Consider the following 54,090-nt stretch of genomic DNA (forward strand, 5'->3'; position numbering starts at 1 on the left):
AGCGCTGGTACTTGTACCAGGAGCTGATGGCCGAGATGGGGACGATCGTCTTCAGGCCCTCGACGCCGGTGGCGGCCACGGCGTTGGCCAGCGTGCCGTCGTAGGACTTGCCGATCATGGCGGCGTTGCCGGTGGTCCAGTCGGCCACGGCGGGGGTGCCGTCGGCCCTGACCGCCTTGGCGCGGCCGTTCAGCCAGTCGATGACCGCCTTGCCGCCCAGCACGTCGGCCTTGCCGCCCATGTCGGGGCAGCCGTCGGACCTGGTGGTGCCGAGCATGTCCACGTTGAGCACGGCGTAGCCACGGGGGACGAAGTAGTTGTCGTAGAACAGGGGGAATTTCGTGACATTTCCGGAGGCGTCGTACGCCTTGCGCTCCCCCTCGTTCCCGCGCCCGGAGTTGTCGTAGTACGGACTCTCGTCGATGATCACGGGCACCTTCAGGCCCGGACCGGACTCCTTGGGGCGGATGATGTCCACCCTGACCCTGTCGAGCGCGCCGTCGAGGTCGCTGTCCACGGTGGACTCGACGTACACGTGCTCGCGGACGGCGTCGGCGTAGGAGAAGACCGGCTGCGTCCGGCCGTTCTGGAAGGTGATCGCGGGTCCGGCAGCGGCTTGTGCCGGGGTCGCGATCGCCAAGGTGAGGGCGACCGCGAAGAGGGCCGGGCGTAATTGTGGCACGCGTGACCTCCGTGACAAGTGTCGTAATTTCCCCCGCAATCTCTCACCCGCCCAGAAAGCTGACAAGATCCCACCCATGGAGGTACAGGATCGGATCCGGGGCTGCCTGCTCGGCGGCGCGATCGGCGACGCCCTGGGGGCGCCCATCGAGTTCGAGTCGTTGCGGGAGATCCGCCGGCAGCACGGCCAGGACGGCATCACCGACTACGTCACCACCTGGCGGGGCAGGAGCGGGCTCGTCACCGACGACACCCAGATGACCCTCTTCACCGTCGAGGCGCTGACCCGCGACCGCACGGTCGGCGAGGTGCGGCAGGCGTACCTGCGCTGGCTCGACACCCAGGAGCACCAGGCTCCGCCGCCCGCCGACCGTCCGCACCGGACCGGCACGCTGCGCGAGGAGGGCTGGCTGTACTCCCGGCGGGCGCCGGGCAACGCCTGCCTGTCCGGGCTGCGGCAACCCTTCCCCGGCCCGTCGCCGTCGGGCGCGCCCGGCCCGGTGAACCCCGGTTCCAAGGGCTGCGGCACCGTCATGCGGTCGGCGCCGTTCGGCCTCGTCGCGCCGTACGACGCGGGCGCCGCGTTCGAGCTGGCGGCGGTCTGCGCGCAGATCACCCACGGCCATCCGACCGGCTACCTGGCCGCGGGCGCGTTCGCCGCGATCGTCGCCCGCGTGATGGCCGGCGAGCCGCTGGAGGCCGCCGTCCGCCACGCCCTCGATCTGCTCGCCGCTCATCCCGGGCACGAGGAGACGTCCGGCGCCCTGCGCGCGGCGCTCGACCTGGCATCGTCCGGCCCGCACTCCCCCGAGCGGGTCGAGACGCTGGGCGGCGCGTGGGTGGCCGAGGAGGCGCTGGCCATCGGCGTCTACTGCGCCCTGGCCGAGCCCTCGCCCGAGCGGGCGCTGCTGCTGTCGGTCAACCACTCGGGCGACAGCGACTCGACCGGCTCGGTCTGCGGCAACCTGGTGGGCGCGCTGCGCGGCGCGGACGCGCTGCCGCCCGCCTGGGTGGGACCGCTGGAGGGCCGCGAGACGATCGAGCGCCTGGCCGCCGCGCTCCTCTAGGCTGGAGGCTCACCGGGACGGAAGAGATCGCATGCGAAACGTCGCGCGGACCTCCCTCGTTGACTCCGCCATCGAGGAGCTCCGCAGGGAGATCACCAGTGGGGTGTGGCCGGTCGGGACGAAGATCCCGTCCGAGAGCCGGCTCGCCGAGAGCCTCGGCATGAGCCGGTTGTCGGTGCGCGAGGCGGTGCGGGTGCTGGCCCACGCCGGGCTGCTGCAGACCAGGCAGGGCGACGGCACGTACGTGACCGCCACCGACGAGTCGCAGGTGGCGCTGCGCCGGCGGCTCGACCGGGCGGCCGCGATGGACATCATCGACGTGCGCCGCGGGCTCGACCTGGTCGCCGCCCGGCTGGCGGCGGTCAAGCGCACCGGCGACGACGTGGCCGCGATGCGCGAGGCGCTGGCCCGCCGCGGGGCGGCCGCGAGCGCGGGCGACCTCGACGGGTTCGCCGACGCCGACGCCGACTTCCACCTGCTGGTGGCCGACGCCGCGCACAACCCGCTGCTGGCCGACCTCTACCGCAGCATGCGCGACGCGCTGCGCGACAGCGTCAGGGACAAGGAGCAGGCCGCGCTGGCGCCCGACCCGTCGCACGACGACCTGCTGGCGGCGATCGAGGCGGGCGACGCGGCCAGGGCGGTCGAGGTCTCGGTCGCCATCCTCGACGCCCAGGAACGCGACCTGTGACCCGCGCGCCGGGTCAGCGGGCGATCAGCACTGCGAGCCCGGCGGCCGGGCCGAGCAGGATCGAGGCGGCGGCGCACACCTGCGCGACCCGGCTCGATCCGGTGGGGTGCACCGGGCCCTCCGCGGCGAAGACCGGGCGGATCCAGCGCAGGTAGTAGAACAGGCTCGCGACGGTGTTGGCGGCGGCGACCACCGCGAGCCAGGCGTACCCGCCGTCCCAGGCGGCCGCGAACATCAGCAGCTTCCCGGCGAAGACGGCGGTCGGCGGTGTCCCGACCAGGCCGAGCAGGCACACCACCAGCGCGAACGCCGTCCAGGGCGACCGCCGGCCGAGCCCCGCGTAGTCGGCCAGCCGCTCGGCCCCGGTGGCGACCACGACGGCGAACGCGCCCAGGTTCGTGACCGCGTAGGCGGCCAGGTAGAACAGCAGGGCGGGCGCGGCCAGGGCGGTGCGTCCGGCCACCGCGACCGGGACCAGCAGGTAACCGGCCTGGCTGACCGTCGAGTACGCCAGCAACCGCCGTACGTTCTCCTGCTGGAAGGCGGCCAGGTTGCCCAGCGTCATCGTGCCGGCGGCCAGCACCGCGAGCAGCGCGGGCTCGTCCAGCGCCGTCGTCGCCAGCCGGTACAGCGCCACCAGCGCCCCGATCTTGGGCACCGTGGTCACGAACGCGGCCACCGGCGCCGACGTGCCCTCGGTGACGTCGGGCACCCAGAAGTGCGCGGGCGCCGCCCCGGCCTTGAACAGCGGCCCGGCCAGCAGCAGCACCGCGCCCACGGCCGGGGCCCGCGCGGCGGGGTAGGCAGTGGCGCCGGACCAGCCGTACACGACGGTGGCCCCGGCCAGCATGAGCACGCCGAGGAAGGCGCCCATCAGGTAGTACTTGAGCGCCGCCTCCGTGCCGGACGCGTCCTTGGCGAAGCCCGCCAGCGCGTACGCCGGGACGCTCGCCAGCAGGTACGCCGCCACCAGCACGAGCAGGTCGTCCGCCCCCGCCATGAGGACGGACCCCAGCGCCGCCAGCACCATCAGGGTGTACAGCTCGCTCTCCCTGCCGTCCCCCCTGACCCGGCCGGTCGCCAGCCACACGGCGAGCAGGGTGGCCAGGCAGACGGTCAGCCGGGCGGCTGCGGTCGGCAGATCGACGGCGTAGGCGTCGAAGGCCAGGACGGCGGGGCGCGGCAGGGCTCCGGCGCTCGCCATGGCGGCCCCGGCGAGCGCCGCCATGCACACCCAGGCGGCGACGCGCTGCCGGCCGCGGGCCACGAACAGCCCCGCGAGCAGCGCCGTCACCGCGCCCAGCAACATCAGGATCTCGGGCAGCATCGCGGTCACCGCCGCGCCGCCGTGGGGTGCGCTCATCGGCCCGCCAGGGCGACGACGGCGCGGGCGGCGGGCTCGATCAGGTCGAGCAGCGGGCCCGGCGCCAGGCCGATGAGCAGGGACAGGACGAGCAGCGGCGCGATCGCGCCCAGCTCGCGCGGCCGCACGTCGGTGACCCGCGGCGTCAGCTCGCCCGGCTCGCCGAGGAACGCGCGTTGCAGCGCCCGCAGGAACAGCGCCGCGGTGATCAGGATGCCGGTCACGGAGAGCGCGCCCGCGAGCACGGCCCCCGAGCCGATCACCCCGGTGAAGATCTGGAACTCGGCGATGAACCCGGACAGTCCGGGCAGCCCGAGCGAGGCGAACGCCGCCACCGCCGTGAGCCAGGCCAGCACGGGCGCCCGTCCCGCGATGCCGCCGTACCGGCCGAGGGCGTAGCCGCCCGCGCGGTCCCACAGCACGCCGGTGATCAGGAACAGCGCACCGGTGACCAGGCCGTGGCTGACCATCTGGGTGACCGCGCCGCTGACCGCCAGCTCCTTGGCCCGCGCCGGACCGCCGGCCAGCCCGGCGGCGCCCAGGGCGAGCACGACGTAACCCATGTGGTTGACCGAGGTGTAGGCGACGAGCCGTTTGAGGTTCTCCTGGGCGAGCGCCACCAGGGCGCCGTACAGGACGCTGACCAGGCCGATCACGATGACCAGCCAGGCGTAGGAGCGCCACGGGCCGGGCAGCAGCGGCACGGCGATGCGGGCCAGCCCGTACGTGCCCATCTTGAGCAGCACCCCGGCGAGGATGGCCGACCCGGCGGCCGGGGCGTCGGTGTGCGCGGGCGGCAGCCAGGTGTGCACGGGCACGACCGGCGTCTTGACCCCCAGGCCGATCCCGATCGCGAGCAGCACGGCCGCGCCCGCGTCCGGCGGGCGCCGGGTGAGGTCGGCGAGGTCGAACGTGTGCGGGTCGGCGGCCAGGTAGAGGCCGATGAAGCCGAGCAGCAGCGCCAGCGAGCCCAGGAAGGTGTAGAGGAAGAACGTCAGCGCGGACCTGGCCCGGTCGCCGTGCCCCCAGCCGACGATCACGAAGTACATGCCGACGATGGACAGGTCGAAGAAGACGAAGAACAGCAGCAGGTCGAGCGCCGCGAACAGCCCGGTGGAGACGGTCTGCAGGAACAGGAACAGCGCCGCGTGCGCCTTGGGCCTGGTGGGCTCGCCCAGCGAGTGGACGGCGCAGAGCAGGAACAGCACCGCGGTCATGGCGATCAGCGGGAGCGACAGACCGTCCACGCCGACGTGGTAGCCGGCCCCCGCCGTCGGGATCCAGCGCAGCCTGGTCTCGTACGCCAGGCCGCCGCCGTACCCGGTCCACAGGGCGACGACCAGGGCGAGGTCGGCGGCGGACGCGGCCACCCAGATCAGGCCGGCCGCGCCCGCCGTGACGCCCGGCAGGACGAACAGGGCGGCGGCGGCCAGCGGCAGGAACACGACGACGTCGAGCACGCCTCACCTCACGATCGCGAATACGACGGCCAGCACGACGAGGGCGACGGCGGCCTGGGCGAAGTAGGTGTGGACCTGTCCGGTCTGAGGGCGTCTGGCCAGCCCGCCGAGGCGTCGTACCGCGCCGCCGGCCCGCCGTACGAGCCCGTCGAGCCCCGCCTCGAACGGGTTCCCGGCCAGCCGCGCGGCCCGCAGCCCCGCCCGCGCGACGGCCTCGACCGCGCCCTGCACGACCCGCTCGTCGAACCAGGCCGCCCACCGCGCCGCCCCCAGCAGCGGCCGCCACACCACGGCCCGCGCCGCCCGCTCCAGCCCGAGCCAGCCCCGGAACACCCCGCCCGCGTACGGAAGCGCGGCCGTCCCGGGCCGGACCGCGATCGCGGCGGTCACCAGGGCGAGCGCCGGGACGCCGGACAGGGCCAGCTCGCCCGCCGTGAGGCCGGGCGCGCCCGGGTCGCCCACCAGCCGGGACCACCAGCCGTGCAGCGCGGGCAGCCCGACGATCCCGAACCCGGCCGCCACCAGGGCGAGCACCGGCAGCGGCAGCAGCTCCGGCCCCGCCACCCGGCCCGCGGCCCGCCGCTCGCCCCCCGAGCCGGTCGCCGCGTCGGCGGGCCGCCAGACCTCGGCCAGCGCCTTCCCCGCGTACAGGGCGGCCAGCAACCCCGCGGCGAAGGCCACCACGCGCGGTCCCGGTTGCGCGACCCCGCTCAGGACGGCGTCCTTCGTCACCCACAACGACAGCGGCGGCACCCCGGCCAGGGCCGCCGCCCCCACCCCGAACACCAAGCCCACCAGCGGGAACCGCCGGGCCGCGCCGTGCAGCCCGGCCAGGTCCTTGGTGCCGAGCGCCGCCAGCCAGGCCCCCGCCGCGAGGAACAGCAGGCTCTTGACCGCGGCGTGCGCGACCAGGTGGGCCGTCCCGCCGGAGACCGCCGACGCCCCCGCCGCCAGCACCATGAACCCGACCTGCGCGCAGGTCGAGGCGGCCAGGAGCTGTTTGAGGTCCCGCTGCGCCAGCGCGACCAGGCCGAGCAGCAGCGCGGTCACCGCGCCCGTCCAGGTCGCCACCGCCGCCGCCCAGCCGGTGGCCGCGAGCAGGGCGTGCAGCCGCAGCAGCAGGTACGCCCCCGCGACCACCATGGTCGCCGCGTGCAGGAACGCCGACACCGGGCTCGGGCCCGCCATCGCCCGCGACAGCCAGAACGCGAACGGTCCCTGCGCCGACTTGCCCAGCGCGGCCAGCACGACCCCGCCCGCCACCACGTCCCGCCACGGCGGCGGCAGGCCCGGCAGCCCGGCGAGCCCCAGGCCGCCGCCCGCGGCCAGGGCCGCGCCGCAGGCGACGTACAGGCCCAGGTCGCCGGCCCGGGTGGTGACGAAGGCGACGGCTCCGGACCGTACGCGCTCCCGGTCGCGCCACCGGTAGCCGATCAGCGCGTACGACATCGCGCCCATGACCTCCCAGCCCATCAGCAGCAGGACGAGGTCCGTCGCGGTCACCGTGGCCAGCATCGCGCCCAGGAAGATCAGCATCAGCCCGTGGAAGCGCCCCGACCGCTGCTCCGCCGCCGCGAACACCAGCACGGCCAGCCCGACCGCCGCCACGGTGACCACCATGACGGCCGAGAGCCCGTCCACGGCCAGCCCTTCGCCGAGGATCAGCCGGGCGGTCGCCGAGGGCCTGGTCACCGCCGCGTGCCCGGCCAGCCCGAGGGTGACCGCGGCCGTGGCGACGGACAGGGCGGGGGCGGCGCGGCGCATCGGGATCAGCAGCGCGCCGGCGGCGGCGGGCAGCGCGGGCAGCAGCCACAGGGACGGGCTCATCCTCTGAGGTCTCCGGCGGCGTCGGTCACGTCCACGTCGCGGGCGCGGAAGACGGCCGTGGTGACGGCGAAGCCCATCGCCATCTCCAGCGCCATCACGGTGACCGCGACCAGGACGAGGACCTGGCCGTCCGCGGCGGCCGGGGCGACGTGGTACCAGAAGGCGCCGCCGGCCGCGATCACGCCGTTGATCATGAGTTCGAGGCCCATCATGAGCATGACGATCGACTGCTGGGACAGCACGCCGTACAGGCCGACGGCGAACAGGGCGGCGGCCAGCAGCAGGAAGCCTTGGAGCGTCACCGGTCGTACCGTCCCCGGTGGGTGGCCAGCAGCACGGCCGAGATCATCGTCGCCAGGATCGCCACTCCGACGATCATCATGACCAGCATCTTCGGCCCCATCAGGGACAGGCCGAGCGCGTGCGTGGGGTCCGCCGGCGGCCGTCCGCGCCGGCTCGGCGGGCGGACGAGCAGCGCCCCGGCGGCCAGCAGGACGAACACCGTTCCGGCGATGGCCGCCGCGCCCCTCTGGTTGTGCACCATCTTCATCGGCATGAGCCCGGCCGGGTTCATCATGTACATGATCATGAAGACGGCCATGACCAGCATCTCCATGACCATCATGAGGACGACCAGCACCCCGAGGTACTCCAGGTCGATCAGCAGCAGCGTCCCGCCCACGGCCAGCAGCGAGACCAGCAGCGCGAACGTCGCCCGCGCCATCGAGTCCACCACGAACACCGCCACCCCACCCGCCACCGCGACGACCGCCAGCGCCCAGAACGCCACGTTCACGGCAGCACCACCATCGCGACGACCAGCAGTTGCACGAGCGTGACCGGGATCAGCACCACCCACGCGAACCACACGAACCGGTCCATCCGCACGACCGGCACCCGATACCCGGCCAGCACCAGCACGGCCAGCACCGCCGCCGTCTTGACCGGCCCCCACACCCAGCCGGGCAGCACGGGCCCCGCCGCGCCCCCGAGGAACAGCGGCACCGCCCCGGCCGCCGCCACGACCAGCAGCGCATGGCGTCCGGCCAGGAAGACCAGCCGGTCGGGGCCGCCCAGCTCGCCCGGCACGCCGCCGCACACGTCCCGCCCGACCGGCTGCCCCATCGGCCCCCAGAACGCCATCGCCACCGCCGAGACGAGATAGACCACGAACGCGACCGGCATCCACACCACGAACCACAACCCGCGCTGCGCCGCCACGAGGTCCGCGAACCGCAACGACCCCGCCCCCACGCCCACGGTGATCAGCACGAACATGTGCGGCAGCTCGTAGGCCAGCCCCTGGGCCAGGAACCGGTAGCCGCCGACCAGCGGCCACACGGCGTTGACCCCCCATCCGACCAGCCACAGAGCCCCCCAGACGCACACCTCCATGGCGTTGAACCACACCACCCCCGCCCCGAGGTCCAGCACCGGCGCGCCCCCGACCGGCAGGACCACGGCGGCCAGCAGCGCCGCCGCCGGCAACACCACGACCCCGGCCCGGGTGAGCAGGACGTCGGCCCGGTCGGTCCGCCGCCGCTGCTGCACCACCAGCCGCGCGCACTCCCTGAACGGCGCCACCGCCGCCGCCCGCCAGGAGCCGCGGCCCGCGCCGAGCGCCGCGTCGAAGGCCGCCGCCCCCCACGTCAGCACCGCCATCCCCAGGGCCGTCCCCGCGGCCGTCCCCGCAGCCACCGGCTCACCCGCCCCCGGCTGCCGACGGCAGCCGGTCGAGGTCCGGATCGAGACCGGCCACGATCAGCCGCGCCACGGCGAGCTCGGCCCCGGCCAGCAGGCCGGGCAACAACGCCAGCACCCCATCCACCGGGACGTCCCCGCCGCCCCCAGGCCCGGAACGCTCTTCGGTCAGGGCCTCCACGTCGTCGAGCCACCGGCGCACACGATCCAGGGCGTCCCCCCGCAGCGGCGGCGGGGCGTCGGGGCCGAGCTCACCGGCGCCGCGCAACATCCACCGCAACACCCACGACCGGCGCACCCGCCGCGTGAACCGGACGCAGTGCCGCCTTGCCCGCTCGTCGACGGCGCCCGCGAGCAGGCGGTCCCGCAGGCGCCGGGCGTCCGCCGCGGCGGCGGGCCATCCGGCCACGGCGAGCAGCCTGCCGAGGCCGTCCAGCCGGGCCGCCGCCGTACGCCGCCGCGCCTCCTGCCGGCCCATGTCCGGCGCCGGGGCCCAGAACGCGTCTCCCGTGCCGCCGGCCGGCAGGGCTCTGACCTGCGCCTCCTGGATGACGTCCCCTTGCAGGACGGTCTCCACCACCAGCCCCGCGGGCCAGTCCGCGAGCACGGGTCCCAGTGGCACGTGCAGCCGATCCAGCTTCAGCCCGTCCCGGTCGGCGCCCCGCTCGGCCATGGCAGTGTCGTCCGGGCCGTTCCCGGACCTCCCCGCGGCCAGGACGCCGGCCTGCCGCCACTGGCCGGGTTCGTCCCCCAGCACGCGGACGGCGTCGTCCAACGCGGCCACGACCTCGTCGGCCGCGACGTCCGGCGGCAGTTCCACCAGCGCCCTCGGCACCGGAACCGTCCGCCACACCTCCCCTGCCGCCGCCGCCAGCTCCGCCCCGGGTCGCCCGCACACCACCATCAGGCTCGCCTCGGCCGCCGACGCCGCCACCGGCCAGCCACGACGGTCCACCTCCGCCTCCACCAGCAGCCGCGCGCCCGTCCCGTACGGGGCGGCGACGACGAGCACCCGGGGCCGCAGCGCCGCCTGCCGCAGGAGCCACCCCCTCAGGCCCACCGGAACGCCCCTTCCCGCCACGCGTACAGGACGCCGACCAGCAGCAGCCCCAGGAACGCGAACATCTCCACCACCGCCGGCAGCCCCACCTCGGCCACCACGAGGGCCCACGGGTACATGAAGACCATCTCCATGTCGAAGGCGAGGAAGACCAGCGTCACGGCGTACCACCGCACGTGGAAGCGGGACACCGCGTGCTCCCGTGGCCGGGCCCCGGACAGGAACGGCCCCGCCCGCACGACCCCGCCGGGCGACAGGGCCAGGGAGGCCAGGTACACCGCGGCGACCCCGGCGGCGAGCAGCGCCACGAGCCCCAGCACAGCGCCCACCGCTCTCACCTGCCGCAGAGCCCGAAGATCAGATCACTTGCCCTCACGGTAGCAACCGGAATCCGCCTTCCCCGCGACCGACATCCCCCCTTACCAGCACGAACGCGAGCCGGGCCGGCGACCCGAGGGTCAGTGCGCGAGGCCGAGAGAGGTGACGAGGTCGCGCATCTCGTCGTCGTAGACGGCGGCCGGGTCGTGGACGAGGGTGCGCAGGTGGCCGTAGATCTCCAGGGCGATGAGGCCGTGCATGCGGCCCCACACCCGCAGCGTCACCGCGATGCCCGCCGGCGGCAGGTCGGGGAAGTCCTCCTGGACGTGGGCCGCCATGGCGGGGTCGAAGTCGGCCCAGGTGTAGGAGCCGCCCCTGGACACGCACTCCCGGGCCGCCGGCCAGGCCGCGGCGACCAGGCCGACGATGCCGGCGCAGGCCCGCGCCTCCGCCTCCTTGCCCGGACCTTCGCCGGGCGGACGGTAACCCGGCACGGGGTCGCCGTAGATCAGCCGGAAGCCCTCGGGGTTGGCCAGCGCCCACTCGCGCATGGCCCGCGCCCAGGCCAGGATCCGCCCGCCCGGATCGTTCTCCGGCACCGCGTCGCGGGCGGCCTCGGCCGCGTCGACGGCCGAGGTGTAGACGTCGCCGATGAGCGTCGTGACCAGGTCGTCGCGGGTGGGGAAGTAGCTGTAGATCGCACCGGCCGTCATGCCCATCTCGCGGGCGATCGCGCGCAGCGAGATGGCGTCGGGACCGCCGTCGGCCATGAGCTGCAGGGCGATCGTCTTGATCTCGGCGCTGGTCTGGGCGCGTAGCCGGTCCCGGCGGCTCGTCCTGGGGTCGCTCACGGTCGACAGCTTACACGGCATGCTGTTTACTGAACGGCGTGTAGGAATCGAACGCCGTACACTTTCCGATGGGAGTCAGACAGGTGAGCATCAACGATGTGATCCGCGCCTACCTCGACGTCTGGAACGAGCCGGACGCCGCCGCCCGGTCGGCCCTGATGAAGTCCGTCCTCACCGAGGACTCGCTCTACGTCGACCCCGAGAACGCGGGCCTGCGCGGGCACGCCGAACTGTCCGAGGTGATCGGCCGCGTCCGGAGCGGGCTCGGCGACCTCCGGTTCACCCTCGACACCGTGGTCGGCGTGCACCACGACCGCGCGTTGTTCCGCTGGCGGCTCGGCACGGCCGCCACCGGCTACGACGTCGTGGAGTTCGACGGGGGCCGCATCCGCAGCATCGTCGGGTTCTTCAGCTGAACCGCCCCCTGCCGGACCGCAGACCCGCCACCCCATCGCGGCGCAAGCCGCGCGAACCACACAGGAGCACACATGTCCCTCTCGTCCGCCTCCCCGGCGCCGGTCACCGTCATCGGCCTCGGGCTGATGGGCCAGGCGCTGGCCACGGCCTTCCTGGCGAACGGTCACCCGACCACCGTCTGGAACCGCTCGGCGGCCAAGGCCGGTGATCTCGTCGCCAAGGGAGCCGTCCTTGCCGGCTCCGTCACAGGCGCGGTCGAGGCGAGCCCGCTCGTCGTCGTCTGCGTCTCGGACCACGACGCCGTCCACGGGTTGCTGGACCCGGTCGCCTCCTCGCTGGCCGGCCGCACCCTCGTCAACCTGACCACGGCGACCTCCACCCAGGCCCGCGACACCGCGAGGTGGGCGGCCACGATCGGGAGCGCCTACCTCGACGGGGCGATCCTCGCCCTCCCCCAGGCGATCGGCACCGCCGACGCCACGGTGCTGTACTCCGGCCCGGAGGCCGCCTTCGAGGAGCACCTGCCCACCTTGCGGGCGCTCGCCGGAGACGGGACCGTCCACCTCGGCGAGGACCACGCCCTGTCCGCCCTGTACGACATGTCCGTCCTGAGCATCATGTGGGGCGTGCTGAACGGCTTCCTCCAGGGCGCCGCGCTGCTGGGCGCCGCGAACGTCAAGGCGACGACCTTCGCGTCCCTGGCCACCACCGCCATCGGCGTGACGACCGGCTACGTCACCGACTACGCCCGGCAGATCGACGAGGGCCGCTACCCGGCCGCCGACGCCACCCTCGCCGTCCACCTGGGCGGGATGGAGCACCTGGCACAGGAGAGCCGGGCGCTCGGCGTCAACACCGAGCTGCCGGACCTCTTCCTGGAACTGGCCCGGCGCGCGGCGGCCGGCGGCCGCGCCGGCGACGGCTACGCGGCGATGATCGAACAGTTCCGCCGGCCCTCGGCCTGACGTCGCCCTCCGGCGGCACTAGCCGCCGATGAAGAGGGTCTCCGCGGAGCCGTCCTCGTCGGGAGGGTCGTCGGCGGCCTTCCGGCGCGCGGCACCCGGTCGTCCCGGCGTGCCGCGAAGGCGAGGCAGGCGGGACGCCACGAGCACCACCAGCGCGCCGGCCACCGCCGCCGGCACCAGCAGGTACGCCGGAACCCCGCCACCCGCCGCCTCCCCGGACGGCACCCGCGCAGCCGCACCCGCCCCGGCCCCGGCCCCACCTCCGGCCTGTGCCACCGTCGGCACCCCGCTCGGCACCCCGCTCGGCACCCCGCTCGGCACCCCGCTCGGCACCGGCATGCTCTTGCCCGGCGGGAACCCCGGCGGCCGGACGGCGCCCCAAGGATCCTTCCCGTCCCCGCCGAACGTGGCCACCTTGTCCGACGGCACCGGGTCGGCCAGCAGCCGTCCGGGAACCGTGAGCGTCCCCACGGCGTACGGCTCGAACCAGCCCTGGAGGCCCTCCACCCGCCACACCCCGTCCGGCACGACCACCGACGTGGCGTAGTGTCCCGCCTCCGGCAGCGGGGTGCCGGCGAAGGTGACGGTCCTGCCGTCGGCCCTGGTGAGGCGCAGGCCGACGGGGTCGAGCTCGCCCGCGTAGGGATGCGTGCCGTGCTGCAGCACCCAGAACCCCACCGTGTACGTCCTCCCGCCCGCGAACGCCGGCGGCGGATCGAGGTAGGTCACCGCCCATCCCCCGCGCGCGGAGGCGGACGCCGCCCCCGCCCACCACCCGGACACCACCAGGACGACCAGCACGACAGCCGTCAGGGCGACCGGCCTGCCCGCCGGTACGGCCACGTTTCTCTTCATCACGCACCTCCGACCTCCCTACACCGCCCGGCCCCGCCAGGTTCCGCCCGCGAATCGGCGGAGCAGCCGGCCGGCCGGGTGCGACAATTCCCGGTGCGGCGCGCACAATGGAGTCAGCACGAGGAAATCAGGGCGAGAATTCGGCGAGGAGCGAGGAGGCTTACGCCGTGTCCGCCACCGGTGGCGAATATCTGACCGCGATGCTCGACGTTCTGGTTTACGAGAACGTATTGGTCGCCTGGCGCCGCGCGCCGGGCGGTTATCTGGTCGTCACGCATGAGGGCGAGGAGGTCCGGCTGACCGCGCAGCAGGCCGGGATGTGGGCGCAGGGGGCGTTCGCGGTTTATCTGGCGTTGGTGGATCAGCGCCGTATCACTCCGCGTATCCCCGGCGACACCACAGCGCAATAACCCGCATCAGAACAAAAACCCATTTTTCCAGACTTGTCGCCACAGCAACCGTGCCGAACCATCCGGCCAACCGGTCAAGCCGGTTTCCGGGCGCGTCCGAGAATGTGCGGCAACCTCGGCGACAACGGCAGCGGCCGGAACGAGAACCGTTCGCGCTCCTCGACCACCAGCCCGCTGTCGGCCATGGCGCGCTCGGTGTCGCGGTTGAGGCGGCACCCGCCGGCCATCCGCCGCCACAGCGGCGTCACGAGGTCCTGCACCAGCGCGCCGGCGGCCCGCGAGGAGCGCACGTGCTCGTAGAACCGCACCTCGCCACCGGGCCTGAGCACCCGGAACACCTCGCCGAGCGTCGCCCGCTGGTCCGGCACCGAGCACAACACCAGCGAGAGCACCACGGCGTCGAAGGAGGCGTCCGCGAAGCGCAGGTCCGCGGCGTGCCCGGCGACCACGCTGACGGGCACCGGCGCGCCGGCCGCGGCCCGGCCGGCCAGCCTCCGCAGCCGGTCCTCCGGCTCGACGGCGACCACCTCGCGCACCGCCGCCGGGTAGTGCGCGAAGTTCAGCCCGTTGCCCGCGCCGACCTCCAGCACCCGCCCGGCCAGCCCGGCCAGCAGGCGCCGCCGGTGTTCGGCCGCGCCCCGCCGCTCCGACTCGGCGCTCATCCGCTCGTACGCCTGGGCGAAGCGGGGGTTCTGGAACCGCGTCAGGTCCTGCACGCCCCCCACGCTAACCCGCCCGCGCGAGCCCCGCGTGGATCGGTCACGACCGGACGAGGCGGGCGATGGCGTCGGCCGCCTCCTTGACCTTGGCCTCCGCCTCGGCCCCGCCCTTCTGCGCCGCCTCGACCACACAGTGCGCCATGTGCTCCTCCAGCAGCGACAACGCGAACGACTGCAACGCGCTCGTCGTCGCCGACACCTGCGTCAGGATGTCGATGCAGTACTTGTCGTCCTCGACCATGCGCTGGATGCCCCGCGCCTGGCCTTCGATCCGGCGCAGCCGCCGGAGGTGGTCCTGCTTGCCGTCGGTGTACCCGGCCATCTCCCGGTCCTCTCGCTCGCTACACCGACCGCAACACGGTACCCCCCTACCGTATTCCGGAGCGGGGGCCGGTCAGCCGCCCTGGTTGTTCATGAAGCGCGAGATCAGCCACTGTCCGCCCTGGTGCGAGAGCATGAAGAGCTCGCGGTAGGTGGTGTCGCCCTGCTTGCTGGTCGAGCGCGCGAAGGCGTCCTGGGTGCCCGCGTTCCGCGTCTCGTCGATGGTGTGCGTGGCCGACTTCAGGTCGGCGCCGTCCTTGAGCAGCTTCTCGAAGAGGCTGCGGATGGCCTGCGAGCCCGTGGCCGTGGCCTCCCCGTCCATGGCCACCACGGCGTCGCTGGTGAACGTCTTCACGACCGCGTCCACGTTGCCGGCCTTCAGGGCGTCGAAGTAGTTCTGGACGGCGGCGCGCGGCTGGGTGGCCGCCGTCATGGTGCCGGTCGGCGTGGCGGTCTCGGTCATGGTCTCGGTCGTGGTCGGCGACTCCATGCCGGTCTCGGTGGGCGTCATCATGGTCTCGGTCGGCGTGGCCGGGCTGGCCTCCCCCTTCATCGCCTGCGTGTTGCTCCCCGCGGAGCAGCCCGCGACCAGGACGACGGGAACGATCGCGGCCAGCAGGAGTGCCCTGCGCTCAGAAATCTTGCTCATGGCCGGGTTGATGCCCTCGTGGGTCGTTCCCGAATGCCCGGTTTAGGCACTCCGCACGACCCCTTTACCTCATGTCGGTATTACTCACGGTAACGCTTCACTGTCATTGGTGAGACCGGTCAGAGCTGTGATCGTTGCCGACCCGAGACCGGGTGGGGAAGGCCCGCCTATAGCGTCCCTCCGTGCGGCCAACACAGGCGAACCCGGAACCACTGCCCCAGCGTGAGGACGCCGAACGCTGTGCCAGCGTCCGGTCCGGGCGGCGGTGCGTCCTTCCCGCGGCTCACCCCACCCCGCACGTCTACCCGCCCGTGGAGGCCCTCTAGCGACGTCCGCGCAGGTGAGGGGGCCGGTCGGCGGGGCAGGTGACGACGATGGACGAACCGAGGACCACCGTCACGCCGTGTGCGGACGGCCCGCTGCTGATCAGAGGCCCCTTCGAGCTGCTGACTCAGGACGGCGAGCCGATCGACCCCGGAAGGGCCACGGTCGCGCTGTGCCGGTGCGGCCGATCGTCGACCAAGCCGTTCTGCGATGGTTCGCACAAGTCCGTCGGCTTCCAGGCGTCGAGCGAGCCCGACCCGCCCGCCGACTCCTGAGCCCGTGCGCGTAGCCACCGCGCCGAGTGGGCGGCCCGCGCGAGCCGTCCCCCCGCGTACGGCACTCCGCCCGCGCAGGCCGCGCCCACCGCCAGCCAGGAGCACACCGCCCGCTCCAGCACCCACACCGGCGCGAACAGCGAGGCGCCGGCGGGGAAGACCCGCCGCCCGCCGGCCCGCCGCCGCCCGGCCTCGGCCAGGGCGACGGCCGCCCCGGCGGCGGCCAGCAGCGGCAGCGGCCGGCGCACCAGCGCGAGCGCGGGCAGCACCGCCAGGAAGGACGCCAGCCGCGCCGGCTGGGCGAGGTCGTCGTAGGCCTGCCGCACCCGCTGCGACCAGAACCGCCGCGCGTCGCACGGCAACCTCCGGACGTACAGGCCGGGCGGGCGCAGCTCGCGTCCGCCGTGGGCGCGCACGGTGCGGACGAGCTCCAGGTTCTCGAACAGCACGTCGCCGTCGTAGCCGCCCATGGCCAGGAAGAACGACCGCCGGACGCCGAACGTGCCCGGGTAGTCGGCGCCGAACGCGCGGTTGAGCAGGGTGCGGGCGGTGTCCCAGCGGGCGTGCCAGGGGGCGGGGTCGAAGTAGTTCTGCGGCCTGACCAGCTCGGCGCGGGCGAGCAGGGCGTGCATCTCGGCCAGCGCGGGCAGGTCGTAGCGCACGTCGTCGTCGGCGATCACGACCCGGTCGCCCCGGGCCAGCCGCAGCCCGGTCGTCACGCCGTTGACCTTGCCGTTGGCGAAGGACAGGCCGGCCGCCGGGCTGACGTGCCGGACCAGGCAGCGCCAGCGGCGGGCATGGCGGGCGTACAGCTCGGGCCGGCTGCCGTCGACCACGGTCACGCGTACGTGCGGCGCGAGGGCGCGCAGGTATTCGGTCAGCTCGTCGAGGCCGGAGTCGTCCTGCCAGCGCAGCGGGACCACGTAGTCGAGGTCGATCACGCGGGCACCGCCTGGTCGAGCAGGGAGGACGCGCCGCGTTCCCAGCAGCCCATGACGTGCTCGGCCCAGCGGCGTTCGAGGGCCAGGGCGCAGGCGGCGCCGTGCAGGACGTCGCCGGTCAGGGCGGGGAAGGCGGCCGCGAATCCGCCGCACAGGTCGGCCGCGGCGATCTGCTCGTGCACGGCGTCGGCCTGCACGTGCTCCTCGTAGAACCGGGCCGCCGCCGCGTCGCCGCCGAGCCGGCGCAGGCCCGCGGCGTAGCGGCGGTTGGGCAGCGACGAGGTCATCTCGATCGCGGCCAGGTGGCCGACCAGCGCGCCGCGCAGCCGCCGGTGCAGCCCGAACAGCGACATGGCGTTGCTGACGGCCAGGGTGACCGCGGGGACGCGCGGCAGGTACGCGCCGTAGGAGTCGTCGAGGCCGAGGCCGCGCATGGTGTGGCCGAACAGCTCGCAGTGCATGCGCTCGGGCCGGCCGCCGCCGTACTCGTCGGCCTGGATCTCCACCAGGGCCGCCTTGGGCCGGCCGCGCAGGCGCGGGATCGCCCAGGTGTGCGGGTCGGCCTCCTTCAGGTGGTAGATCGAGCGGTGGACGACGAATTCGCGGAAGGTCTCGATCCCGGCCTCGCGCTGGAGGTGGAGCGAGACCGACGGCTCGTCGTCGTCCTCGGCGGTCAGCGCGGTGAGCGCGCGCCGCACCTCGCCGGGCGGCACCGGCCCGGGACGCGGCACGGCCCCGGCCAGCTCCCGCTCGAAGCGGTCCTCCAGCAGGCCGCGCAGGCGCAGCAGCGAGGGCTCCCACTCCCAGCGGTCGTCCACCTCGTCGAAGCCCTGGTAGTGCAGCTCGTAGCAGGCGAACAGGGCGAGCTGGAGATCCTCCTCGCCGTCGGGGCCGGGGGCGTCGGGCAGTGTCGCGGGCGGCCGGGCGAGCCGGTCGAAGAGCAGGTCGGTGAGCGGGCCACGCGCGGGCGGCAGGCGCATCAGGCGGCCTTGCGGTAGACGGAGACGTGCGCGCGGCTCTTGTCGGTGAACGGGGTGCCGATCCAGTCGGCCCAGCGGTGTTCCAGGGCCATCCCGGCCAGCCTGGCCATCAGGTCGAGCTCGCCGGGCCAGGCGTAGCGGTGGTTGGCGGGCAGCAGCCGCACGCCCTCGCCGGTCAGCCGTACGCGGGTGGTGCGCATGTGCTGGGTGGCCGGGGCGAGGCTGGCCGCCTCGATGAGGACGACGTCCTCGGTCAGCGACAGCAGCCGCAGCGCCGAGCCGTCGCGGAAGGCCGCCGGGTCGGGCACCCACGCCTCGACCACGAACCGCCCGCCACCGCGCAGGTGCCGCGCGGCGTTGGCGAAGCAGTTGACCTGCGCCTCCTGGGTGGGCAGGGCGAAGATCGTGTTGATCGCGAGCACCACCAGCGCGTACGAGCCCTCGACCCGCATGGTGGAGAAGTCGCCCACCGTCACGGGGACGGCCGCGCCGCCGGGTTTGGCGCGCAGCTCGCGGGTCATCTCCGGCGAGGCGTCGATCCCGGCGACGGACAGGCCGCGGGCGGCGAGCGGGAGCGCCAGCCGTCCGGTGCCGATGCCGAACTCCAGCACGGGGCCGCCCTCGGCCAGCGTTGCCAGCCGCTCGACGGCCGCGCCGGTCGGCAGCTCCGTCACCGTGGCGTCGTAGATGTCGGCGATCGCGCGCCCGTAGGCGGAGGCGTCGTAGGCCACGCGCACCTCCTGTCCCCCGTGTTTCAGCTGGTCAATGCCCCTGGTCTGATCGGCTAAACGCTGACCTCCACCCGCCCGGCCGCCACCCGCACGGCGTAGACGGGCACCTGGACGGCCTCCTCGTCCAGGCACGCCCCCGACACCAGCGAGAAGACCTGCTTGTGCAGCGGCGAGGCCACGGTGGGCTCGCCCCGCCTGGTGCCGACGATGCCGCGCGAGAGCACGTACGCGCCGCTGAACGGGTCGAGGTTGTCCAGGGCGTGCACCTGCCCCTCGTAGGTGCGGAACAGCGCCACCTGCCGGTCGCCGACCAGCGCGCAGACGCCGCGCTCCGGCGGCAGGGCCGCGTACTCGCAGACCGGGGTCCAGCTCATCGGGCCATCACCGGCCTGATCTGGCCGCGCTCGGAGGCGAACACGATCGACGGGTCGGGCACGCCGGGGGCGTTGACGAAGCTGACGAACCTGCCCAGCTTCTCCGGGTCGTCCAGGGTCGCCGCCCACTCGTCGGCGTAGGTGGCGACGTGCTGTTCCATCTGGGCGTCGAGGTCGGCGCAGATGCCGAGCGAGTCTTCCATGATCACCTTCCGGAGATGGTCGAGGCCGCCGTCCAGCGACTCCAGCCAGGCGGCGGTGCGCTGCAGCCGGTCGGCGGTGCGGACGTAGAACATCAGGAACCGGTCGACGGTCCTGATCAGGTCGCCGGTGCTCAGGTCGGTGGCCAGCAGGTCGGCGTGGCGGGGCCGGAAGCCGCCGTTGCCGCCGACGTACAGGTTCCAGCCCTGCTCGGTGGCGATGACGCCGAAGTCCTTCGACCTGGCCTCGGCGCACTCGCGGGCGCAGCCGGACACGGCCGACTTGAGCTTGTGCGGCGAGCGCAGGCCGCGGTAGCGCAGCTCCAGGGCGATGGCCAGGCCGACGGAGTCCTGGACGCCGTAGCGGCACCAGGTGGAGCCCACGCACGACTTCACCGTGCGCAGCGCCTTGCCGTAGGCGTGGCCGGACTCGAATCCGGCGTCCACCAGGCGTCGCCAGATCTCCGGGAGCTGCTCGACCCGGGCGCCGAGCAGGTCGATGCGCTGCCCGCCGGTGATCTTGGTGTAGAGCCCGAAGTCGCGGGCGACCTCGCCGATCACGATGAGCTTGTCCGGCGTGATCTCGCCGCCCGGGATGCGCGGGACGACCGAGTACGTGCCGTTCTTCTGGATGTTGGCGAGGAAGGCGTCGTTGGTGTCCTGCAACGCGGCCCGCTCGCCGTCGAGCACGTGCCCGTTGTGCAGCGAGGCCAGGATCGAGGCGACCGCGGGTTTGCAGACGTCGCAGCCGCGCCCCTGCCCGTGCTCGGCGATGAGCCGGGAGAACGTCGTGATCTTCCGAACCCGGACGATGTCGAACAGCTCGGCCCGCGAGTACGCGAAGTGCTCGCACAGCGACCTGCCGATCTCGACCCCCGACTCCTCCAGTAGCTGCCTGAGCATCGGCACGCAGCTCCCGCACGTCGTGCCGGCCCGCGTGCACGCCTTGAGGCCGGGCACGTCGGTCACGCCCAGCTCGGCCACGGCGTGCCGGACGTCCCCCGCGCAGACGTTGTTGCAGGAGCAGACCTGCGCGTCGCCGGGCAGGTCGAGCGGCGCCCCGGAGCCGCTGAACAGCAGGTCGGAGGGCGGCGCGGGCAACGGCTTGCCGACGAACGGCCGCAGCGCCGCGTACGGCCCCGCGTCCCCCACGCAGATGCCGCCGAGCAGCGTGCGGGCGTCGTCGCTGATGAACAGCTTCTTGTAGATCCCGGCGACCGGGTCCATGTAGGTCACGTCGAGGGCACCGTCCATCGCGCCGAACTGGGCGACCTCGACGCCGAGCAGCTTCAGCTTCGTGGACGGGTCCCCGCCCGCGAACGAGGACGTCCCGCCCATGATCCGGTCGGCGGCCACCTCGGCCATCGTGTTGCACGGCCCGACCAGGCCGTGGACCGTGCCGCCGGCCAGCGCGCACTCGCCGATCGCGTAGACCGACGGGTCGGAGGTGCGCATCCCGTCGTCGACCACGACGCCGCCCCGCTCCCCCACCTCCAGCCCGCACGCCCTGGCCAGCTCGTCGCGCGGCCTGACGCCCGCCGAGAACACCACGACCTGGCCCTCGATCAGCGTGCCGGACGGCGTGCGCACCCCGGCGACCCGGCCGTCCGGCCCGGTGACGACCTCCTGGACGCCCGACCCGGCGTGCACGCCCAACCCCAGGGCCTCGATGTGGCCCTTGAGCACCGCGCCGCCGCCCTCGTCCACCTGGCGCGGCATCAGCCAGGGGCTCATCTCGACGATGTGCGCCTTCAGGCCGAGCGTCCGCAGCGCGTCGGCCGCCTCCAGGCCCAGCAGGCCGCCGCCGACCACGACGCCTTCGGCTGCGTGCCCGGCGGCCGCCCGGATCGCGTCCAGGTCGTCGATGGTGCGGTAGACGTGGGCGTGCTCGCGTCCGGGCACCGGCGGCACGAACGGCGCCGACCCGGTGGCCAGCACGAGCACGTCGTACGGCTCGGCGGCCCCTCCTTCGACGGTCACCGTCCGCGCCTCCCGGTCGACGGCGACGGCCCGGCTGCCCAGCCTGACCACGGTCCCGGCGGGCACCGGGTAGGTGAGGTCGGCCACGGTGGCCCCCGACAGGTACGAGGTCAGCGCCACCCGGTCGTAGGCCGGGCGCGGCTCCTCCCCGATGACGGTGATCCGCCCGTCGAAGCCCCGGCTCGCCAGGGTCTCCACGAAGCGGTGCGCGGCCGGGCCGTACCCGACGACGACGATCCTCCTCATACCGGCACTCCTTCCTGATCGCACAACCAGCCGACGATGCCCTCCACGGCGTCGCGGCAGGTGCTGCAGCCGGTGGTGGCCCTGGTGGCGGCGGCCACCCCGGCCACGTCGCGGGCGCCGGCCTCCCAGCACGCCCGGATCTGTCCCTTGGTCACGTTGTTGCACCGGCAGACCTCGGCCGCGTCCGGCATCAGCACCGGGCTGCCCGCGACCGGCGCCGTGGACAGGCCGGGGAACAGCAGCCCCGCGCGGTCCCCCGGCACGGGGCCGCCGCGGTCGAAGAGCTGGGTGAGGGTGCCGACGGCGTCGCTCTCGCCCAGCAGGATCGCGCCCACCAGCCGCCCGTCGCGGATGACGAGCTTGCGGTAGGTGCCGCGGGCGCGGTGGCTGAAGCGCACCACCTCGGCGTGCTCCTCGCCGAGCTGCGTCTCGCCCATGGCGGCCAGCTCGACGCTCCTGGCCTTGAGCCTGGTGACCAGCCGGGAGCCGCGGTAGCGGGCCTTGCCGCCGGTGATCACCTCGGCCGCCACGGCGGCCTGCTCCCAGGCGGGGGCGACCAGGCCGTAGACCGTGCCGTCGTGCTCGGCGCACTCGCCGACGGCGAAGATCGACGGGTCGCCGGTGCGCAGCTCGTCGTCCACGACGACGCCGCGCCGCACCTCCAGCCCCGCCTCGGCGGCGAGCCCGGTGACCGGGCGCACGCCGCAGGCCAGGACGACCAGGTCGGCCTCGACCAGCTCGCCGCCGGCCAGGCGGACGCCGTCCGGCTCGACCGCGGCCGCGCTGACGCCGGTGCGGGCCACCACCCCGAGCCCGGCCAGGGTCTGGCCGAGCACCTCGCCCGCCTCGGCGTCGAGCTGGCGTTCCATCAGGTGCCCGGCCAGGTGCAGCAGCGTGACCGGCAGGCCGCGCCCGGCCAGGCCGCGGGCTGCCTCGATGCCGAGCAGCCCGCCGCCGACGACGGCCGCGCGGCGCGCCCGTCCGGCCGCCCGCACGATCCGCTCGCAGTCCTCCAGCGTGCGGAACGGCACGGCCCGCCCGACGCCGGGCAGCGGCGGCACGACCGCCTGGCTGCCGGTGGCCAGGACCAGCAGGTCGTACGGCTCGCGCCGCCCGTCCGCGGTCACCACGTGCCTGGTGTCCCGGTCGATGCGGGCGACCTCGGCACCGGGCACGGCCTCGACGCCGTGCGCGGCGTACCAGGAGGGGTCCAGCAGGCGCACCTGGTCGGGACGCGAGCTCCCGGCCAGCACGTCCGACAGCAGCACCCGGTTGTACGGCGGCCCCGCCTCGGCCCCGAACACGGTCACCCGCATCCGCGGGTCGCGCGCCCGCACCTCGCTGACCAGGCGTGACCCGGCCATCCCGTTCCCCACGACGACGAGCCTCATGAGTCCCTCTCCACCCTGACCGCGCAGACCTTGAACTCCGGCATCCCGGAGACCGGGTCGAGCGCCGGGTTGGTGAGCCGGTTGGCGCCCTCCCAGTGGAAGGGCATGAACACGGTGTCGCGCCTGATGGCGTCGCTGATCCTGGCCACCGCCCTGCTCCGGCCCCTGCGGCTGGTGACCCGCACCAGGTCTCCCGCGGCGACGCCGAGCTGCTCGGCCAGGTCGGGATGCAGTTCCACGAACGGCTCGGGGGCGGCCCGCACCAGCGACGCGATCCGGCGGGTCTGGGCGCCGCTCTGGTAGTGGGACAGGACGCGGCCGGTGCTCAGGTACACCGGGTAGTCCCCGTCGGGTTCCTCGGCCGCGGGCCGGTGCTCGACCGGGACGAACCGGGCGCGGCCGTCCGGGTGGGCGAAGCGGTCCAGGAACGGCCGGGGCGTGCCGGGGTGGTCCTCGGACGGGCAGGGCCAGAAGAGGCCCGTCCCGGCGGCGATGCGCTCGTAGGTGATGCCGGAGTAGTCCGCGACGCCGCCCGCGGCGGCCCGGCGCAGCTCGTCGAAGACGGCGGCCGGCTCGGTGTCGAAGCGGTGGCCGAGCCGGGCGGCCAGCCCGGCGATGACGTCCAGGTCGCTCCGGACGCCCGCCGGCGGCGCGACGGCCCGGCGGCGGAGCAGGACGCGGCCCTCCAGGTTGGTCATCGTGCCGCTCTCCTCGGCCCACTGGGTGACCGGGAGCACCACGTCGGCCATGGCCGCGGTCTCCGAGCGCACCACGTCGGCCACGACCAGCAGGTCCAGCCCGGCGATCCGGTCACTGACGTGCCCGGACGCGGGCGCCGACACCACCGGGTTGGACCCGAACAGCAGCAGCGCCCGCGGCCCCCGCGGGGTGCCGAGCGCGTCCAGCAGCTCGTACGCCGACCGCCCCGGCCCCGGCAGGTCCTCGGCCCGCACGCCCCACACCCGCGCGACGTGCGCGCGGGCCGCCGGGTCGTCGATCCTGCGGTAGCCGGGGAGCTGGTCGGCCTTCTGGCCGTGCTCCCTGCCGCCCTGGCCGTTGCCCTGGCCGGTCAGGCAGCCGTAGCCGGAGCCGTGCCGTCCGGGCAGGCCGAGCGCCAGGGCCAGGTTGATGAACGCGGTGACGGTGTCGGTGCCCTTGGCGTGCTGCTCGGCGCCGCGCCCGGTCAGCACGTAGGCGTTCTGGGCGGCGGCCAGCGCGCGTACGGCCTGCCGCATCCGGTGCACCGGCACCCCGGTGACGCGCTCGACGCGTTCGGGCCACCAGGCGGCCAGCGAGGTGCGCACGTCGTCGAAGCCGGTGGTCCTGGCCGCCACGTAATCCGCGTCCACGAGGTCGTCGGCGATCGCCAGGTGCAGCAGCCCGAGCGCGAGCGCCAGGTCGGTGCCGGGGGTGGGCTGCAGGTGCAGCCAGGCGAGCCGGGCCGTCGGGGTGCGGCGCGGATCGACGACGATCAGCCGCGGCCCCGACAGGTGCCGGACGAACGGCGGCATGGTCTCGGCCACGTTCGCGCCGGCCAGCAGGACGACGTCGGCCTCGCCCAGGTCGGTGACCGGGAACGGCAGGCCCCGGTCCATGCCGAAGGCCCGGACGGAGGCGGCGGCCGCCGAGGACATGCAGAAACGGCCGTTGTAGTCGATCTGGCTGGTGCCGAGCGCGACCCTGGCGAACTTGCCGAGCTGGTAGGCCTTCTCGTTGGTCAGCCCGCCCCCGCCGAACACGGCCACGGCGTCGGGGCCGTGCTCGGCGCGGATGTCGGACAGCCGGGCGGCGACGTGGTCGAGGGCGGTCTCCCACTCCACCGGCTCGCCGTGCAGGAGCGGCGTGGTCAGGCGCTCGCCGTTGGTGAGCAGCTCGGCCGCCGTCCATCCCTTCTGGCACAGCGCGCCGGGGGCGTTGGCCGGGACGTCGGTCCTGGGGCTGATCTCCAGTGCGGGCCCGATCTCCATGCCGCACTGGAGGGCGCAGTAGGGGCAGTGTGTCTTCGTCATGTCAGACCCGGGCGTGGGCGAGGCTGGCGACGACCGTGACGCCGACGGTGCGCGTGTAGCACCACCAGGTCAGCGCCAGGCAGGCGGCGTAGAAGACGGCGAAGGCCAGGAACGCCGGCGCCGGGGTGCCGGCCGCGGCGAACGCCATGCCGAAGGCCCGGTTGACGAGGAACCCGCCGAGCGCGCCGACCGCCGAGATGACGCCGATCGCCGCCGCGGCCTGGCGCCTGCCGTGCAGCAGGGCTTCCGCGCCCGCACCGCGCTCGGCGACCGCCTTGGCGTGGAAGATCGCCGGGATCATCCGGTACGTCGAGCCGTTGCCGATGCCCGCGGTGAGGAACAGCAGCTGGAAGGCCAGGAAGAACAGCCAGAAGCCGCCCGCGGCGCCGGCCGACCAGGCCAGCAGCACTCCGGCGCCCATGGCCGCGAAGTTCCACTGCGTCACCCGCGCGCCGCCCAGCCGGTCGGCCAGCCAGCCGCCCACCGGCCTGACCAGCGAGCCGAGCAGCGGCCCGGCGAACGCGACCGCCGCGTACGGCGCCTCGGGGAACAGGCTCTTGCTCAGCAGCGGGAACGCCGTCGAGTAGCCGATGAACGACCCGAACGTGCCGACGTACAGGACCGACATGATCCACGTCTGCGCCCGCCCGGCCACCGCGAGCTGCTCGCGCGGCTCGGCCCTGGCGCCGGCCAGGTTGTCCATGAAGAACCACGCGCAGGCCGCGGCCACCACGATGAACGGGATCCAGAACCACCCGGCGGCGGCCGTCCCGAGCGAGCCGATCACCAGCGGCACGACGAGCTGCACCGAGCTGACCCCGACGTTGCCGCCCGCCGCGTTCAGCCCGAGCGCCAGCCCCTGCCTGCCGCGCGGGTAGAAGTAGGTGATGTTGGCCATGCTGGAGGCGAAGTTCCCGCCGCCCACCCCGGCCAGCGCCGCGATCACCAGGAACAGCCAGTACGGCGTGCCGGGATCGTTCACCGCCACCCCGAGCAGCACGGCCGGGACCAGCAGCAGCGCCGCGCTGGCCACGGTGAAGTCGCGCCCGCCGAACCTGCCCGGCCCGAACGTGTAGGGCACCCGCAGCGCCGCCCCGACCAGGTTCGGCAGCGCGACGAGCCAGAAGAGCTGGTCGGTGGAGAAGTCGTAGGCCCCCATCCTGGTGGCCACGACGCTCCACAGGGTCCAGACGGTGAACCCGAGATGCTCGGCCACGATGGAGAAGACCAGGTTGCGCCGGGCGACGTGCCTGCCGGCCCGCTGCCAGAAGGCCGGGTCGTCGGGGTGCCACTCGGTGATCCAGCGCGCCATCGATCTCTCCTCCGCTCGGCGTCGGGAGCACCACGGTAGGAAGGCCGCGTTACGCGTTCCGGCAGCCGGCGGGCGTGCGCCGGTTACGTGTGATTCACCGCGGTAACAAGGCGCGCACAAGCGTCACCGGCGAAACACGCCGGTAATGATCGGAGTTCTGGCTGGTTACACGGTCTTCCCGGGGGTAACAGCACTCATGGCAAGGGGGGAATAATGATCAAAAAGCTGCACCAGATGGGCATCAAGTCAGGCCACATGTACGCCGCGGGGCTGGCGTCCATCGGCCTGTCCTTCTGTTCCTGGATGATCTCCAAGAACAACGAAGGTGCGGGTCTCGACCGGGCCGACCGGTGGGGGATCTTCGTCGGCGAGTGGGCGCCCACGTTCTTCGCGATGGGCGTCGCGCTGCGGATCGAGGAGACCCACAAGGACCTCGAAGAGCGCGGCACCGAGATGTTCGACAGCACGCAGGGCCAGCGGTCCCGCTCGCACGTCGGAGTTTGACCAGGGGGCCGCGCAGGTCACGCCGGGGGGCCGGCCTGCGCGGCGCGCCTCTGCACCGGGGCCTCAGCGGGACAGCCGCTCCAGCGGCTCGTCGGTCAGCCGGTACTTCAGCCACTCGTCCTGCCGTTCGGCGCCGAGCTTGTCGTAGAAGGCGATGGACGGCTCGTTCCAGTCGAGCACCGACCACTCCAGGCGCTGGTAGCCGCGTTCGGCGCAGATCCGCGCCAGTTCCGCCATCAGCGCGCGGCCGTGGCCGCCGCCCCGGCGCTCGGGGCGCACGTACAGGTCCTCCATGTAGATGCCGTGCACGCCGCGCCAGGTGGAGTAGGTCAGGAACCAGATCGTGAAGCCGACGGGCTCGCCGTCCTGCTCGGCCATGTGCGCGAACACGGCGGGCCGCTCGCCGAAGAGCGAGTTCCGCAGCATCTCCTCGGTCACGCGCACCTCGTGCGCGGCGTTCTCGTACGTGGCCAGCTCAAGGATCATGCGCACGATGGCGGGGACGTCTGCTGGGGTGGCGGGGCGAATCATGCGCACAGGGTAACCAGCGCATTTGGTTGAACCGTCCACCGCCCCCGTACGTCGTTACGGCAGAACGGTATTCGGGGGACCGTCTGGAAGCTCAGCCCGGATGACCGAATGGGGACGGAAACCGTGGGCGTTTTAGAGGAGCTGGGGGTTCGCCTGCCCCCGTATCCGGACATCAGGCTCGCGCTCGTGCTCGGTGAGCGCGCTCTGTACGTGAACGGGGATCTGCAGACCGCCAGACGCTGGTTCGACTCGGCCTACCGGCAGGCCGAGGCGTGCGGCGACGTGCCCGCCCTGGCCAGGGCGGCGCTCGGCCTGGGCGGGGTGTGGGTGCAGGAGCACCGCACGTGCGCGGAGTCGGAGATGGTGCGCGCGCGTCAGCGGCACGCGTTGTCGCTGATCGATCCGTACTCGTCGCTGGCCCTGCGGCTGCGGATCAGGATGACCGGGGAGGAGGACTACGGCGCGGGCGGGCACGAGGAGATCCTCCGGCTCGTCGCGCGGGCCAGGAGCGCGGGCGATCCGGCGGCGCTGGCCGAGGCGCTGAGCCTGGCCCACCACTGCCTGCTCGGCCCGGAGCACGGGCCGGCCCGGCTGGAGCTGGCCAGGGAGCTGATCGGCCAGGCGGCGGTCACCGGCCGCCGGGGCGACCTGCTGATGGGCCTGCTGTGGCGGACGGTCGACCTCTACCTGGCCGCCGACCCGCACGCCGGACGCTGCCTGGAGGAGCTGCGGGGCCTGCTGGCCGAGCACGACCACCTGGCGGTCGGGTTCGTGACCGACGTGATCAGGGTGATGCTGGCCGTCAGGGCGGGCCGGTTCGAGCAGGCGGAGAAGATGGCCGGCGACTGCTTCGAGCGCGGCCTCCAGGCCGGCGACATGGACGCCACCGGCTGGTACGGCGGCCAGATCGCCGTCATCCGCTGGTACCAGGGCCGCACGGCCGAGCTGCTGCCGGTGCTGGCCGACCTGGTCAGCTCGCCCACGCTCAGCCCGGTCGACAACTCCTACCTGGCGGGCCTCGCGCTGGCCGCGGCCACCTCGGGCGACCGCAGGGCGGCGGCCGGCCACCTGGCCCGGCTGCGCGGCCGGAACCTGGCCGACCTGCCGAGGTCGAGCACGTGGTTGTTCTCGATGTACTGCGTCGTCGAGACCGCCCACCTGCTCCAGGACGCCGGCACCGCCGCCGAGGCGTACGCGCTGCTGCTGCCGTTCGCCGCTCTGCCGGTGGTGGCCAGCCTGGGCGTGCTCTGCCTCGGCTCGGTGCAGCACAGCCTCGGCATGGCCGCGCTCACGACCGGCGACGTGGACCGCGCCGCCGGGCACCTGGCGGAGGCCGTACGGGCCGACCTGGCGCTCGGCCACTGGCCCGCCGCGACGCTGTCGCGCTGGCGGCTCGGCCAGGCGCTCGCGCTGCGCGACGGGCCGCACGACAAGGCGGCGCGGGCCGCCCAGAACGCCGCCGCGCAGGAGGCCAGGGAGCTCGGCATGGTGCTGCCCGCCGTGGTCGGCAGGGCGGGCGCGGCGCACGGGGCGTTCCGGCTGCGCAGGCACGGACGGCACTGGCAGGTCGAGCACGGCGGGCGGCTGGTGGTCGTCGAGCACAGCGTCGGCATGCAGCACCTGGCGACCTTGATCGCCAACCCGGGGCGCGAGATCCTGGCCGCCGACCTGGCCGCGGGCGCGCCGGCGCAGGAGAGCGAGCCGGCCTCGGCGCAGCCGGTGCTGGACGACCTGGCCAGGGAGACCTACCGGCAGCGGCTGACCCAGTTGCAGGCCGACATCGACGAGCTGGAGGCGATGAACGACCTCGAACGGGCCGCCGCGCTGCGGCTGGAGCGCGAATGGCTGGTGGCCGAGCTGTCGGCGGCGACCGGGATCGGCGGGCGGGCGCGGCCGTTCACCGGCACGGAGGAACGGGCGCGGATCGCCGTGGGCAAGGCGATCAGGCGGGCGATCTCCCGCGTCTCGTCGGCCGACCAGGCGCTGGGGGAGGAACTGCGGGCCACCGTGCACACGGGTGTGCGGTGCAGCTACCGGCCTCGCTGACCGCCGTACGGGCGTGCCCCCGCGGCGCGCCCGTACCTTTTCGTCCGGGACACTGGTCGCAGGAACCAGACGAACGGACAAACAGCATGGAACACCGCACACTCGGACGTACGGGACGTCAGGTCGGCGTCGTGGGCCTCGGCGCCTGGCAGCTCGGCGCCGACTGGGGCGAGGTGAGCGAGGACGAGGCGTTCGCCACCCTGGAGGCGGCCGTGGCGGCGGGCGTCACGTTCGTCGACACCGCCGACGTCTACGGCGACGGCCGCAGCGAGCAGATCGTCGGCCGCTTCGCCAAGGCACATCCCGGGCTCACCGTGGCCACCAAGATGGGCCGCCGGATGGCGCAGGTCCCGGCCAACTACGTGATGGACAACTTCCGCGCCTGGAACGAGCGCTCCCGGCGCAACCTCGGCATGGACACCCTCGACCTGGTCCAGCTCCACTGCCCGCCCACCCCCGTGTACTCCTCCGACGCGGTCTTCGACGCCCTGGACACGCTGCTCGCCGAGCAGAAGATCGCGGCGTACGGCGTCAGCGTGGAGACCTGCGAGGAGGCGCTGACCGCCATCGCCAGGCCGGGCGTGGCGACCGTGCAGATCATCCTCAACGCGTTCCGGCTCAAGCCGCTGGAGCGGGTCCTGCCCGCCGCCCGTGCGGCCGGGGTGGGCGTCATCGCCCGCGTCCCGCTGGCCAGCGGCCTGCTGTCGGGCCGCTACGACGAGCACACCGTGTTCGCCCCCGACGACCACCGCACCTACAACCGGCACGGCGAGTCGTTCGACGTCGGCGAGACCTTCTCCGGCGTGGAGTTCGGCACCGGCCTGGAGGCGGTGCGGCGGCTGGCCGGGCTGGTGCCCGAGGGGGCGTCCATGGCCCAGTTCGCGCTGCGCTGGATCCTCGACCAACCCGGCGTCTCGGTCGTCATCCCCGGCGCGCGCAACCCCGGCCAGGCACGGTCCAACGCGGCCGCGGCCGACCTGTCCCCGCTCCCGACGGAGACGCTGCAGGCCGTGCAGGCCGTCTACGACGAGCTGATCCGGCCGCAGGTGCACGACCGGTGGTGAACCGTTGACGGTACGGCTTCCCGCGCTCTAATGTTTAGGAAACTTTCCTAAGCAATTCTCGCCGCGCGCACACCTCCGAGGAGCCCCGCATGAACGCGAGAAGATGGACCGCCGGCTGCGCCGCCCTCGCCACGGGTCTGGTCCTGCTGGGCGCCCCGGCCGCCTCCGCCGCGCCCACCGGCTGCACGTACCAGCTCAACCAGGCCGAACGCTGGGCCACCAGCTACTGCCCGAGCGGCACCGGCGAGCACCGCATCCACGTGATCCAGCGCCACTTCCTGCCCGAGGTGGGCCTGATCCCGATCGAGGGCCCGTGGGTGCCGGCCGGGCAGACCTCCTACACCGGGATCACGCCCCACACCACGGTGAGCGTCTGGGTGGACACCCGCGGATGAACACCAACGGATACGGCGGTTTCTGTCCGCACGCGAGCATGACCCCCAACGGATACGGCGGCTTCACCTCCCACTGACACGGGACCTTCACCGCCCGGCCGACGCGGGACCTTCAGCGCCCGCCGACACGGGGGGCTTCGGCGCCCGCGCCAGGAGTGGCCGGCGTCAGCGCCCGCGGCCCCTTCGCCTGCCGTACGCCAGGTAGGCGATGGGTCCGAACGGCTGCACGAAGATGCCCAGCCACCAGACGCCCTTCCAGCCGTGGATCTCCCGCTGCGGCCGGCGCCACAGATCCACGGCGGCGGCCCCGGTGAGCACCAGCTCCGCCGAACCGAGCCCGAGCAGCACCGCCCGCCGCCGGCCCGACATGTCACTCCATCGCATGGCCGAACACTCCGATCGACCCCTCTGAGGACAAAGCCTGTCATTCCGTCGTCTACCCCACCCGTCGCCGCCCGACAAGCCCCCCCTCTCGCCCGGCCGTCCCTCACCGCCGGATCGCGATCTCGTAGGAGTAGCGGTCGCCACGGTAGATCGACTTGGCCGCCTCGACCGCCCTTCCCCGCTGGTCGTAGGCCACCCGTTCGACCAGCAACGCCGGCGCCAGCGGCGCCGCCTCCAGCAGCTCCGCCTCCTCCGGCTCCAGCACCGTGGCCCTGATCGACTGCTCGGCCCGCTCCAGCCTGATCCGGTACGCCCCCGCCAGCATCTCGTACAGCGACCCGCCGAGCGGCCGGTCGAGCAGTCCGGGCACGAACGCGGCCGGCACGTGGGCACGCTCCAGGCACATCGGCGAACCGCTGGCCGTACGCACCCGGCACAACCGCACGACCGGGTCCGCCGGGCTGATGCCGAGCGCCTGCCCCACCCGCGCCCCCGCGGGCACCTCGGCCGCCTCCAGCAGCCGCGACCCCGGCTCCAGCCCCCGCCCCCGCATGTCCTCGCTGAACGACGTCAGCTCGATCGTCTTGGCGATGCTCCGGTGCGCGACGAACGTCCCCGCCCCCTGGACGCGGTAGACCCGCTGTCCGGTCTCCAGCCGGTCGACCGCCCGCCGCACGGTCAGCCTGCTGACCCCGAACTCCTCGGCGAGATCGCGTTCGGCGGGCAGCCGTTCGCCCGGCTTCAGCTCGGTCTCGATGAGCGCGAGCAGATGGTCTGTGAGCTGGCCGATCTTCGTCACGGATGGTCGTCCTCGGTCAGGGTGGGCCTCTTGACGCTCCGATCGTAATTGGGCTATACCAATCGAGCAAATGGGGCGGGTTGTCTCCCTTTAACGAAAGATTGGGCTGTACCAAATGGATGTGGTGACCGCGATCGAAGGCGGCCTGGTCGTGAGCTGCCAGGCCCCCGAGGGCCATCCCCTCCGCGACCCGGACACCATCGCGCTGCTCGCCCGCTGCGCCGAACTCGGCGGCGCGGCCGGCCTGCGCGTGAACGGCCCCGAGGACGTCCGCGCGGTCAAGGCCGCCACGGACCTCCCCCTGATCGGCCTGGCCAAGGCCCCCCGCCCCCACGCCCGCCCCCTGATCACCCCCACCTTCGCCCTGTGCGAAGCCCTGGTACGAGCCGGCGCCGACATGGTGGCTTTGGAGGTGACGGCGGAGGCCGTGGCGGAAGCGGGCGACCCGCCGTCCCTGGTCGAACGGGTGTGGAGAGAACTGGGCGTGCCCGTCATGGCCGACGTCTCGACAGCGGAGGAAGGACTGCTCGCCTGGAACCGAGGCGCAGCCCTGATCTCCACCACCCTCTCCGGCTACACCCCCTACACCACCCCCGCCCCCGCCGCCGCTCCTCGGCCGGGGCTTCCTCATGAGCCCGACCTCGACCTGGTCGGCGTTCTCGCCGCCCTCGGAGTCCGTACGGTCGCCGAGGGCCGGCTCCGCACCGACGCCCACGTGGCCGAGGCGTTCGCCCGAGGCGCCTGGTCCGTCGTGATCGGCGCCGCCATCACCGATCCCCTCGCCCTCACCCGCCACCTCACCACGGCCACCCCCAGGGAAAGCCGATGACTCCCACCCCACCCCACGCAGTCCCCCACCACCCCGGCGAACCCATGCCCACCCCAAACCGCCACCCAGACAACACCCCAGCGGCACACCCCCACCTGAACAGCACCGCCCAACCCCTCACAGACAGCACCCCAGCCGGACACCCCCGCGCGAAAAGCGCCCCCAACGTGCGGCGCCACGCGGACGCCATCCCCGCCGTGCTCGGCATCGACATCGGCGGTACCAAGACCGCCGCCGCCCTGATCCCGGCCTCGGCCACCCCCGAGACGGAGATTCGCCTGCCCGCCCGCGTCCCCACACCTGCCGGAGGCGGCGCCGCGGCGGTGCTGGCCGCCGCGCTGGACCTGGCCGAAGACCGCCTCACCCAGGCACGCGCCGCCGGGATGGACGTCATCGCCTGCGGAGTCGGCAGCGCCGGGACGATCGGCGACAACGGCGTGGTCACGCACGCCACCGACGCCCTGCCCGGCTGGCGGGGCACCGACCTGGCCACCGCCTTCACCCAACGGCTCGGCCTGCCCGTCACCGTGCTCAACGACGTCCACGCCTGGGCGCTCGGGGAGGCCCGCCACGGCGCGGCCCGGGGCAGCCACCTGGCCCTGGTCCTCACGATCGGCACCGGCGTCGGCGGCGCCCTCGTACGTGACGGCGAACTCCTGCGTGGCCGCAACGGCATGGCGGGCTCCCTCGGCCACACCCCGGCCGTCCTGCCCCCGAACGCCGACGCCGACCGCCCGTGCCCCTGCGGCGCGACGGGCCACCTGGAGGCGTACGCGTCAGGCCCGGCGATCCTGTCGGCCTACCACGCCCGCGGCGGCACCGCCCCCGACCTCGGATCCCTCTCCGCAGCCCTACACAACACCGAACCCCCAGCCCTCGGACCCCTCTCCGCAGCCCAACGCAACACCGAACCCCCCACCCCGCGAACCCCGACAAGCACCACCGATCTACGAGACCTGATCGAGCTTTCCGGTCATCAGGATCAGGCGGAGAGCGCCGACCCTTTGGCCCATGAGGTGATCCGCGAGGCCGCCGTCATCCTCGGCCGATCGATCGCCTCCGCCGCCACCCTCCTGGACCCGGACGTGATCGTCCTGGGCGGCGGCGTCACCGGCCTCGGCGACCTCCTGACCGTCCCCCTGATCGAGACGATCCGCCGGTACGCGCCCCGCGGCCTCGCCGCCGTCCCCGTCCGGCTCTCGACCCTGGGCTCACACGGAGCCGTGCTGGGCGCGGCCTCGGCCGCCATACCCTGACTCCGGAGCAAGCACGTACCGGCCGACCGGCGTCAGCCGCGAGGCGGGAGGTGCAGCCAGATGTCGGGCGGCCCCAGGACGGGCCGGGCGTCGGTGAGCCGCAGCCCCGTGTACGCGCAGCAGTACGCCACAGCCTCCCCCTGGTAGAGAAAGGCGTTCAGCACCTCGTCCGCCGAGCTGTCCGGCGACACCCAGCCGCCACCCGGATACGCGTCCCACTCCTCGACGACGCCGTTCCGCGAGCTGCAGCCCTGGTTGCCGCCCTTCGGATCGGCGTACATCGCGTAGCAGACGGTGCCGGCCGAGAGGCGGTTGATCACGTCGGCGCTGGTCACCTCGGAAGCCCGGCGCCGGCTGACCACGCATCCGCCCGGCACGTCGGTGGCCCCCACCAGACCGTTCCCCTCACGCGGGTACGGCTCGTCGAGCACCCCGTCGATCCCGGCTCCCTCGGCCACCGTCGCCCCCAGCCGCCGCGCCGCCTCCGCCGCGGTGACGCCCGCGACGCACACCAGCTCCAACCCGTCGTACCCGAAGTCGCCCAGGGCCTCGATCAGCCGCTCGGCCTCCACGACGGCGGCGATCTCCGCCTCCGACAGCGTGGGCTTGTCGCGCGGGAAGGGGAAGAACAGGCCCGGATTGGGACCGGCCAGGCTGAGCCGCCCGGGCGACCAGCCGCCCGTCATCGGCCGCCACGGATCGGCCCCCGCGGCGACCAGGGCGAGCGCGTTGTCCCTTTGATGGGCGAACACGGCCCGCCAGAGGGCGCTGTGCCCTTCGTACGCGGCGTCCACGTCGCCGACCCGGCGGGCCAGCTCGGCGACCACCTCGGGCGAGCCGTACTCGGCCGCGAGGTGGAGGGGCGGCCCCTCATGCCACAGGTCGGCATGCGGATCGGCGCCGGAGTCGAGGCGGGCGCGGATCTCGCTCAGATCGGACCAGTCATCCCAGCTCAGGCCGACCCATCCGGCTTCCTTGGTGACAACCACGGCACTCCCCCAGAGGCAGCTTATCGAACACCAGTACGAGCATATCGCGGCTCCGGTGCCGGACACTCCCCGACGGCCCGCCCGGCCCCGCACGCGCAACCGTCCGCGCGGGGCAGGCCCAGGAGAGCCGCGCAAGCCTCTGACCATGGACGTCGGCCACCCCGAGGTGGCCGACGATCAGTCAAACCCTAAGCGCAGCGTCGCCGCACCTCGACCAGGAGTGACATAACCGTGCCCTTCCGGCGGTACACCCCTGTCTCCGTCGGTGCGTCTCCTCACGTCCGGACCATCCGTCCCTGGAGTCACGCCATGCGTACGAACGCGAGCACGGCCAGGATCGTCACCACCGCGGCCGCCCTGTTGCCCCTCACCCTCGCCCTGAGCGCGCCGGCCGAGGCGGCCACCGTCCCCGGAGGAACCGTCGCGGCCCGGGTCGTCAAGATCGTGGACGGCGACACCATCGACGTCGTGCGCGGCACCACGAAGATCCGCGTGCAACTGCTCGGCGTGGACACCCCCGAGCGCGGGCGGTGCTGGTCGAGGGCGGCGACCGCCCGTACGGCGGCGCTCCTGCCGCCCGGGACGACGGCCCACCTGCTCACCGCCAAAACGCCGGGCCGCCCGCCCTCGCACGTGTGGAACGCCAAGGGCGTGCACGTCAACCGCAACCTGATCCGCTACGGCTACGGCAAGGCCGTCCCGTCCAAGCCGGACGACAGGTACAAGAGCCTCTTCCGCGCGGAACAGGCGAAGGCCAAGGCGGAGAGGTTGCGGATCTGGTCCGGCAAGTGCGACACGTCCACCTCCACGCCGACCCCGTCCCCCACGCCGACCCCGTCCGCCGGCACCGACCCGCGCTTCCGCACCTGCGCCGAGGCGAACGCCGCCGGCTACGGCCCGTACCGCCGGGGCGTCGACCCCGAGTACGCGTGGTACCAGGACCGCGACGGCGACGGAGTCGTCTGCGAACGCTGACCGGGACGCCCTGCCGAACGCCCCGGCCGACCGGCCGGGGCGTTCGGCACCGGCGCCACGTCAGCGATCCGGACGCGCCAGGATCGCCGCCTCGACACGCAGACCGACCCCGACCAGCGCGACGACGAGCAGGAACGCCAGCCAGGGCAGCGGCGGGATCGACCACTGCAGCAGCATGAACGCGGCCGAAGCCAGTCCGCCCGCGATGCCGGTCGTCCCGAGCACCCGAAGGATCCAGACGGCCTCACGCTCGTCGGTGGCGGGGCGGCCCCGCGGCCCGGATTGACTCACGAAGGCGAGCCTCCCAGGCCCCACCCCGTCCCGAAAGACCCCCGCGAGCACTTCCCTACGGGAAGGCGGGAGACCGGCCCCCAGGCGAACACCACCGGCCTCGCCATAGATAACGAATTCGGGCTAACATCGCCACATGGCGATTGATTCTGAAGGTGGCCGTTGTGTCAGTGCCGACATCGCCGCCGGCATCTCCCCCGCGGCCGCGCTGTTCCACTCCCTGGCCGACGAGACCCGGCTGCGCATCGTCCAGCGCCTGGCCCGTGGCGAGGCCCGCGTGGTCGACCTGACCACCCAGCTCGGCCTGGCCCAGTCCACGGTGTCCAAGCATCTGGCCTGCCTGCGCGACTGCGGCCTGATCGACTACCGCGCCGAGGGCCGCCAGTCGTTCTACTCCCTGACCCGGCCCGAGCTGATGGACGTGCTCGCCTCCGCCGAGCAGCTGCTGGCCGCCACCGGCCACGCCGTGACGCTGTGTCCCGCCCCCGTCGGGGTCACAGAGAAGCCGGTGTCGTGACCGCCGCGCACCTCACCACCCCGGCGCGCCGGACGGCCCTGCGGCGCCGCATCCGCCTGCTGGTCGCGGCCACCATCACCTACAACGTGATCGAGGCGGTGGTGGCCATCACCGCCGGCACCCTGGCCTCCTCCGCCGCGCTGGTCGGCTTCGGCCTGGACTCGGTGGTGGAGGTCGCCTCGGCCGCCGCGGTGGCCTGGCAGTTCTCCGCGGCCGACCACGAGCGCCGCGAGCGGGCCGCGTTGCGCGTCATCGCGATCTCCTTCTTCGCGCTGGCCGCCTACGTCACCTTCGACGCCGTCCGTACGCTGCTGGGGGTGGGCGAGGCCGAGCACTCCGCCCCGGGGCTCGTCCTGGCCGCACTGTCGCTGGTGATCATGCCGTTCCTGTCCCACGCGCAGCGCCGCGCCGGGCGCGAACTCGGCTCCGCCTCCGCGGTGGCCGACTCCAAGCAGACCCTGCTGTGCACCTACCTGTCCGGCGTGCTGCTGGTGGGACTGGCGCTCAACAGCCTGTTCGGCTGGTCCTGGGCCGACCCGGTCGCCGCGCTCGTGATCGCCGCCGTCGCGGTCAAGGAAGGCCGCGAAGCCTGGCGCGGTGACGCCTGCTGCGCCGTCCCGGCCGGCCCTGAGGAGCAGGCGGACGGATGCGCCCCCAGCTGCTCCTGCTGCTCGTCGTCCGGAGAATGACAGGCGCGCATCCCCGAGGAAAGGTGAGGAGCGTGAACTCCGCCCTGGTGGTGGTCGTCATGGTGGCGGCGACGTTCGCCACCGCGACGCTGTCGGCGGTGGCCGGGTTCGGCGGCGGGGTGCTGCTGCTACCGGTGTTCGTCGCGGTCCTGGGCACCCGGGACGCGGTCGCGGTGCTGACCGTCGCGCAGCTCGCCGGCAACGGCAGCCGGGTGTGGTTCAACCGGGACGAGGTCGACCGGCGTCTGGTGGGCGTCTTCGCGGCCGGGGCGGTGCCCGCCGCCGCGGCCGGCGCGCTGGTGTTCGCCGCCGCCCCGCTGGCCGCGCTGACCCGGGTCATCGGGGTGTTCCTACTGGTCATGGTGGTCCGGCGGCGCCGGCGGCCGGATGGCGTGCGGCTGGACGACGCGGCGTTCGCGGCCGTCGGAGCCGTGTCCGGGTTCGGTTCGGCGCTGGTCGGCTCCACGGGGCCGATGGTCGCCCCGTTCTTCCTGGCCCGCGGCCTGTTGCTGGGCGCCTACATCGGCACCGAGGCCGCGGCGGCGGTGGTGATGCACCTGACCAAGCTGGTCGTCTTCGGCGCGGCCGCCGTGCTCACCACGTCCGGCCTCGCCACCGGGCTGGCCCTGGCGCCGGCGAGCGCGGCCGGGGCCTGGGCGGGCAAGAAGATCGTCGACCGGCTGCCCGCCGGCGCGTTCGTGGTGGTGGTCGAGGCGGGGCTGGTCGCGTCCGGGCTGGTGCTCGTCGTCACCGGAGGCTGAGGATCCGGCCGTCCGAAGCTGGACGACGTCAGGCCCGGACCACGACGACCGGACGCTGACCGCCGGGCCCGCCCGCGCCGGAACGTCACGCCTCGCGCAGCCGGGTGGCCTGGCGCGTGAGGTGGTCACGTTCGGGGAGGGTGGGCGCCGATCGGGCGGCCTCGGCGTAGAGCCGCGCCGCGGTGGCCGGGTCGCCGGCACGTTCGTGCAGGTAGGCCGCGACGGCTGCGTGGCGGGGCAGGGCCGGGTCGAGCTCGGCCAGGGCGGCCAGACCGGCCCGCGGGCCGTCGGCCTCGCCGACGGCGACGGCCCGGTTGAGGCGGGCCACCGGGCTGCCGGTGAGGCGGACCAGCTCGTCGTACCACTCGACGATCTGCGCCCAGTCGGTCTCCCCGGCCGTCGGGGCGTCGGCGTGCAGCGCGGCGATGGCGGCCTGGGCCTGGAACTCGCCCAGCCGGTCGCGGGCGAGGGCCGCCTGGAGCACGTCGACGCCCTCGGCGATCAGGCGGGTGTCCCACAGGCCGCGGTCCTGCTCGGCGAGGGGCACGAGGCTCCCGTCGGGAGCGGTGCGTGCCGGCCGCCGGGCGTGGTGCAGCAGCATGAGCGCGAGCAGGCCCGCCACCTCCTCGTGCTTGATCCTCGCCGCGAGCAGCCGGGTGAGCCGGATCGCCTCGGCGGCGAGGTCGACGTCGCCGGAGTAGCCCTCGTTGAAGACCAGGTAGAGCACGCGCAGCACGGTGGCGACGTCGCCGGGCTGGTTGAACCGCACGCCGGAGACGGTGCGCTTGGCCCGGCTGATCCGCTGGGCCATGGTCGCCTCCGGCACCAGGTACGCCTGCGCGATCTGCCGCGTGCTCAGCCCGCCGACCGCGCGCAGCGTGAGCGCGACGGCCGAGGCCGGCGTCAGGGACGGGTGCGCGCACAGGAAGTACAGCTGGAGCGTGTCGTCCACCGCCTCCCCGGGGCCCGGCGGGGGCTCGCTCTCGACGCGGGTCTCGCGGTGCCGCCGGGAGGCGTCGGCGCGGGCGGCGTCGAGGAACTTGCGCCAGGCCACGGTGACCAGCCAGCCCTTGGGATCGCGGGGCGGGTCGTCCGGCCACACGCGCACGGCCTCGGACAGGGCGTCCTGGACGGCGTCCTCGGCCGCCGCGAAGTCCGCTCCGCGGCGGACGACGACGCCGATCACCGCGGGCACCAGCTCCCGCAGCAGCGACTCGTTCACCCGGCCACCAGGTGCGTCCCGGTCAGGAAACGACTCGTTCACTCGGCCACCAGGTGCGTCCCGGTCAGGAACGGCCGCACCTCCAGCCACTCGTGGATCGGCTCGCCGCCCGCGCCCGGCGCCGCGGACAGCTCGCCGGCCAGGTGCAGCGCCCGTTCGTAGCTGCCGACGTCGATCACCATCCAGCCCGCGATCAGGTCCTTGGTCTCGGCGAACGGGCCGTCGGTGACCGGCGGCCGCCCCTCGCCGTCGTAGCGCACGAACGTGCCCTCGGGCGAGAGCCCCTGACTGTCGACGAACTCGCCGCTCTCCTGAAGCCGGGCGGCGAAGTCCCGCATGTACTGGACGTGGGCCGCGACCTCCTCCGGCGTCCACTGGCCCATCGGCACGTCGTTGACCGCCGCCGGCGCACCCCGGTAGTGCTTGAGCAGCAGGTATTTGGCCATCAGGTCCTCCTTCGAGCTGTCCGGCCCAGTCTGGCGGGGTTCCGCCCTCGGGACAAAACTCGGCTTGACCTTGACGTTGCGGCAGGGGACGAGGGTCTGACGGAGTCGAACGGGGAGCCTTCCACCTGCCTCATCGTCACTGCCGGTCTCGTGATGTCGGTTGGGTGGAGCATGCGAATGGGGGCAGCCATGATGCAAGCGCCTCAGAACTTTCCCCTGCCCGCCCCGTGCCTCGGGACCATCCCCGCATGCGCGATCATCGGCCTGCGGTAACGGTTGAGAATCACGCCGCCCCCGCCTACCAGGGGCAGGGTGCAATGGAGCTATGTCAGCCAGGCGGCCGGGATCGCAGGAGCAACCATCGCGGCGACGAACGAGGGCCTCCTGGACTGGGGACGCGTCAAGCCGTTCGGGAGCCTCCGGCTGCTCACAGCTTCTTTGCGGCTGGTGGCATGAACCCGGGCGGAGGGCCTGGTACCACGAGCCCGACCGCGGATCCCTCGGCACAAGTCACTTCCAAGTGTGACTGCAATGGCGTGCGCCACCGTGTTCGTCGTGCCGGAAACGCCGACACGAGCGACCGATTCGAGGGACGTAAACCGTGTACAAGAAGGTGCTCGCCACTGCGGCGTCCGCCGTCCTGGCCCTGACCCTGACTCCCGCAGACCCCGCCGCCGCGAAGCCGGTCGTCTCGATCGTCGCGGGGTACTCCGCAACCGTCAAGGAGAACGACAGCAGCTTCTTCTGCCCCGAGAACGAGGTGTTGATCGGCCGGGCGCACCATGGGGACGAGAACGGCTACACGACGTACTGGTGCGGCAAGATCTGGATCGACAGGACACAGGTCGCCGTGTCCACGAACCGCTACCAGCTGGTCGACCCCGAGACCTACTCGTGGTTCGAGGCTCCTGAGAGCAACGCCATGGTCGGCCGCGAGCACGACGGGGACGAGAACGGCATCAGCGTGGTCTACTTCGCCATGCTCACGTATCTGGGCAGGCCCGTGACGCTGGTCAATAAGCGCTGGTCGGAGACATACACCGAGGAGTCGCACGAGTCGAAGGCGAACCCGGGCGAGATCATGACGGGACGCAAGCACTTCGGCGACGAGAACGGCGACACCGAGTACCAGTACGCCGTGGTCACGTACTACTGACCGATGCGCCACGGAGAGGGCCCACTGGGCGCTCGCGCAGTGGCGGCGCGCAGGTGAAGGGGGCAGCGCGTGGTTCGGGAAGACTGAGCGCTGTTCATGGTCGACGTACCGGCGTGCAGATCGACATGCAGACCGCCGAGGTAGCCCGACGCCCCTGATCGCTATCCCTAGGAGGCAGTGCCGGTGGAATCTGCCCGCCCAGAGGAGGCGATGTCCAGCTTCGGGTCACGGCTTCATGACGGGAACGCGCTGTGTGCCCCGGCGCGGCTGCGGTGGCGGGACCCTGATGGCATGCCGAGTTCTCCCGGCCCCGAGACACCGCAGCCGCGCAAGCGGTTCTTCTCGCACGTGACCGAGACCGTCTACCGGCAAGAGATCCGCCCTGACCAGGGGCAAGGTCGTGATGGACAAGATCTTCAAGCCGCAAGCCCGGTAGAGCAGCGGCTCCCCGTTCGGCTCCCAAGGATCAGCAGCAACGCCCGACTCCCCTTCTGAGCAGCCGAGAAAGCCGGATCCGGCTGGCTTGACGTTGACGTTGCGTCAACTTCTAGCATCGGGGCCATGTCGATCACTGTTCTTGACACCTGCTCCGCCATGCGGCGGATCCTGTCGGCCCCGATGGCGGACCGCGCCGGCCTGCTGCGTTCGATGCTGGAGCCCAACGCCGGCATGTACCGCTACTACCCCGGTGAGGTCGATCTGGTGTCCGTGCATCTCCAGACGTCCGGGTTCCCCATCGACCGTGACGAGAAGCGTTGCCTCGACGCGCTGGACACCCTGGAGGCGGCCGGCGCGTGGGAGCGGATGCAACGCGCGCTCGACGACGCGCTCGCCGTGCTGCTGGAGGCGACGCCGGGGATGGACGTTCCGGACATCACCGTGCTGTTCGTACTCGGCGATCCGGCTGACGAGCATTTCATGGGGCCCTGCCAGGGAGTGACCGGGTTCGGTGGCATCTCGGGCAACATCGCCATCACGTTCTGGCCCTTCCCCGAGAACGTGGAGCGGCTGGAGGCCACCGCCGTGCACGAGCTCCACCACAACCTGAGGTTCAGCCCCGGCGGGGTCGTGTGGGACCCGGCGACCGTCACGGTCGGCGAGCACGTCGTCTCCGAGGGCCTGGCCGACGCCTTCGCCCGCCAGCTCTACGGCGACGAGCTCGGCCCCGCCCGCATCGGCGTGCCGCACCTGCACGACGACGCGGTCTTCGACAAGGTGCTCACCGGCCTCGACGTGACGGGCATGGAGAACTTCACCGCCTGGGTGCACGGCGACGCCGGCGCCGAGCACCTCGGCGTCACCCCGGTGGGCCTGCCGATGGGCGCCGGGTACGCCGCGGGCAACCGGCTGGTCGACGCCTACCTGGCGGCGACCGGCCGGACGGCGGCGCAGGCCCTGCACGCCGACAGCGCGGAGATCATCGCGACCACGCTCCGCCGCGGGTGACACTGGAACGATGGAGTGGACGATCCAGGAGCTCGCGGCCAGGGCCGGCGTCAGCAGCCGTACCCTGCGGCACTACGACAGCGTCGGGCTCCTGACTCCGTCCCGGGTGGGCGCGAACGGCCACCGCCACTACGACTCCACCGCGGTCCTGCGGTTGCAGCGGATCCTGCTCCTGCGCCGACTCGGCATGGGCCTGCCGGCCATCGCCGAGGTCCTGGCCGACGAGGTGGACGCGTGCGACGGGCTGCGCGCCCACATCGCCGCGCTGGAGGAGGAGCGCGACCGCATCGACCGGCAGATCAGCTCCGTGCGTCACACGCTGGACGCCCTGCTGGCGGGGGCGGAGCCGCGGATGGACGTCATGCTGGCCGGGTTCAACGACCACTACAAGGACGACGTGATCTCACGCTGGGGCGAGCGCGCGTTCCAGGTGAGCAACGACTGGTGGCACGGCAAGACGCTCGACCAGCAGCGGGCCTGGAAGCGGGCCGCCGAGGAGCTGGTCGCCGCGTGGGTCGCCGCGGTGCAGGCCGGAGTCTCCCCCACCTCCGACCGCGCCCAGTCGCTGGCCGCCCGGCACGTCCGGTGGCTGAGCCAGATTCCGGGCACGCCCACGGCCGAGGGCGACCGGGAGCGCTCGATCGAGATGGTGAGCTGCCTCGGCGACATGTACGTCGACGACCCCAGGTTCACCGCCATGTACGGCGACGCCGCCGGGGCGAGGTTCGTCCGCGACGCGCTGCAGGCGTACGCGCGTACCCAGATGTAAGCGCGCGTACCCGGATGCAAGCGGTCATCCCTCGCGTCCCCGGACGGGCGGAGGGATGATCGAGGGCATGCGGGTCTTGTCCCTGTGGCTGTTCGCGGCGTTCCTCATGGTCACGGCGTGCGGTGACGACGCCCCCAGGAACCCCGCGCTGCGGGCCGAACTGTTGAAGATGCTCAAGGCGGACCAGGAGTTACGCACCCCGGAGGCCGGTCAGGAGGACTGGGACCGGATCGAGAAGGCCAACACCGAACGCATGCGGCAGATCCTCGACGCGTACGGCTGGCCGGGGTTCGCGCTGGTCGGCAAGGACGGCGCGCAGGCGGCGTGGGCGCTCGTCCAGCACGCCGACCGCGATCTGGCGTTCCAGCGCCGGGGCCTGGAGATGATGCGGCGGGCGGTGGACGACGGCGACGCCGACCCGTCCGAGCTGGCCTACCTGGTGGACCGGGTGCGGGTGGCGGAGAAGAAGCCCCAGGTGTACGGGACGCAGTGGGAGACCACCCCCGAGGGCGAATGGCGGCCCCGCACCCCGATCGAGGACGAGGCGCGGGTCGACGAACGGCGCGCGGAGGTGGGTCTCAAGCCGCTGAAGGACTACCTGAAGGAGCTCCGGTCACTGAACTGAGAGCTCGCGAAGTCCTCAGAAGTAGCGGGACGTCAGGTCCGTCGTGGGCCAGGAGGAGACGGTGACCTTGTTCATGTCGTCGTCGAGCGTGTCGAAGTCGAGCGACCCGGTCTCCTCCCTGCGGTTGAACACGACCGCGTAGCTGAAGCCGTTCTGCAGCCGGGCCAGGTAGGAGTACGTGCCGGGCATCGAGCCGTCGTGCCAGGTGTTGAGGTGGCCGGTGACCTGGCGCACCCACCAGCCGCCGCCGTACCAGGACCCGTACTGGTTGACGCCGATCTCCGGCTTGGCGACCAGCTTGGCGATCGAGGTCGAGCTCAGCACCGTGCCGGGCTTGTCGAAGGCGAGGGTCCAGCGGACCAGGTCGACGGCGGAGGCGAGCCAGCCGCCGTTGGCGTCCTGGTTGGGCATGTTGAAGCCGCCGTACTGGTAGGGGACGACGGTGCCGGAGGTGTCCACCACCGACTTGTTCGTGTACTGCGACTCGTAGGCGATCTCGCCGGGCGCGACCTCGCTGCGCAGGCTGCGGCCGAGCCGCATGCGGGTGATGCCGAGCGGCTGGAGCAGCTTGCTCTTGACGTACGACTCGTACGACATGCCGGAGACCTTCTCGATCACGCGGCCCAGCAGCAGGTAGCCGTAGTTGCTGTAGACCATCTTGCTGCCGGGGTCGAAGTCGAGCCGCCGGGCGGTGGCGTACTTGACGATGTCGGCGTGGCTGATCGGCAGCGGCACGTCGAGCGCGGCGGAGATGGTGTGGTCCAGCCAGAGCTGGTCCTTGGAGACGCCGCGGTCCCAGCCGCCGAGGTGCTGCATGAGGCGCAGGACGGTGACCTGGCCCATGCGCTCGTCGAGGGGGGTGAGCCCGAGGAGCTGGGTGACCTTGGCCGACAGGCTGAGCTTGCCGTCCTGCACCAGCCGCATGATCGCGGCGGAGGTGATGTTCTTGCTCAGGCTGGCGATCCGGAACAACGACGTGGGCGAGACCGCGGGCAGCGCCCTGGAGAAGTCGTTGTAGCGGTAGCCCCGGGCAAGGACGATCTTGCCGCTCTTCATGATGGCGAGCTGCGCGGCGGTGATCCGCCGGTCCAGCACGAACTTCTTCAACAGGTTGTCGAAACCGGCGAGCGAGGCGGGCGCGATGCCCGACATCTCGACCCCGGGCATGGGCCGCGCCGCCCGGGCCGCCTGGGCCGCCGTTCCGGGCGCGAGGACCGCGGCCGGAACCGCGATCGCGCCAGCTTTGAGAAGGTTTCGCCGGGACAGCAGCGTCACGTCAGGGCCCCCAAGTCACATCCGTACCATTAGGACCCGTATCTTACGGATTTTTCGGTCGTCCTTGACAAGGGTTTGCCAGATCGCGCCCGGCCGCAGCCCGGCGACCTCGCCGCCGGGCCGGAGCGCCGGGCGGGGCTAGACCCGGGTCATCGTCGACCGGTAGCCGCCGCCGGGCCACTCCCAGGCGCCGGCGTTGGTGTCGCCGTTCTCGTTGAACTTGCCGACGAAGCGGGCGGGCGAGCCCTGGTCGCCGTACCAGATGGTCAGTGTGTCGCCGCTGACCTCCCAGGTGTACTTGAGGATCTCGGCGGACTGGCCGAAGAGGTGCGACTTGAGGGTCTTGCTCTCCTCGTCGTAGCCGATGTACTCCACGGCCTTGGTGTCGACCAGGTCGACGTGCTGGACCAGGAAGTTGCCGCCCTCCAGCCATTCGAAGCGCACGGTGCCGGCGTCGGTCGCCTTGCCGTCCTCGACGTTGCTGACCCGCCAGGTGCCGATGAGGACGTCGAGCTGCCGGAGCGCGGGATTGGGGGATTTATCGGTCATGGTGGTTTCCCTCCGTTTCAGGGTGACAGTGCACGGCTTGGCGCGGCGGGACCAACGGCCCGATGCCGTCCGGCGAGGGCCGGTGATTTCGCGACTGACCTGCGAGGACACCGATCGGCGGCACTCCGGTCGCGCGTCAAGCATCCCTTGGCGTCGAGCCGATTGTCCACTGAAAGAGCACGTTGAAAGAAGCCGCGACACGGGCGCCGTGCGATTCTCGGGAAGAAATGCTTTCGTGCGGGAATTGTCGCGCGGCAGCGAATAGGCTGGAGGATTTTCATGGATTCGCCGTCGGTCTTCCGCAGGCCGCCGGCCCGCATCCCCGGCGCCGCTCCCGCCCCGCCCTCTCCTCCCGCCGCACCACCGGCCGCTCCCCCGCCCTTCGCCTGAGCAGACCGTCCATGAGCAGACCGACCGTGAGCAGACCGACCGTGAGCAGACCGACCATCTCGACCGCAAGGAGACGCATGTGAGCCGCCGTGGCTGGGTGCTGTTCGCCCTGATGTCCGTGATCTGGGGCATCCCCTACCTCCTCATCAAGGTCGCGGTCGGCGGCGTGCCGGTGCCCGTGCTGGTCTTCGCGCGCACCGCGATCGGCGCCGCGCTGCTGCTGCCGCTGGCGATCCGCGGCGGGCAGCTGGCGATGGTCCGGCGGTACTGGCGGCCGGTCATCGCGTTCGCCTTCCTGGAGATCCTGGCGCCCTGGTGGCTGCTGTCGGACGCCGAACGGCGGCTGACCAGCTCGACCAGCGGCCTGCTGATCGCCGCTGCCCCCATCCTCGGCGTGGCGCTGGCCCGCCTCAGCGGCGGCAGCGAACGGCTCGGCAGGGCCCGCTGGACCGGGCTGGTGATCGGCCTGGCCGGCGTCGCCGTGCTGGCCGGGCCGCACCTGGGCGGCGGGGACGCCTGGGCGATGGGCGAGGTGCTGCTGACCGCGCTCTGCTACTCGATCGCCCCGCTCGTCGCCGACCGGCACCTGCGGGACCTGCCCACCATCCCGCTGACCGCCGCCTGCCTGACCCTGGCCGCGCTGGTCTACACGCCCGCCGCGATCTGGACCTGGCCGTCCGCCATGCCGAGCTGGCAGGTGCTGGCGGCGCTGGGCGGCCTCGGCGTGGTCTGCACCGGGCTGGCGTTCGTGGTGTTCGTGGAGCTCATCAAGGAGGCCGGGCCGTCGCGGGCGCTGGTGTCGACGTACATGAACCCGGCGGTGGCGATCGTCGCCGGGGTGCTGATCCTGGACGAGCCGCTGACCGCCCTGATCGTCGTCTCGTTCGCGCTCATCCTGGGCGGCTGCGTGCTGGCCACCCGCGCGGAGAAGGAGCCGCCCGCCCCGGCGGCCGGCCCGCCGGAGCGGGCCGAAGAACTGGAAGTACGGTCCTGACCCGTTCTCGTGGTCGAGGCGTTGCAGGAAGCTGCCGGACGCGGGCAATTAGCTGAAGCAGACATTTCCGATTCCGCGGTCGCACATCGAAGAAAATCATTGGTATCCGGCAACCAAGAAATCGATGGGTGACCTTCCGATGACCACAGAACTGCTCCGCGATTTCATCGCGCACGCCGAGAGAGAACCGTCCGCACCGGCGCTGCGCACCAGGACGGAAAAAGTCAGCTACGCCGAACTGGCCGCCATGGCCGGACGGGCACAGAAAGAACTGGACGCCTTTCCGCCGGGCCCGGTCGCGGTGCTCGCCCGTAAATCCCCGCAGGCGGTCGCGCTCGTGCTCGGCTGCCTGGCGGCCGGGCGTCCGCTGCTGCTGCCGCCGATCGACCTCGGCGCGGTCGCGCTCGGCGAGCTGTGCGCACGGGCGGGCTGCGTCGAGGTGCTGGCCGCCACCCCCGAGGACGCCGCCGAACACCCCGACGTGGTCACCGCCGTGATCAGCGGGCACGGCGGCGGGCCTGCGCTCCCCGACCCGGTGGCGGTCGCCGGCCAGGACACCGCGTTCATGCTGACCACCTCCGGCTCGACCGGCACCCCGAAGATCGTCCCGCTGTCGGCGGGCGCGGTGGCGCGGTTCACCGACTGGGCCGGCGACGCGTTCGGCCTCGGCCCCGGCGAGGTGGTGTTCAACTACGCGCCGCTCAACTTCGACCTGTGCCTGCTGGACGTGTGGGCCACGCTGCGGCACGGCGGATGCGTCGCCCTGGTCGACCCCGCGCTGGCCGCCAACCCGCGCTACGTCTGCGACTTCTTCGCCGCCTGCGGGGTCACCGTCGTCCAAGGCGTGCCCATGCTGTACCAGCTGCTGGAGGAGGGCGTCTTCCCCGGCGTGCGGCACGTCATCGTCACCGGCGACCACGCGCCGGTCCCGCTGCGCGCCGGGCTGCCGCGCAGGTTCCCGCGCGCCCGGCTGCACAACGTCTACGGCTGCACCGAGACCAACGACAGCTTCTGGCACGAGTTCGACGCCGCCGAGGCGGCCGGGCCCGCCCCCCTGCCGATCGGCCGCCCGCTGCCCGGCGTCGTCGTGGCCTTCGGCCCTGATCTGGCCCCCGTCCCGCCGGACGACGGCGGCACCGAGCTCCTGGTCTGGACGCCCTTCCAGACCGAGGGGTACGTGACGCCGGACCCGGCCGCGGCGACCGGCAGGTTCGTGACCGGGCCGGACGGCCGCCGCTTCTTCCGCACCGGCGACCTGGTCCGCCGGGACGCCGCCGGCCGGCTGTTCCTCGTCGGCCGGGACGACTTCCAGCTCAAGGTGCGCGGCATCCGGGTGAACCTGGAGCAGATCGAGCGGGTGCTGCTGGAGCACGACGATGTCCTGGAGGCCGCCGTCGTCCCGGCCGTGGACGGCGCCGAGACCCGGCTCACCGCGTTCGTCCGCGGGACCGGGCCGGGGCGGCTGTCGGGGCTGCGGCTGCGTACGCACTGCGCGATGCGGCTGCCGCGGGCCGCGATCCCGTCCGCCATCAGGCTGGTCGAGCAGCCGTTCCCGCGTACCTCGACCGGAAAGGTGGACCGAAAGCGCATCGGCTGACACGCAAAGCCCTATTGCGGGCACGCGCATTCTCGGAGATGCGACCGCGTGCGCGCGCGTGTGATGCTGCCTTTCGTGGACATCACACTCCAGATTAAAGAATTCGTGGTGACCGAGTATCTCCCCGATACTCCCCCCGACGAACTCGAGGCCGACTACGACCTTTTCCGCAACGGGGTCATCAGCAGTCTGGGCCTGTTGAAGCTCATCGGCTGGATCAAGGACCGGTTCGACGTCCCGGTCGACGAGCTCGACATCGCCCCGGAGAACTTCCGGACCGTGGCGGCCATTCGTGAATTCGTCGGAAAAGCATTATCAGCACCAGCAGAACGGACACTGCAATGATCATCCGCAAGATTTCTGACGTGACGCCGGTCGAGTGGGGGAACGGCCTGAGCCACCGCTTCCTCGTCGAGCGCGACGGCATGGGCTACTCGCTCACCGACACGATCGTCTGGGCCGGCACCAGCTCCCCCCTGCAGTACCGCAAGCACCTGGAGGCGTGCTACTGCATCAGCGGGCGGGGCGCCGTGATCGACGCCGACGGCCGCCAGCACGTCCTGGAGCCGGGCACCATGTACGCCCTCGACCAGAACGACCCGCACCACCTGATCGCCGACCCCGGCGAGGACCTGCGGCTGATCTGCGTCTTCTCCCCCGCGCTGCAGGGCGACGAGCGCCACCAGCTCGCTGAGGCTCAGTTCTCCCACTACTGACGGATCTGGTCACCCATGGACGAGTGGAGCGACACACACCGCGAGCTCAGGGCCGAGTTCGCGGACTGGTACGAGGTGCTGGGCGAAGGCCACCTGGACGCCGACCGGGACGCCGACCGGACCGCCGGCCTGCCGGCGCACCAGTGGGAGCAGGTGCGCGCCTCCGGGCTGCTGCGCCTGCCGTTCTCCCCCGAATGGGGCGGCCGCGGCCTGGACCTGCTCAGCACCATGTACGTCCTGGAGGGGCTCGGCGAGGGCTGCCGGGACGGCGGGCTGTGCTTCTCGCTCTGCACGCAGATCGTGAGCGCCGGGATCCCGCTGCAACGCTTCGGCAGCCCCGAGCTGAAGGCCCGCCACCTGCCCGGCATCTGCGCCGGCACGACGATCACCGCGCACGCGATCACCGACCCCGGGGGCGGGTCCGACGTGCTGGGCATGGGCATGACCGCCAAACCGGACGGCGACGACTGGATCCTCGACGGGGACAAGGTGTTCGTGACCAACGGTCCGGTCGCCGACCTGATCGTGGTCTACGCGGTGACCGACCGCGACCTGGGCCCGTTCGGCCTGACCGCCTTCCTGGTCGAACGGGACACCCCGGGCCTGCTGACCGGCCCGGACGTGCCCAAGATGGGGTTGCGCACGTCCCCGCTCGGCGAGCTGACCCTGCGCGACTGCCGGGTCCCGGCCGGCAACGTGGTGGGCCGGCCCGGCATGGGCTTCACCGTGCTGGAGCACGTGATGCGGTGGGAGATCCTGTGCTCCTTCATCGTCCAGGCCGGCGCGATGCGGCACCGGCTGGACCGCTGCGTCGAGCACGCCTCCCGGCGCCGCCAGTTCGGCCGGCCGATCGGCTCGTTCCAGATGGTCGCCGGCCAGATCGTGGACATGAAGATCGGCGTGGAGACCGCCCGGCGCTGGTTGTACGACGCCGCGCGCGGCTTCGCCGCCGGCCGGGACGTCGCCACCGACATCGCGATCGCCAAGGTGGTCACCAGCGAGGCGAACGTCAGGTCGGCGCTGGCCGCGATCCAGATCTTCGGCGGCAGCGGCTACCTGACCGGGACCGGGCTGGAGAAGGACCTCCGGGACGCGGTCGGCGGCACCATCTACTCCGGCACCTCGGAGATGCAACGGATCCGCATCGCCCGGATGCTCGGCCTCAAGGAGTCACACACATGACCGCTGACCTGGCCGCCACGAAGTTCCTGGACGCCGGCCACCCCGTGGTGCGCGAGTTCGCCGAACGGGCCGTCGAGGGCGCCACCACCCCCACCGAGCAGGCCGTCCGCCTCTACTACCAGGTGCGGGACACCATCCTGTACGACGTCTACGACATCGACATGTCCCGCGACGGCCTGCGGGCCAGCACGATCATCGCCCGGGGCAGCGGCTTCTGCCTGCACAAGTCGGTGGTGTACGCCGCCGCCGCCCGTGCCCTCGGCATCCCGTCCCGGCTGGTGTTCGCCGACGTGCGCAACCACCTGGCCTCCGGACGGCTCAAGGAGCTCGTCGGCGGCGACGTGTTCCGCTTCCACGGCCTGGTCTCCGTCCAGCTCGAAGGACGCTGGGTGAAGGCCACCCCCGTGTTCAACAAGATGTTGTGCCGGCTGTACCGCCTGAAGCCCCTGGAGTTCGACGGCACCGCCGACAGCGTCTACCACCCGCACGACGAGTCAGGCCGGCGGCACATGGAGTTCCTGCACTGGCACGGCGAGTTCGACGACTTCCCCTACGAGCTGGTCCTGGAGGGCTTCAGGACGTCCCACCCCGGGCTGCTGGGCGGCCGGGACCAGACCGTGAAGGGCTCGCTGACCGCGGAAGCGGGCGTCTGACATCCATCGACGAAGTCCTTATGAGAGGTATCCGTTGAACGAGCGCGTCAAGTACACCCTGAACGAGGACGACATCCCGTACACGTGGCTGAACATCGCCGCGGACTTCGGCGAGCCGGCCCCCATCCTCGACCCGGCCACCGGCGCGGCGATCACCCGGGCCGAGCTGTGCAGGACGATCGCCGAGCCCCTGGTGGACCAGGAGCTCAGCACCGAGCCGGAGTTCGAGATCCCCGGCCCGGTGCGCGACATCTACCGCCAGTGGCGGCCCACCCCGCTCTACCGGGCGCGCCGCCTCGAACGCGCCCTCGACACCCCCGCCCGCATCTACTACAAGTACGAGGGCGTCTCGCCGGTCGGCAGCCTCAAGCCCAACTCGGCGGTGCCGCAGGCGTACTACAACAAGCAGATCGGCAAGACGGGGCTGGTCACCGAGACCGGCGCGGGCCAGTGGGGCAGCTCGATCGCCTCGGCCGCGGCCATGTTCGGGCTGAGCGCGCAGGTGTTCATGGTGGGCGTCAGCTACCGGCAGAAGCCGTACCGCCGGGCCCTCATGGAGGCGTACGGCGCGGTCTGCAACTCCAGCCCCAGCCCGCTGACCGCGGCCGGACGGGCCGTGCTGGCCGAGGACCCCGACCACCCCGGCAGCCTCGGCATCGCCAAGTCCGAGGCCCTGGAGGTCGCCTACGCCAACCCCGACCTGGGCTACACCCGCGGCAGCTCGCTCAACCACGTGTGCGCCCACCAGACCGTCATCGGCCAGGAGGCGATGCTCCAGATGGAGCTCGCCGAGGACTACCCGGACATCGTGGTCGGCCCCTGCGGCGGCGGCAGCACCCTGGCCGGGATGTGCTTCCCGTTCCTGCGCGACAAGCTGCGCCGCGGGCGCGAGATCCGGCTCGTCGCCGCCGAACCGGTCGCCTGCCCCACCCTGACCCGGGGCCGCATCGCCTACGACCACTCCGACGCGGCCCGGCTCACCCCGCTGTCGCGGATGCACACGCTGGGCCACAAGTTCGTGCCGCCGCCCGTGCACGCCGGCGGGCTGCGCGCCCACGACATCTCGCCGCTGATCAGCCGGGCCGTGGAGAACGGGCTGATGGAGGCGGTCGCGGTGCGGCAGACCGCCTGCTTCGAGGCAGGCGTGCTGTTCGCCCGCGAGGAGGGCATCGTGCCGGCCCCCGAGTCGGCGCACGCGGTGCGGGCCGCCATCGACGAGGCGCTGCGCTGCCGCGAGCAGGGCCAGTCGAAGGCGATCCTCATCGCGCTGTCCGGGCACGGCCACTTCGACATGGCCGCGTACGACAAGTTCCAGGCCGGGCTGCTGCCCGACGACGAGCCGACGGACGAGGACCTCGCACACGGCCTGTCCAGCATCCCCGACCTGGCACGCGCCTGACCGGGTGGTGACGCGCGGCCTGCCCACCGGCGGGCCGCGCCGTCATGCCGGGGACGCGGCGCCTGGCTCCGGCCGCGCCGTCGTGTCGGGGACGCGGCGGCTAGCGCTGCTTGAGCCGGAGGGCTTCCTTGCGGTTGTCGGCCTGGACGGTGCGCTCCCGCTCCAGCCAGTCGGGGTTCTCCGCCTTCAGCGCGTCGATCTCGGCGGTCGTGAGCGGCTCGGTGATCCCGGCCCTGAGCAGCCCCGAGATGGAGACCCCGAGCTTGGCGGCCACGACCTGCTTGGGGTGCGGCCCGTTACGACGCAGGTCGGCGAGCCACGCGGGCGGCTTGGCCTGCAACTCGTTCAGCTCGTCCCTGGAGACGACGCCCGCCTGGAACTCCGCGGGCGTGGCCGAGAGAAGGACACCCAGCTTCTTGGCCGCCGTCTCGGGCTTCATCGTCTGGATGCTCTTCGGTTTGGACGAGGTCATGCCCCCAAGCCTAGCCAGTCGGGACAGCGTCCCCGACATCGATACCCTGAGGACGTGACTGACGAGAGCGGCGAAGACTTCCGGCTGGCGTACGCGCCCGGCGTGACCCCCGCCAAGTGGGCCGGCGTCTGGGCCGAGAGGCTGCCCGACGTGCCGCTCACGCTGGTCACGGCCCCCACCCCCGAGGCGCTGGCGCTCCTGCGGGGCGGCGGGGCCGACGCCGCGTTCGTCCGGCTCCCGATCGACCGCGAGGGCCTGAGCGCGATCCCCCTCTACGTCGAGACCACGGTGGTCATGGTGCCGAAGGACCACGCCGTGGCCGCCGCCGACGAGGTGACCCTCGCCGACCTGGCCGAGGAGGAGATCTTCCACCCCCTCGACGACACCATCGAGTGGGCCTCGCGGCCCGGGCAACCGGCCTTCACCCGTCCCGCCACCACGGCCGAGGCGGTCGAGATGGTGGCCGCCGGCACCGGCCTGCTCCTGGTCCCCCAGTCGCTGGCCCGCCTCCACCACCGCAAAGACCTCACCTACCGCCCGGTGACGGACGCGCCCCAGTCCCAGGTCGCCCTGGCCTGGCCCACGGACGCGACCACCGACCTGGTGGAGGACTTCATCGGCATCGTGCGCGGCCGCACGGTCAACAGCTCCCGGGGCCGCACTCCCGCCGCCTCCGCCGCTCCCCAGGAGAAGCAGGCACGACGCCAGCCCCCCAAACCCGCCCAGAACCGTGCGGGTCGCCGCGCCGCGCCGACGAGCCGCAAGAAGAAGGGACACCGTCCCCGCTGACGGCGGCGTCCCGGCGGCCGGGCAGGGGCTTGACGGCGGGGACAGGGCGGCTACTTTCTCTTAAGAAGCTTTCCTAACAGTGCACTGCCTGACGACCCACTGGAGGTCAGCACATGCGCGCGAGAAAGCACTTGACCCTCCCCCTCGCGACCGTCCTCACCACTGTCGCCCTCTTCGGCGCCGCCTCCCCTGCCCACGCCACCCCGACCGGCTGCACCACCGGCCGGGACGGCAAGACCGCCTGGGCGTACTGCAGCGGCGG

General features: G+C 72.9%; 60 protein-coding genes and 1 pseudogene (2 of these 61 cut by a window edge). 29 read left to right on the forward strand and 32 right to left on the reverse strand.

All coding sequences use genetic code 11. The annotated features are described in order from the left end of the window. Nucleotides 1–682: the 5' end (the start) of a Xaa-Pro dipeptidyl-peptidase gene (locus ABZ459_RS03700; RefSeq protein ID WP_357965374.1), read on the reverse strand. 1,241 nt of this gene lie to the left of the window's left edge; only the first 682 of its 1,923 coding nucleotides appear in the window; it begins with the start codon at nucleotides 680–682; its stop codon lies beyond the left edge, outside the window. Between the two features lie 76 nt (nucleotides 683–758). Here ABZ459_RS03700 and ABZ459_RS03705 point away from each other — a divergent pair, with 76 nt between their 5' ends. Beyond that, complete coding sequence (locus tag ABZ459_RS03705) at nucleotides 759–1,748, forward strand: ADP-ribosylglycohydrolase family protein (protein ID WP_357965377.1); 990 nt, start codon at nucleotides 759–761, stop codon at nucleotides 1,746–1,748. A gap of 31 nt (nucleotides 1,749–1,779) precedes the next feature. After that, nucleotides 1,780–2,439, forward strand: coding sequence for a FadR/GntR family transcriptional regulator (locus ABZ459_RS03710; RefSeq protein ID WP_357965380.1), 660 nt, complete (start codon nucleotides 1,780–1,782; stop codon nucleotides 2,437–2,439). Between the two features lie 13 nt (nucleotides 2,440–2,452). On the opposite strand, the gene ABZ459_RS03715 is transcribed toward ABZ459_RS03710, so the two are convergent. From ABZ459_RS03715 to ABZ459_RS03755, 9 genes are all read right to left on the reverse strand, one after another. Beyond that, nucleotides 2,453–3,802 (reverse strand): NADH-quinone oxidoreductase subunit N, encoded by a 1,350-nt coding sequence (locus tag ABZ459_RS03715; RefSeq protein ID WP_357965383.1) that lies wholly within the window; start codon nucleotides 3,800–3,802, stop codon nucleotides 2,453–2,455. Then, nucleotides 3,799–5,262: an NADH-quinone oxidoreductase subunit M gene (locus tag ABZ459_RS03720; protein WP_357965385.1), complete on the reverse strand. Its 1,464-nt coding sequence runs from the start codon at nucleotides 5,260–5,262 to the stop codon at nucleotides 3,799–3,801. The genes ABZ459_RS03715 and ABZ459_RS03720 overlap by 4 nt, the downstream gene beginning before the upstream one ends. Before the next feature lie 3 nt (nucleotides 5,263–5,265). Beyond that, nucleotides 5,266–7,089 carry a proton-conducting transporter membrane subunit gene (locus ABZ459_RS03725; RefSeq protein ID WP_357965387.1) on the reverse strand — a complete coding sequence of 608 codons (1,824 nt, stop codon included), beginning with the start codon at nucleotides 7,087–7,089 and terminating at the stop codon, nucleotides 5,266–5,268. Continuing rightward, a complete protein-coding gene (nuoK, locus tag ABZ459_RS03730) occupies nucleotides 7,086–7,391 on the reverse strand; it encodes an NADH-quinone oxidoreductase subunit NuoK (RefSeq protein ID WP_357965390.1) in 306 nt (101 codons plus the stop codon). Before nuoK ends, ABZ459_RS03725 begins: the two co-directional genes overlap by 4 nt. Further along, nucleotides 7,388–7,885: an NADH-quinone oxidoreductase subunit J gene (locus ABZ459_RS03735; protein ID WP_357965393.1), complete on the reverse strand. Its 498-nt coding sequence runs from the start codon at nucleotides 7,883–7,885 to the stop codon at nucleotides 7,388–7,390. The genes nuoK and ABZ459_RS03735 overlap by 4 nt, the downstream gene beginning before the upstream one ends. Next, nucleotides 7,882–8,787 (reverse strand): NADH-quinone oxidoreductase subunit H, encoded by a 906-nt coding sequence (locus ABZ459_RS03740; protein WP_357965395.1) that lies wholly within the window; start codon nucleotides 8,785–8,787, stop codon nucleotides 7,882–7,884. The genes ABZ459_RS03735 and ABZ459_RS03740 overlap by 4 nt, the downstream gene beginning before the upstream one ends. 4 nt (nucleotides 8,788–8,791) lie before the next feature. Then, entirely contained in the window at nucleotides 8,792–9,850 is a 1,059-nt protein-coding gene (locus ABZ459_RS03745) for a hypothetical protein (protein WP_357965398.1), read from the reverse strand. Further along, the gene (locus tag ABZ459_RS03750; protein WP_357965401.1) at nucleotides 9,841–10,179 is read right to left on the reverse strand and encodes an NADH-quinone oxidoreductase subunit A; all 339 of its coding nucleotides are present in this window, start codon (nucleotides 10,177–10,179) and stop codon (nucleotides 9,841–9,843) included. Before ABZ459_RS03750 ends, ABZ459_RS03745 begins: the two co-directional genes overlap by 10 nt. A 129-nt stretch (nucleotides 10,180–10,308) precedes the next feature. Next, the gene (locus ABZ459_RS03755; protein ID WP_357965404.1) at nucleotides 10,309–11,019 is read right to left on the reverse strand and encodes a TetR/AcrR family transcriptional regulator; all 711 of its coding nucleotides are present in this window, start codon (nucleotides 11,017–11,019) and stop codon (nucleotides 10,309–10,311) included. A gap of 83 nt (nucleotides 11,020–11,102) precedes the next feature. On the opposite strand from ABZ459_RS03755, the gene ABZ459_RS03760 reads away from it, so the two are divergent. Next, entirely contained in the window at nucleotides 11,103–11,435 is a 333-nt protein-coding gene (locus tag ABZ459_RS03760) for a nuclear transport factor 2 family protein (RefSeq protein ID WP_357965407.1), read from the forward strand. A gap of 72 nt (nucleotides 11,436–11,507) precedes the next feature. Continuing rightward, nucleotides 11,508–12,401, forward strand: coding sequence for an NAD(P)-binding domain-containing protein (locus ABZ459_RS03765; RefSeq protein WP_357965410.1), 894 nt, complete (start codon nucleotides 11,508–11,510; stop codon nucleotides 12,399–12,401). Between the two features lie 18 nt (nucleotides 12,402–12,419). Here the strand turns inward: ABZ459_RS03765 and ABZ459_RS03770 are convergent, their stop codons facing one another. After that, on the reverse strand, nucleotides 12,420–13,256 hold the full coding sequence (locus ABZ459_RS03770; protein WP_357965412.1) for a hypothetical protein: 837 nt from the start codon (nucleotides 13,254–13,256) through the stop codon (nucleotides 12,420–12,422). Between the two features lie 167 nt (nucleotides 13,257–13,423). Between ABZ459_RS03770 and ABZ459_RS03775 the strand changes: the two genes are divergently transcribed. Continuing rightward, nucleotides 13,424–13,666, forward strand: a complete 243-nt coding sequence (locus tag ABZ459_RS03775; protein WP_357965414.1) for a hypothetical protein — start codon at nucleotides 13,424–13,426, stop codon at nucleotides 13,664–13,666. Nucleotides 13,667–13,740: 74 nt separating this feature from the next. Here the strand turns inward: ABZ459_RS03775 and ABZ459_RS03780 are convergent, their stop codons facing one another. The 3 genes from ABZ459_RS03780 to ABZ459_RS03790 all read right to left on the reverse strand — a co-directional run bounded on the left by ABZ459_RS03780 (nucleotide 13,741) and on the right by ABZ459_RS03790 (nucleotide 15,355). Continuing rightward, a complete protein-coding gene (locus ABZ459_RS03780) occupies nucleotides 13,741–14,382 on the reverse strand; it encodes a class I SAM-dependent methyltransferase (protein ID WP_357965415.1) in 642 nt (213 codons plus the stop codon). 43 nt (nucleotides 14,383–14,425) lie between these two features. Next, nucleotides 14,426–14,707, reverse strand: a complete 282-nt coding sequence (locus ABZ459_RS03785; protein ID WP_352358958.1) for a metal-sensitive transcriptional regulator — start codon at nucleotides 14,705–14,707, stop codon at nucleotides 14,426–14,428. Between the two features lie 72 nt (nucleotides 14,708–14,779). Next, nucleotides 14,780–15,355 (reverse strand): nuclear transport factor 2 family protein, encoded by a 576-nt coding sequence (locus ABZ459_RS03790; RefSeq protein WP_357965418.1) that lies wholly within the window; start codon nucleotides 15,353–15,355, stop codon nucleotides 14,780–14,782. Between the two features lie 374 nt (nucleotides 15,356–15,729). Between ABZ459_RS03790 and ABZ459_RS03795 the strand changes: the two are divergent. Continuing rightward, a pseudogene (locus ABZ459_RS03795) lies at nucleotides 15,730–15,843 on the forward strand (hypothetical protein); the annotation flags it as partial. Here ABZ459_RS03795 and ABZ459_RS03800 read toward each other — a convergent pair. The 8 genes from ABZ459_RS03800 to ABZ459_RS03835 are packed head-to-tail and all read right to left on the reverse strand — an operon-like array spanning nucleotide 15,807 to nucleotide 26,118. Further along, nucleotides 15,807–16,895 carry a glycosyltransferase family 2 protein gene (locus ABZ459_RS03800; RefSeq protein ID WP_357965420.1) on the reverse strand — a complete coding sequence of 363 codons (1,089 nt, stop codon included), beginning with the start codon at nucleotides 16,893–16,895 and terminating at the stop codon, nucleotides 15,807–15,809. The pseudogene ABZ459_RS03795 and the gene ABZ459_RS03800 sit on opposite strands and share 37 nt — an antisense overlap. Beyond that, nucleotides 16,892–17,875, reverse strand: a complete 984-nt coding sequence (locus ABZ459_RS03805) for an iron-containing redox enzyme family protein (RefSeq protein ID WP_357965422.1) — start codon at nucleotides 17,873–17,875, stop codon at nucleotides 16,892–16,894. Before ABZ459_RS03805 ends, ABZ459_RS03800 begins: the two co-directional genes overlap by 4 nt. Continuing rightward, nucleotides 17,875–18,606 carry a class I SAM-dependent methyltransferase gene (locus ABZ459_RS03810; RefSeq protein ID WP_357965424.1) on the reverse strand — a complete coding sequence of 244 codons (732 nt, stop codon included), beginning with the start codon at nucleotides 18,604–18,606 and terminating at the stop codon, nucleotides 17,875–17,877. The genes ABZ459_RS03805 and ABZ459_RS03810 overlap by 1 nt, the downstream gene beginning before the upstream one ends. 53 nt (nucleotides 18,607–18,659) lie before the next feature. Further along, nucleotides 18,660–18,980, reverse strand: a complete 321-nt coding sequence (nirD, locus tag ABZ459_RS03815) for a nitrite reductase small subunit NirD (RefSeq protein WP_357965426.1) — start codon at nucleotides 18,978–18,980, stop codon at nucleotides 18,660–18,662. Continuing rightward, on the reverse strand, nucleotides 18,977–21,406 hold the full coding sequence (gene nirB, locus ABZ459_RS03820) for a nitrite reductase large subunit NirB (protein WP_357965428.1): 2,430 nt from the start codon (nucleotides 21,404–21,406) through the stop codon (nucleotides 18,977–18,979). The genes nirD and nirB overlap by 4 nt, the downstream gene beginning before the upstream one ends. Then, nucleotides 21,403–22,797 (reverse strand): FAD-dependent oxidoreductase, encoded by a 1,395-nt coding sequence (locus ABZ459_RS03825; protein WP_357965430.1) that lies wholly within the window; start codon nucleotides 22,795–22,797, stop codon nucleotides 21,403–21,405. Before ABZ459_RS03825 ends, nirB begins: the two co-directional genes overlap by 4 nt. Next, entirely contained in the window at nucleotides 22,794–24,806 is a 2,013-nt protein-coding gene (locus tag ABZ459_RS03830; protein ID WP_357965432.1) for a molybdopterin-dependent oxidoreductase, read from the reverse strand. The genes ABZ459_RS03825 and ABZ459_RS03830 overlap by 4 nt, the downstream gene beginning before the upstream one ends. Before the next feature lies 1 nt (nucleotide 24,807). Then, nucleotides 24,808–26,118 (reverse strand): MFS transporter, encoded by a 1,311-nt coding sequence (locus ABZ459_RS03835; RefSeq protein WP_357965435.1) that lies wholly within the window; start codon nucleotides 26,116–26,118, stop codon nucleotides 24,808–24,810. Between the two features lie 213 nt (nucleotides 26,119–26,331). Between ABZ459_RS03835 and ABZ459_RS03840 the strand changes: the two genes are divergently transcribed. After that, entirely contained in the window at nucleotides 26,332–26,622 is a 291-nt protein-coding gene (locus ABZ459_RS03840) for a hypothetical protein (protein ID WP_357965437.1), read from the forward strand. Between the two features lie 63 nt (nucleotides 26,623–26,685). Here the strand turns inward: ABZ459_RS03840 and ABZ459_RS03845 are convergent, their stop codons facing one another. Continuing rightward, nucleotides 26,686–27,153 carry a GNAT family N-acetyltransferase gene (locus ABZ459_RS03845; RefSeq protein ID WP_357965439.1) on the reverse strand — a complete coding sequence of 156 codons (468 nt, stop codon included), beginning with the start codon at nucleotides 27,151–27,153 and terminating at the stop codon, nucleotides 26,686–26,688. Between the two features lie 123 nt (nucleotides 27,154–27,276). On the opposite strand from ABZ459_RS03845, the gene ABZ459_RS03850 reads away from it, so the two are divergent. From ABZ459_RS03850 to ABZ459_RS03860, 3 genes are all read left to right on the forward strand, one after another. After that, nucleotides 27,277–29,199, forward strand: coding sequence for a hypothetical protein (locus tag ABZ459_RS03850; protein ID WP_357965441.1), 1,923 nt, complete (start codon nucleotides 27,277–27,279; stop codon nucleotides 29,197–29,199). Nucleotides 29,200–29,285: 86 nt separating this feature from the next. Continuing rightward, nucleotides 29,286–30,263 (forward strand): aldo/keto reductase, encoded by a 978-nt coding sequence (locus ABZ459_RS03855; RefSeq protein WP_357965443.1) that lies wholly within the window; start codon nucleotides 29,286–29,288, stop codon nucleotides 30,261–30,263. A gap of 89 nt (nucleotides 30,264–30,352) precedes the next feature. After that, the gene (locus tag ABZ459_RS03860; protein WP_357965446.1) at nucleotides 30,353–30,658 is read left to right on the forward strand and encodes a hypothetical protein; all 306 of its coding nucleotides are present in this window, start codon (nucleotides 30,353–30,355) and stop codon (nucleotides 30,656–30,658) included. 165 nt (nucleotides 30,659–30,823) lie between these two features. On the opposite strand, the gene ABZ459_RS03865 is transcribed toward ABZ459_RS03860, so the two are convergent. Together ABZ459_RS03865 and ABZ459_RS03870 are read right to left on the reverse strand one after the other, a co-directional pair. After that, the gene (locus ABZ459_RS03865; protein WP_357965447.1) at nucleotides 30,824–31,042 is read right to left on the reverse strand and encodes a PLDc N-terminal domain-containing protein; all 219 of its coding nucleotides are present in this window, start codon (nucleotides 31,040–31,042) and stop codon (nucleotides 30,824–30,826) included. 103 nt (nucleotides 31,043–31,145) lie between these two features. After that, nucleotides 31,146–31,841: a GntR family transcriptional regulator gene (locus ABZ459_RS03870; protein ID WP_357965450.1), complete on the reverse strand. Its 696-nt coding sequence runs from the start codon at nucleotides 31,839–31,841 to the stop codon at nucleotides 31,146–31,148. 115 nt (nucleotides 31,842–31,956) lie between these two features. Here ABZ459_RS03870 and ABZ459_RS03875 point away from each other — a divergent pair, with 115 nt between their 5' ends. After that, a complete protein-coding gene (locus ABZ459_RS03875) occupies nucleotides 31,957–32,670 on the forward strand; it encodes a putative N-acetylmannosamine-6-phosphate 2-epimerase (protein ID WP_357965452.1) in 714 nt (237 codons plus the stop codon). Between the two features lie 167 nt (nucleotides 32,671–32,837). Continuing rightward, nucleotides 32,838–33,926: an ROK family protein gene (locus ABZ459_RS03880; protein ID WP_357965455.1), complete on the forward strand. Its 1,089-nt coding sequence runs from the start codon at nucleotides 32,838–32,840 to the stop codon at nucleotides 33,924–33,926. A 32-nt stretch (nucleotides 33,927–33,958) separates the two neighbouring features. Here ABZ459_RS03880 and ABZ459_RS03885 read toward each other — a convergent pair whose 3' ends face one another. Beyond that, a complete protein-coding gene (locus ABZ459_RS03885) occupies nucleotides 33,959–34,915 on the reverse strand; it encodes an ankyrin repeat domain-containing protein (RefSeq protein ID WP_357965458.1) in 957 nt (318 codons plus the stop codon). Nucleotides 34,916–35,224: 309 nt separating this feature from the next. Here ABZ459_RS03885 and ABZ459_RS03890 point away from each other — a divergent pair, with 309 nt between their 5' ends. Beyond that, nucleotides 35,225–35,890 (forward strand): excalibur calcium-binding domain-containing protein, encoded by a 666-nt coding sequence (locus ABZ459_RS03890; RefSeq protein ID WP_357965461.1) that lies wholly within the window; start codon nucleotides 35,225–35,227, stop codon nucleotides 35,888–35,890. A gap of 60 nt (nucleotides 35,891–35,950) precedes the next feature. Here the strand turns inward: ABZ459_RS03890 and ABZ459_RS03895 are convergent, their stop codons facing one another. Next, the gene (locus ABZ459_RS03895; protein ID WP_357965464.1) at nucleotides 35,951–36,181 is read right to left on the reverse strand and encodes a hypothetical protein; all 231 of its coding nucleotides are present in this window, start codon (nucleotides 36,179–36,181) and stop codon (nucleotides 35,951–35,953) included. Nucleotides 36,182–36,317: 136 nt separating this feature from the next. Between ABZ459_RS03895 and ABZ459_RS03900 the strand changes: the two genes are divergently transcribed. The 3 genes from ABZ459_RS03900 to ABZ459_RS03910 are packed head-to-tail and all read left to right on the forward strand — an operon-like array spanning nucleotide 36,318 to nucleotide 38,148. Next, a complete protein-coding gene (locus ABZ459_RS03900; protein WP_357965467.1) occupies nucleotides 36,318–36,698 on the forward strand; it encodes a metalloregulator ArsR/SmtB family transcription factor in 381 nt (126 codons plus the stop codon). Further along, nucleotides 36,695–37,387: a cation transporter gene (locus ABZ459_RS03905; protein ID WP_357965469.1), complete on the forward strand. Its 693-nt coding sequence runs from the start codon at nucleotides 36,695–36,697 to the stop codon at nucleotides 37,385–37,387. Before ABZ459_RS03900 ends, ABZ459_RS03905 begins: the two co-directional genes overlap by 4 nt. Nucleotides 37,388–37,419: 32 nt before the next feature. Beyond that, complete coding sequence (locus ABZ459_RS03910) at nucleotides 37,420–38,148, forward strand: TSUP family transporter (RefSeq protein ID WP_357965471.1); 729 nt, start codon at nucleotides 37,420–37,422, stop codon at nucleotides 38,146–38,148. 85 nt (nucleotides 38,149–38,233) lie between these two features. Here ABZ459_RS03910 and ABZ459_RS03915 read toward each other — a convergent pair whose 3' ends face one another. Both ABZ459_RS03915 and ABZ459_RS03920 read right to left on the reverse strand, forming a co-directional pair. After that, nucleotides 38,234–39,370 (reverse strand): DUF6596 domain-containing protein, encoded by a 1,137-nt coding sequence (locus tag ABZ459_RS03915; protein WP_357965473.1) that lies wholly within the window; start codon nucleotides 39,368–39,370, stop codon nucleotides 38,234–38,236. A 38-nt stretch (nucleotides 39,371–39,408) separates the two neighbouring features. After that, on the reverse strand, nucleotides 39,409–39,816 hold the full coding sequence (locus ABZ459_RS03920) for a YciI family protein (protein ID WP_357965476.1): 408 nt from the start codon (nucleotides 39,814–39,816) through the stop codon (nucleotides 39,409–39,411). 601 nt (nucleotides 39,817–40,417) lie between these two features. Between ABZ459_RS03920 and ABZ459_RS03925 the strand changes: the two genes are divergently transcribed. From ABZ459_RS03925 to ABZ459_RS03940, 4 genes are all read left to right on the forward strand, one after another. Further along, complete coding sequence (locus tag ABZ459_RS03925) at nucleotides 40,418–40,972, forward strand: hypothetical protein (protein ID WP_357965479.1); 555 nt, start codon at nucleotides 40,418–40,420, stop codon at nucleotides 40,970–40,972. A 561-nt stretch (nucleotides 40,973–41,533) separates the two neighbouring features. Next, on the forward strand, nucleotides 41,534–42,418 hold the full coding sequence (locus tag ABZ459_RS03930; protein ID WP_357965481.1) for a DUF2268 domain-containing putative Zn-dependent protease: 885 nt from the start codon (nucleotides 41,534–41,536) through the stop codon (nucleotides 42,416–42,418). A 10-nt stretch (nucleotides 42,419–42,428) separates the two neighbouring features. Next, nucleotides 42,429–43,187 carry a MerR family transcriptional regulator gene (locus tag ABZ459_RS03935; protein WP_357965483.1) on the forward strand — a complete coding sequence of 253 codons (759 nt, stop codon included), beginning with the start codon at nucleotides 42,429–42,431 and terminating at the stop codon, nucleotides 43,185–43,187. Nucleotides 43,188–43,254: 67 nt separating this feature from the next. Further along, nucleotides 43,255–43,812, forward strand: coding sequence for a DUF6624 domain-containing protein (locus ABZ459_RS03940; protein ID WP_357965485.1), 558 nt, complete (start codon nucleotides 43,255–43,257; stop codon nucleotides 43,810–43,812). A gap of 15 nt (nucleotides 43,813–43,827) precedes the next feature. Here ABZ459_RS03940 and ABZ459_RS03945 read toward each other — a convergent pair whose 3' ends face one another. Both ABZ459_RS03945 and ABZ459_RS03950 read right to left on the reverse strand, forming a co-directional pair. Continuing rightward, nucleotides 43,828–44,979 carry a serine hydrolase domain-containing protein gene (locus ABZ459_RS03945; protein WP_357965487.1) on the reverse strand — a complete coding sequence of 384 codons (1,152 nt, stop codon included), beginning with the start codon at nucleotides 44,977–44,979 and terminating at the stop codon, nucleotides 43,828–43,830. Between the two features lie 246 nt (nucleotides 44,980–45,225). Further along, nucleotides 45,226–45,636: a hypothetical protein gene (locus ABZ459_RS03950; RefSeq protein ID WP_357965489.1), complete on the reverse strand. Its 411-nt coding sequence runs from the start codon at nucleotides 45,634–45,636 to the stop codon at nucleotides 45,226–45,228. Between the two features lie 469 nt (nucleotides 45,637–46,105). Between ABZ459_RS03950 and ABZ459_RS03955 the strand changes: the two genes are divergently transcribed. The 7 genes from ABZ459_RS03955 to ABZ459_RS03985 all read left to right on the forward strand — a co-directional run bounded on the left by ABZ459_RS03955 (nucleotide 46,106) and on the right by ABZ459_RS03985 (nucleotide 52,567). Continuing rightward, the gene (locus tag ABZ459_RS03955; protein ID WP_357965491.1) at nucleotides 46,106–47,020 is read left to right on the forward strand and encodes a DMT family transporter; all 915 of its coding nucleotides are present in this window, start codon (nucleotides 46,106–46,108) and stop codon (nucleotides 47,018–47,020) included. Between the two features lie 139 nt (nucleotides 47,021–47,159). Beyond that, the gene (locus ABZ459_RS03960) at nucleotides 47,160–48,617 is read left to right on the forward strand and encodes an AMP-binding protein (RefSeq protein WP_357965493.1); all 1,458 of its coding nucleotides are present in this window, start codon (nucleotides 47,160–47,162) and stop codon (nucleotides 48,615–48,617) included. A gap of 75 nt (nucleotides 48,618–48,692) precedes the next feature. Then, nucleotides 48,693–48,962 carry an acyl carrier protein gene (locus tag ABZ459_RS03965; RefSeq protein ID WP_357965495.1) on the forward strand — a complete coding sequence of 90 codons (270 nt, stop codon included), beginning with the start codon at nucleotides 48,693–48,695 and terminating at the stop codon, nucleotides 48,960–48,962. Beyond that, nucleotides 48,959–49,333 carry an ectoine synthase gene (locus ABZ459_RS03970; protein WP_357965497.1) on the forward strand — a complete coding sequence of 125 codons (375 nt, stop codon included), beginning with the start codon at nucleotides 48,959–48,961 and terminating at the stop codon, nucleotides 49,331–49,333. The genes ABZ459_RS03965 and ABZ459_RS03970 overlap by 4 nt, the downstream gene beginning before the upstream one ends. Nucleotides 49,334–49,348: 15 nt before the next feature. Then, entirely contained in the window at nucleotides 49,349–50,515 is a 1,167-nt protein-coding gene (locus tag ABZ459_RS03975) for an acyl-CoA dehydrogenase family protein (protein ID WP_357965499.1), read from the forward strand. Further along, nucleotides 50,512–51,168 carry a transglutaminase-like domain-containing protein gene (locus tag ABZ459_RS03980; RefSeq protein WP_357965501.1) on the forward strand — a complete coding sequence of 219 codons (657 nt, stop codon included), beginning with the start codon at nucleotides 50,512–50,514 and terminating at the stop codon, nucleotides 51,166–51,168. The genes ABZ459_RS03975 and ABZ459_RS03980 overlap by 4 nt, the downstream gene beginning before the upstream one ends. A gap of 34 nt (nucleotides 51,169–51,202) precedes the next feature. Next, nucleotides 51,203–52,567: a TrpB-like pyridoxal phosphate-dependent enzyme gene (locus ABZ459_RS03985; protein WP_357965503.1), complete on the forward strand. Its 1,365-nt coding sequence runs from the start codon at nucleotides 51,203–51,205 to the stop codon at nucleotides 52,565–52,567. A gap of 100 nt (nucleotides 52,568–52,667) precedes the next feature. Here the strand turns inward: ABZ459_RS03985 and ABZ459_RS03990 are convergent, their stop codons facing one another. Beyond that, on the reverse strand, nucleotides 52,668–53,039 hold the full coding sequence (locus tag ABZ459_RS03990; RefSeq protein WP_357965505.1) for a DUF5997 family protein: 372 nt from the start codon (nucleotides 53,037–53,039) through the stop codon (nucleotides 52,668–52,670). Between the two features lie 54 nt (nucleotides 53,040–53,093). On the opposite strand from ABZ459_RS03990, the gene ABZ459_RS03995 reads away from it, so the two are divergent. Both ABZ459_RS03995 and ABZ459_RS04000 read left to right on the forward strand, forming a co-directional pair. Further along, nucleotides 53,094–53,828, forward strand: coding sequence for a LysR family substrate-binding domain-containing protein (locus ABZ459_RS03995; protein ID WP_357965507.1), 735 nt, complete (start codon nucleotides 53,094–53,096; stop codon nucleotides 53,826–53,828). A 113-nt stretch (nucleotides 53,829–53,941) separates the two neighbouring features. Next, on the forward strand, nucleotides 53,942–54,090 hold the start of the coding sequence (locus ABZ459_RS04000) for a hypothetical protein (protein WP_357965510.1). It continues 157 nt past the right edge of the window; the window shows 149 of its 306 coding nt (coding positions 1–149); the start codon lies at nucleotides 53,942–53,944; its stop codon lies beyond the right edge, outside the window.

The organism is Nonomuraea sp. NPDC005692, assembly GCF_040631115.1.
Taxonomy (GTDB): domain Bacteria; phylum Actinomycetota; class Actinomycetes; order Streptosporangiales; family Streptosporangiaceae; genus Nonomuraea.

Excerpts from the sequence above, each read along its gene's own strand:
- ABZ459_RS03980 (WP_357965501.1), top strand. The coding sequence starts at position 50,512 with ATGACCGCTGACCTGGCCGCCACGAAGTTCCTGGACGCCGGCCACCCC.
- ABZ459_RS03785 (WP_352358958.1), bottom strand. The coding sequence starts at position 14,707 with ATGGCCGGGTACACCGACGGCAAGCAGGACCACCTCCGGCGGCTGCGC.
- ABZ459_RS03845 (WP_357965439.1), bottom strand. The coding sequence starts at position 27,153 with ATGATTCGCCCCGCCACCCCAGCAGACGTCCCCGCCATCGTGCGCATG.
- ABZ459_RS03825 (WP_357965430.1), bottom strand. The coding sequence starts at position 22,797 with ATGAGGCTCGTCGTCGTGGGGAACGGGATGGCCGGGTCACGCCTGGTC.
- ABZ459_RS03855 (WP_357965443.1), top strand. The coding sequence starts at position 29,286 with ATGGAACACCGCACACTCGGACGTACGGGACGTCAGGTCGGCGTCGTG.
- nirD (WP_357965426.1), bottom strand. The coding sequence starts at position 18,980 with ATGAGCTGGACCCCGGTCTGCGAGTACGCGGCCCTGCCGCCGGAGCGC.
- ABZ459_RS03705 (WP_357965377.1), top strand. The coding sequence starts at position 759 with ATGGAGGTACAGGATCGGATCCGGGGCTGCCTGCTCGGCGGCGCGATC.
- nirB (WP_357965428.1), bottom strand. The coding sequence starts at position 21,406 with ATGAGGAGGATCGTCGTCGTCGGGTACGGCCCGGCCGCGCACCGCTTC.
- ABZ459_RS03990 (WP_357965505.1), bottom strand. The coding sequence starts at position 53,039 with ATGACCTCGTCCAAACCGAAGAGCATCCAGACGATGAAGCCCGAGACG.
- ABZ459_RS03840 (WP_357965437.1), top strand. The coding sequence starts at position 26,332 with ATGATCAAAAAGCTGCACCAGATGGGCATCAAGTCAGGCCACATGTAC.
- ABZ459_RS03805 (WP_357965422.1), bottom strand. The coding sequence starts at position 17,875 with ATGCGCCTGCCGCCCGCGCGTGGCCCGCTCACCGACCTGCTCTTCGAC.
- ABZ459_RS03945 (WP_357965487.1), bottom strand. The coding sequence starts at position 44,979 with ATGCCCGGGGTCGAGATGTCGGGCATCGCGCCCGCCTCGCTCGCCGGT.
- ABZ459_RS03930 (WP_357965481.1), top strand. The coding sequence starts at position 41,534 with ATGTCGATCACTGTTCTTGACACCTGCTCCGCCATGCGGCGGATCCTG.
- ABZ459_RS03940 (WP_357965485.1), top strand. The coding sequence starts at position 43,255 with ATGCGGGTCTTGTCCCTGTGGCTGTTCGCGGCGTTCCTCATGGTCACG.
- ABZ459_RS03865 (WP_357965447.1), bottom strand. The coding sequence starts at position 31,042 with ATGCGATGGAGTGACATGTCGGGCCGGCGGCGGGCGGTGCTGCTCGGG.
- ABZ459_RS03710 (WP_357965380.1), top strand. The coding sequence starts at position 1,780 with ATGCGAAACGTCGCGCGGACCTCCCTCGTTGACTCCGCCATCGAGGAG.
- ABZ459_RS03770 (WP_357965412.1), bottom strand. The coding sequence starts at position 13,256 with ATGAAGAGAAACGTGGCCGTACCGGCGGGCAGGCCGGTCGCCCTGACG.
- ABZ459_RS03835 (WP_357965435.1), bottom strand. The coding sequence starts at position 26,118 with ATGGCGCGCTGGATCACCGAGTGGCACCCCGACGACCCGGCCTTCTGG.
- ABZ459_RS03950 (WP_357965489.1), bottom strand. The coding sequence starts at position 45,636 with ATGACCGATAAATCCCCCAATCCCGCGCTCCGGCAGCTCGACGTCCTC.
- ABZ459_RS03970 (WP_357965497.1), top strand. The coding sequence starts at position 48,959 with ATGATCATCCGCAAGATTTCTGACGTGACGCCGGTCGAGTGGGGGAAC.
- ABZ459_RS03790 (WP_357965418.1), bottom strand. The coding sequence starts at position 15,355 with ATGAGCAAGATTTCTGAGCGCAGGGCACTCCTGCTGGCCGCGATCGTT.
- ABZ459_RS03875 (WP_357965452.1), top strand. The coding sequence starts at position 31,957 with ATGGATGTGGTGACCGCGATCGAAGGCGGCCTGGTCGTGAGCTGCCAG.
- ABZ459_RS03900 (WP_357965467.1), top strand. The coding sequence starts at position 36,318 with ATGGCGATTGATTCTGAAGGTGGCCGTTGTGTCAGTGCCGACATCGCC.
- ABZ459_RS03860 (WP_357965446.1), top strand. The coding sequence starts at position 30,353 with ATGAACGCGAGAAGATGGACCGCCGGCTGCGCCGCCCTCGCCACGGGT.
- ABZ459_RS03975 (WP_357965499.1), top strand. The coding sequence starts at position 49,349 with ATGGACGAGTGGAGCGACACACACCGCGAGCTCAGGGCCGAGTTCGCG.
- ABZ459_RS03715 (WP_357965383.1), bottom strand. The coding sequence starts at position 3,802 with ATGAGCGCACCCCACGGCGGCGCGGCGGTGACCGCGATGCTGCCCGAG.
- ABZ459_RS03890 (WP_357965461.1), top strand. The coding sequence starts at position 35,225 with ATGCGTACGAACGCGAGCACGGCCAGGATCGTCACCACCGCGGCCGCC.
- ABZ459_RS03920 (WP_357965476.1), bottom strand. The coding sequence starts at position 39,816 with ATGGCCAAATACCTGCTGCTCAAGCACTACCGGGGTGCGCCGGCGGCG.
- ABZ459_RS03960 (WP_357965493.1), top strand. The coding sequence starts at position 47,160 with ATGACCACAGAACTGCTCCGCGATTTCATCGCGCACGCCGAGAGAGAA.
- ABZ459_RS03830 (WP_357965432.1), bottom strand. The coding sequence starts at position 24,806 with ATGACGAAGACACACTGCCCCTACTGCGCCCTCCAGTGCGGCATGGAG.
- ABZ459_RS03765 (WP_357965410.1), top strand. The coding sequence starts at position 11,508 with ATGTCCCTCTCGTCCGCCTCCCCGGCGCCGGTCACCGTCATCGGCCTC.
- ABZ459_RS03725 (WP_357965387.1), bottom strand. The coding sequence starts at position 7,089 with ATGAGCCCGTCCCTGTGGCTGCTGCCCGCGCTGCCCGCCGCCGCCGGC.
- ABZ459_RS03935 (WP_357965483.1), top strand. The coding sequence starts at position 42,429 with ATGGAGTGGACGATCCAGGAGCTCGCGGCCAGGGCCGGCGTCAGCAGC.